Genomic DNA, 57,671 nt, shown 5'->3' on the forward strand with positions numbered 1-57,671 from the left:
ATTTGCCTGGCGGCCGTAGCGCGGTGGTCCCACCTGACCCCATGCCGAACTCAGAAGTGAAACGCCGTAGCGCCGATGGTAGTGTGGGGTCTCCCCATGCGAGAGTAGGGAACTGCCAGGCATCAAACAGTGAAGAAGCCTGTCCTGACGGACAGGCTTTTTTGCGTCTGTGCGCCACCATCACCGGGCAAAACCTTCCTGATCATTAACGATGAACTATCCTTTATACTTGCTGATATAAGCAGTGAGGATTTTCATTGGCTATCAAACCTTTTAACTACCAGCAGGACTTTTCCAGCATTGATTTCCGCCAGCAGCCTGAATTGTATCAGGTTGGACGAGGCGAGCAGGGGGTGCTACTGGTTGAACCCTACAAAAGTGAAATTCTTCCTTTCTGGCGCTATAAAGATGAAACATCGGCGATGAAATCCGCAGAACAGATCTACCAGTTGTTCGAAGCTTACCGGCAACAGGATGATTTCGTTGGTATGGACATGGCGCGTAAATTTATTCAGATGGGATATACCCGCGCCAGGCGATACGCTAACTATAAAGGCGGTAAAAAGTATGCAGAAGACGGCAGCCTGAATACACGGGGTAATGATCCTATTAAGGCCGCGGCGGCAACGGTTTTCAAAGGTTGGTGGGATAAAATTCGTCAGGACGAAGACTATCTGAAACGGAAACGCCAGCATCAGGCACGGTGGGGATAAAAATTAGCAAACAAATAATTAACACTTTATTTACTTTTTTGTCTCGCGTAATCTGAATCTCCAAAATAAAAGGCCGATCAAGCCTGGCAACAAGGAGAACAGTATGGCAGAAATTATTCAGCGTATAGATAAAAACAACGCTGAGGCTCCGGAGATGCGGCGACGCATATGGGCTATCGTGGGGGCATCCTCCGGAAACTTAGTGGAATGGTTTGATTTCTACGTCTACTCTTTCTGCTCGCTCTATTTTGCACATATCTTCTTTCCTTCTGGTAATACCACCACTCAGCTTTTGCAAACGGCAGGTGTCTTTGCCGCAGGTTTTTTAATGCGGCCTATCGGTGGTTGGCTGTTTGGACGCATTGCCGATCGACGCGGGCGTAAAGCCTCAATGCTGATTTCGGTGTGCATGATGTGCATGGGGTCGCTGGTGATTGCCTGTTTACCCGGTTACGATACCATCGGCACCTGGGCACCGGCGCTGCTACTTATTGCAAGATTATTTCAGGGGCTCTCGGTAGGGGGGGAGTACGGGACCAGCGCGACATATATGAGTGAAGTTGCGCTTGAAGGTCGTAAGGGATTTTTCGCTTCATTTCAGTATGTTACGCTTATTGGTGGGCAACTATTGGCATTGCTGGTCGTTGTGATTTTGCAGCAGGTTCTGGAGGATGCTGAACTTCGTGCCTGGGGATGGCGTATTCCCTTTGCGCTGGGTGCTGTGCTGGCGGTTGTGGCGTTATGGCTACGTCGCCAGCTGGATGAAACCTCGAAGCATGAGACTCGCGCGTTAAAAGAAGCTGGTTCGTTGAAAGGTTTGTGGCGTAATCGCAAAGCTTTTTTGATGGTGCTTGGTTTTACCGCGGCAGGATCGCTGTGCTTTTACACCTTCACCACCTATATGCAGAAATATCTGGTAAATACAGCAGGTATGCATGCCAATGTCGCCAGCGGCATTATGACGGCCGCGCTGTGTGTTTTCATGTTGGTGCAGCCGTTATTTGGCGCGTTATCCGATAAGATAGGCAGGCGTACCTCTATGCTATGTTTTGGCGCGCTCGCGACTCTTTTCACCGTTCCTATTCTCTCCGCGTTGCAGAATGTGACGTCGCCTTATGCCGCATTTGCTTTAGTGATGTGCGCGCTATTGATTGTGAGTTTCTATACCTCGATTAGCGGGATCCTGAAAGCGGAGATGTTTCCGGCGCAAGTTCGCGCTCTGGGCGTCGGTTTATCTTATGCGGTAGCAAACGCATTGTTTGGCGGCTCTGCGGAATATGTCGCGCTGTCGCTAAAATCTGTCGGTATGGAGAATTCGTTCTTCTGGTATGTTACCGCGATGGCCGTTCTGGCTTTCCTGGTTTCGCTGATGTTGCACCGTAAAGGAAAGGGCTTGCGCCTTTAGTACTGCGCCATTTGCCAGATAGCGTAACCGGTTGTCGCGCCAGCGACATCCCAGACAAAATCTTTCCAGCTCCAGCCGCTTCCTTCCGGGCGGCTGTCCCAGAGTTCTTTTGAGGCTCCGAGACTCAAAGAAAACATCAGCCCTATCGCTGCGCTACGGTCAGGGCTTACTCCCTGGTGGCGCGCATACTCATTACCGGCTGCCGATAGCATCGCTGATGCCATAAAATGCTGGGCTTTATCCTGGCCGCTCCAGTGGTCGTTAGCCAGATGGCTGCACCCGGAGAGAAACAACACAGTAAAAGGAATCAACACGCGCACCAGTCCACTCCTAAGAGGAAACCCCGTACAGGACGGGGCTTCGATTACAGGATACGGCTAATTAATCTGTCGATGCGGATCCGGCGCAGGCGGCGAATCAATTTACGCACTTTTATCGGATAGTCGGCAATGCTCTGCAGGTCACGATAATGTTTTACGATGGTCGTGTGCGTTCGGATAAGTTCCAGCTCTTTTTCCCGCTGAGGGGTAAGTTCCTGCTTAGGATCGTGGATCAGAATGGCGTTTTCCAGATCCAGACGCCAGGCGCGGGGATTCAAATTGTTGCCGGTGAGTAGCATCCATTTATCATCTACCCACATCCCTTTCAGATGATAGGTATTGTCGTCATCTTTCCACAGACGCACCACAAGCTGATCGGTATTGACGTAATATTGTAAACGGCTCAGGAAGCGGCGCAGGTTAATCTCATAGAGATAGGGCAGCGCGCCAATGATCTTGAACGGTTCATCTTCCGGAATGTAAAAATCATTCGCGGTTTTATCGCCAACAATGATTTCGACTTTCTTTCCGTCGCGCAGTAGCTGGATAATATTCCGCACCAGTACCGCTGGTAGATTGAAGTAAGGGGTACAAATGGTGAGCTTATGCTCCGCACAGGGCATGAGATGGAAAATGGTTTTGTTCAGCAGACTGGATTTTCCAAGCCCGACCAGCGGCGTAACGGAGAGTTGCTCGTCATTAGCGTCACCCTGAAAATGATATGACGCATCACGCAGCTCCTGACGGTATAAGCGGATATCGTTTTTAATCTCCGGGCTTTTCGGACGCTGGGTATTATCCAGACGATTCACACCACGACCATTCATCAGATTTTGCGTAACCCAGTCAAACATGATGTCTGCCATTTGCCGATTACGAATGAGCTGGTAGCGATCATAGCGATATTTGTCATGCTGATGGAGATAGACATCGTTCAGACTGGCGCCGCTGTACAGGACGCTATCATCAATGATAAACCCTTTAAAATGCAGTACGCCAAGCGCTTCTCGCGTATTAATTGGTACGCCGTAAACCGGGACATCAATGCCGGGGTTTTCCTGCGCCAGCCGGCAATACCAGTCTGCATTGGTATTCGAGGCCGCTGCGCCAATGCGCCCACGCTGCGCGCGATGCCAGTCGACCAGCACCCGCACGTCCAGTTCAGGACGCTGCCGTTTAGCCGCATAGAGCGCGTCGAGTATACCTTTACCCCCATCGTCCTGTTCCAGATACAGGGCAACGATACAAATACGCTGCGTCGCGCTGGCGATTTTCTCCAGCAGTGTCTCCCGAAAAGTAGCAGGAGTATAAAAGAAATCTACATCATCAACTGACTGAGAAATCTTAGGGAGTTGGGCAAGGTGTTGTTGATGTTTATTACGCTTAAATTTTGACAACATCACAGTGCATTTCTTCTCTGTTCATTGAAGGGTCCTCTGTGCTATGCAGACGACATAAGCGAGCAATAATAACATCAGTACCCGTTAAAGTGGTCAACATTTCCAGTACATTACTCACGATTCATCACATTTGGCCAGATTCAGCGTTAATCCCACGATGCCCTCTTCGAGCTGAATATCGACCTGAAATCCCAGTTTTCTGGCCAACGCGACCATGCCGCGATTGTTCGGCATCGTAATACCGTTCAGCCGCTTCAATCCGTGATCGCGAGTATAAGCAATCAATTTCTCCATTAAACGGCGTCCTAAGCCCAATCCTTTGAGATCTGAACGCACCAATACGGCAAATTCAGCATCCATGTTATCAGGATCGGAAATCGCACGCGTTACGCCGAGGATCTCTTCAGCGTTGTCCAGCCGTCGCACAGCCACAAACGCCATTTCTCGATCGTAGTCGATCTGCGTCATGTTGGCTAAATCTTCGTGGGTAAATTCGTTGATCTCGCTGAAATAACGGTAGTAAAGATCCTCTTTAGTGACCTGAGCGATGAATTGTCGCAGTTGGGGCTCATCTTCCGGCAGGATCGGACGAAACAGACAGCGATCGCCGTTTTTCATCTCCACCCACTCTTCAAGCTGGTGGGGATAGGGGCGTACCGCAAGTCGACTTTCGCTATCGCCATCAAACGGGGCAATATCCAGCGTTACATCCAGCGCGGTAAACTCACTGGCGGAAGCCAGCAGCGGATGGATATCCAGACGCTGAATTTCCGGGCAGTCGACAATCAGGTTTGAAACCTGGACCAGCAACTGGCTTAAACCGACGATATCCAACGGATGCAGCGCGCTGCGGGCGCGAATTTTCCGCTGTTTAATGCCCTGAATCACCAGATAGCGCGCCAGATTCATATTGAGCGGCGGCAGTGCTACGACAGCCTGCTCTTCCGGACGCCACTCCACGCCGCCTTCACCCAACATAATCAAAGGACCAAACACCGGATCGTGCTCGACCACCACACGAAGCTCCTGCGCTCCGGCGCGGTTAGCCATGCTTTGTACCAGCAAACCGTGAATCCGCGCCTGCGGCCAGGCCATCTTTACACGATCGAAAATGGCGTTGGCGGCCTGCTGCACCTCATTCGCGGTCCGCAAATAAAGCATAACCCCCTGAACTTCAGATTTATGCGGAATATCCGGCGAGCGTAACTTGAGGGCTACCGGATAGCCTATCTGTTCGGCGATATGCACCGCTTCCGCGCTGTCGCCGGCAATCCAGGTGGGAAGGGTATGTAATCCATAGGCGTGTAAAATTGGCTGTACTTCATGGGTATCCAACGAGGTGGCGCCTTCCGCAATCGCCTGCTGTAACAGATTATGTGCTTCGGCGGTATTGGACGTCAGGTTACTCGGCAGCGCTGGCGTTTCCCGCAGTTGCTTCTGATTACGCCGGTATTCCACCATATGCATAAAAGCGGTAATCGTGCCTTCCGGCGTACGGTAGGTGGGTAATCCGGCTTCGCTGAATAGCCGTCTTGCTTCCTGAGACGAGAACTCGCCGCACCAGTTTGTCAGCAGCGTAACAAACCTGCCTCTGGGGTGGCGCTTAATCGTCTCGATCAGCGCATGGGCGCTTTCCGTACCCGGCGCGGCTGCGCTGGGAGAGTGGATAACCATAAGCGCGTCAAAATCCTGACTGGAGAGCAGGATATCCAGCGTTTTGACGTAATGTTCGCGGCTGGCGTCATCACACAGATCTAGCGGATTGGCAATATCAATGTGCGCGGGAAGCGCCTGCCGTAGTTGCAGGCAGGTCTCTTCGCTCAACGTCGCTAGCTTGCCGTTACGCGACCACAACTCATCTAACGCCAGCGCGGCAGGCGCGGCGCCATTACTGATGATCATCAGTCTGTCGCCGCGTAGCGGACGCATATGGCTGAGCGTTTCGACGGCGGAAAAAAGCTCGTGCGTATCCTGGACTCGTAGCAGGCCTGCGCGCTGGATGGCCGCATCCCACGCCGGGTCCATTCCCGCGCTGGTATTAAGTAAACGCTGGGCTGCCGGGCTTCGGCCGCTTTTAATCACCAGAATCGGTTTGTTACGTGAAGCGCTACGGGCGGCGGAAACAAAACGGCGGGCGTCACTTAACTGTTCCAGATAGAGCAAAATCGCGCTGGTCTTGCTGTCGCGCGCCAGATAGTCGAGCAGTTCATCGACATCAATATCCAGGCTATCGCCCAGCGCGATAAAGTAGGAGAAGCCCATTTCACGCTGTTGCGCCCAGTCAAGAATAGTATTGGAAACGGCGGCAGACTGGGAAATAAAGGCGAGCTTGCCCTGCTTAATCGGGACGGGAGAAAAGCTGGCATTCAGCCCTTGCCACGGCGCGAGGAGCCCAAGACTGTTCGGACCCAGCAGACGCATTTTATAGTGCCGGGCACAGACAAGAAGTTCTTCATGTTGCGACGTGGGAGCAGAAAGGATAATACACGTTTTACAACCTTTCGCGCCAAGCGCCTCCAGTAACGCCAGGTTACGGCTGGCGTTAGTGCATAAAATAGCCAGATCGGGAGTAAAAGGGAGACTGGCGATATCCGGCCAGGCCATGACGCCTAAAACGGCTTTCCAGGCGGGCGTCACGGGAAGGACGGGGCCATTGAATCCGCCCGCCAACAAGTTACGCATCATCAGATAACCCGCACGGTGGGGCTTCATTGATGCGCCAATCACCGCGATCGATTTTGGTCGCAGTAGCGCTTCCAGTCCTTGCTGGCTCATACCGGTTTCCCTTACACAGAAGTGACCGGATGATTTTAAACGCTTTCGCTATTTTCTGCTGTGACGTTTCCCGGATGTTGCGTTTTTCCTGCCAGATAGCGCGTTTTAAAACGGGTGAAATGTTCACCTAAACTGGTTGCAGCCTCGGTATCTCCCGCCAGATCTAACAACGCTATCGCGACTTCGGCGGTACAATATTGCCCTTCGGCATGGATTTCACGCAGACGATAAGCTGAAAGACGCGATAAATCGACGGAAATTACCGGCAGATGATCCAGATAAGGGCTTTTACGAAACATTTTACGTGCTTCGGGCCAGGTGCCGTCAAGCATGATAAACAGCGGCGGTTTCCCGGCGGGCGGGGTGGAAATGACCTCGCGCGCTTCGTCGGCGTAGGACGCGGGAAAGACCACCATCGGCTGATAATCCGGATGCTGTACCAGCTCCAGCAACGCCTGCGGCGGCTCGGTACGCGACCACTGAAACGCCGCGGTATCCGGCAAGATATCGGCTATCAGTCGGCCGGTATTGCTGGGTTTCATCGGTTCAGTGTCAAACATGACCAGACAAAAACGGCTTTTCGCCTGAGAAGGCGTTAACGTATCACACAGGCAACGTTTTAGCGGCAGCAAGCAGCGCTGGCAGCGGTGAACCCGGTTGCCTCTGGCAAGAAAAGGACGTGTAGCGCGCGCAAGCCGTTCGGCGCGTAACTGAAGGACAGCGTTATTGGTCATAGAAAGCGTTTGTGGAGAAAAACGCTATTGTGGCAGAGGTGAAAATGGGGCACAAGATGCGCCCCATGGCGTTTACAGTGCTTCGTTCAGCCAGTTGTCAAAAGGCGCTTTAGGTACTGCGCCATTGAGCATATCGACCACCTGTCCATGTTTAAAGATCATAATCGTCGGGATGCTGCGAATACCGAAACGGGCGCTAAGTTCACGTTCCGCCTCGGTATTCACTTTGACAAAACGGACTTTACCGCTGCGCTCTTCTGCGACATCCTCGAAGATAGGCGCAAAGTTACGGCAAGGGCCGCACCAGGGCGCCCAAAAGTCGATCACCACTGGAAGATCGTCCTTCAACAGTTTGTCCAGCGTTTCGCCGGTCGCATTAATGACTTCTCCGTCAAACAACTCATGACCGCAGCGTCCACATTTTGCCGCATCCTGAAGCCGATCGTCGGGGATGCGGTTGATGGCCTGGCAATGGGTACAAACGGTGTTCATAGCTAACCTCTGAATACGTCCCGCTACGCGCGAGATGTTTCTATAATGTTACATATTATCGAGGAGTTTGTGCTAAACAACAATGTGTTTTATTCAATGAGTACAATAGTCGCAGGCTTTTAAACGAAATCATGGCTAACCGGATGCACATCGGGTAATCTTCGCGCTTCGCGCAGCGCTGGTGGAGAAAAGCATGAACGATGAATTAAAAAACAAAAGCGGCAAAGTCAAAGTGATGTATGTCCGTAGTGATGATGACTCTGATAAACGCACCCATAACCCGCGTACCGGGAAAGGGGGAGGCCGCCCAGCAAAGTCTCGCACTGACGGTGGACGTCGCCCTGCCCGTGATGAGCGAAATAATCAGATCCGTGACCGTAAACATGAAACATCGCCGTGGCGTACTGTGTCCCGCGCGCCAGGCGATGAAGCGCCTGAAAAAGTCGATCATGGCGGTATTAGCGGTAAAAGTTTTATCGACCCTGAAGTTTTGCGTCGCCAGCGTGCGGAAGAGACGCGCGTCTACGGCGAAAATGCCTGCCAGGCGCTATTCCAGAGCCGTCCTGACGCCATCGTGCGCGCATGGTTTATCCAAAGCGTAACGCCGCGTTTTAAAGAGGCGCTTCGCTGGATGGCGGCGAATCGTAAAGCCTACCATGTTGTGGATGAAGCCGAACTGGCAAAAGCTTCCGGGACTGAGCACCACGGCGGCGTATGTTTCCTGATTAAAAAGCGTAACGGTACGACCGTTAAGCAATGGGTAAAGCAGGCGGCGGATCAAGACTGCGTACTGGCGTTGGAAGATGTCGCTAACCCGCATAATCTGGGCGGCATGATGCGTAGCTGCGCGCACTTCGGCGTGAAAGGCGTGGTGGTACAGGATGCGGCGTTGCTGGAATCCGGCGCGGCGATTCGTACCGCGGAAGGCGGGGCAGAGCATGTCCAGCCGATCACTGGTGAAAGCATTGTTTACGTACTGGATGATTTTCGTCAGGCGGGGTACACCGTGGTGACGACGTCCAGCGATCGCGGTCAGGCGCTCTTTAGTACGACCCTGCCGGAAAAGATGGTGCTGGTCTTAGGCCGTGAATATGACTTCCTGCCGGAAGCGGCGCGCGAACCCAATGATCTGTGTGTAAAAATTAACGGCACGGGGAACGTGGAAAGCCTTAATGTGTCGGTTGCGACAGGCGTGCTGCTCGCCGAGTGGTGGCGGCAGAATAAAGCGTAAGGGCTACAGCCCGGTGGCGCAACGCGTGCCGGGCCAATTATGTACTTCCACCGCCCGGTCAGATAAGGCGCTTTCGCGCCGTTATCCGGGCGATAAAACGGCGAGCCGCCAGCGTTATTCACTCTCAGTCGGTAGTACTGGCGTCCAGTCGATAGTTTTCTCGCCGTGTTGTTCCAGCCATTGGTTCGTTAGCGCAAAATGATTGCAGCCAAAAAATCCGCGGTGCGCAGAGAGCGGCGAGGGATGCGGGGCTTTCAGAATATGGTGGCGCTGCGGATCAATAATCGCGCCTTTCTTCTGGGCGTGCGAGCCCCACAGCAGGAAGACGACGCCTTCGCGGTGTTGGTTAATCAGGCTTATCACTTTATCCGTAAAGGTTTCCCACCCCAGGCTGGCATGAGAGTGCGCCTGGCCTGCCCGTACCGTGAGCACCGTATTCAGTAACAGTACGCCCTGGCGCGCCCAGCTTTCCAGATAACCGTGCGCGGGGCGAACAAAGCCGGGAATGGAGGCTTCCAGCTCCTTGTACATATTCACTAATGACGGCGGGGGCGCGATTCCAGGACGTACGGAAAACGCCAGACCATGCGCCTGGCCGGGGCCGTGGTAAGGATCTTGCCCCAGGATCACCACCTTAACGTCGCCCAGTTCCGTGAAGCGAAAGGCGTTAAACACATCTTTTTGCGGCGGGTAGACCGTGATCCCCGACTGACGCTCGCCAGCAACGGTATGAAGCGTATTAATAAAGTAAGGTTGCTGTTTCTCATCAGCCAGCACATCGTGCCAGGTTAACTCAGTCGCCATCTCGCTCTCCTGCGAATTTCCAGTTCCCTTAGCTTAACTGCTTCTTTCTGCAGTGCAAAATCCTGCGTGCTACAAAAACCGTTACCTACAAAAGATAGTTGAAAATTTATGTAAAAAGTTTATAGAGCCGAATGGTGTAAGTTGATGTAAAACAATAAATTCCCTCCATCGCCCTTTTTATGGTGTGGTTTTTATTGATTTAAATCAAAGAATGAAGGGTGATCGAAGGGTATATATACACTCAAGCAACAATGGTTTTACCAATTGGCCGGGATTAGGCCGACCGAAATCAAATAATTTTGCCTGGGGAGGCATCACATGATTACAGGTATCCAGATTACTAAAGCCGCTAACGACGACCTGCTGAATTCCTTCTGGCTGCTGGACAGCGAAAAAGGCGAAGCGCGCTGCATCGTTGCAAAATCCGGCTTTGCTGAAGATGAAGTTGTGGCTGTCAGCAAACTGGGCGAGATTGAATACCGTGAAATTCCGATGGAAGTTAAACCGGAAGTGCGCGTTGAAGGCGGTCAGCATCTGAACGTTAACGTTCTGCGTCGTGAAACGCTGGAAGACGCGGTTAAGCATCCGGAAAAATACCCGCAGCTGACTATTCGTGTTTCTGGTTATGCGGTGCGTTTTAACTCCCTGACGCCGGAACAGCAGCGCGACGTTATCGCTCGTACCTTTACTGAAAGCCTGTAAGATTCACGAATTATACCGGCTTGGGGTGTAAAAAACGGAAGACGTTTATACGTCTTCCGTTTTTTTACGTCGATTCATCGGGAAAAAAATGCCGGGTAGAGCCCGGCATCATCATCACTCTTCGCTGGATTGCTCCTGCATTTGCGTACCGCTTGGCTTGCGGCGCTTACCGATATTTTTTGTATCGCGGTGACGTTTCTTCACGCGCGGCTTCTCTTTTTCTTTCTCTTTTTTCTTCTCGGCGCGTTTCGCCAGCACTTTTTTCGACGGTTTGCCGGTCAACTTTTCGCTGGGGGCGCGCGTGGTCGGGCGAAGTTCATCAATGACGCGCGCTTTTAGCGGCTCTTCGATGTAACGACCTATTTTCAGCAGCAGCAGATGGTCGTGGGCTTCTACCAGCGAGATTGCCGTGCCTTTGCGGCCAGCACGGCCTGTACGACCAATACGATGCAGATAGGTATCACCACTGCGCGGCATGTCGAAGTTAATGACGTGGCTTACGTCAGGAATATCAATCCCGCGTGCAGCGACGTCGGTTGCGACCAGCACGTTAACGCGACCGTCGGTGAGACGCTTAATACCTTCGTTACGTTTGATCTGCGCCATCTCGCCTTCAAGATAGCAATTGTTGATCCCTGATAGACGCAGCGTTTCGGCCAGTTCATGGACGCGTTCACGTTTACGCACAAACACGATAGAACGGGTTGCATTGTCTTGTTTTAGCAGGTGCTTCAACAGAGCAACTTTATGTTCGAAATTGTCGGCACGGTAGTACCACTGGTGAATTTTCTTACGCTCGCGGGTTGACGGATTGGCGGAAACTTCAACCGGATCTTCCAGCAGGCGTTCGGCAAAATCTTTAATCGCATCGCCTTCCAGCGTGGCGGAGAACAGCATCGTCTGTTTACGCCAACGGGTTTCGCCGGCGATATGTTCAATATCCTGAGCGAAGCCCATGTCCAGCATCCGGTCAGCTTCGTCAAGGATCAGTGTTTCAACTGCCCGGCAGTCGAAGTTCTCTTCTTTTATATATTGCAGCAGACGGCCCGTCGTGGCGACCACGATATCCTGGTTTTCGCTAAACACTTCAGCATGGTTCATATAGGCTACGCCGCCGGTAATCGTGGCGATATCCAGATGAGTATGCTTAGCCAGTTCACGAGCGTGATCGGCAACCTGCATTGCCAGTTCGCGGGTTGGCGTCAGGATCAGAATGCGCGGCGGCCCTGATTTTTTACGCGGAAAGTCGAGCAGGTGCTGCAACGCCGGCAGCAGGTATGCCGCCGTTTTACCGGTGCCTGTCGGCGCAGAACCGAGTACATCACGGCCATCGAGCGCAGGCGGAATGGCGGCAGCCTGAATGGCGGTCGGGCGAGTGAAACCTTTATCCTGGAGGGCATCCAGCAGGCTTTCGTCGAGTTCAAGTTCGGAAAAAGTCGTTACAGTCATGTTCTACCTCTGTGTGGGGCGCTGATTATAGACGTTACGGCCGCAATCTTCATCTGTTTGTATGGATATCCCTTCTCAGGTATTGTTTTCACCCGGCGCTGTCGCCGTTTTTCGCAAGGTTGTTTTTACATGTCTCAGTCTGGCTCCGTTCTTCGTCGTAACGGATTTACGTTTAAACAGTTTTTTGTTGCACATGATCGGTGTGCGATGAAAGTGGGAACTGACGGTATTTTACTCGGGGCGTGGGCGCCGGTCGCGGATGTAAAGCGAATTCTGGATATCGGTACTGGAAGCGGTCTGCTGGCGTTAATGCTGGCGCAGCGGACGGATGACAATGTGCCTATTGACGCCGTGGAGCTGGATGCCGGGGCTGCCAGGCAAGCACAGGAAAACGTTGCTCACTCTCCCTGGTCGCATCGAATAACGGTGCATACTGACAATATTCAGCGTTGGGCACCTCGTCAGACGGTACGCTTTGATCTTATTCTCAGCAATCCGCCTTATTACGAACCCGGCGTGGAATGCGCTACGCCGCAGCGGGAGCAGGCGCGTTACACCGCTACGCTGGATCACCAGACGTTATTGGCTATTGCAGCGGATTGTATTACCGAAGACGGCTTTTTTTGCGTCGTATTGCCGGAACAAATAGGCAACGTTTTTACGCAGCAAGCGCTCAACATGGGATGGCATTTGCGGTTACGTACTGACGTTGCGGAAAACGAAGCGCGCTTGCCGCACCGGGTTCTGCTCGCATTCTCCCCGCAAGCCGGGGAGTACTTTAGCGACAGATTAGTGATTCGCGGGTCAGACCAGCATTATTCTGAAAGTTATACGGCGTTGACCCAGGCATTTTATCTGTTTATGTGAGACGTTAACGGCGAAAGGATCGATGGGCCGGATTCAGCCAGTTGGTGCGGATAATCCAGCGTAAAGTGCAGCCCCCGGCTCTCTTTACGCATCATCGCGCAACGCACAATCAATTCGGCCACCTGCACCAGATTACGCAGTTCCAGTAAATTATTCGAGACGCGAAAGTTGGCGTAATACTCGTCAATCTCTTGTTGCAACATGGTAATACGCCGTAGGGCGCGTTCCAGCCGTTTCGTCGTGCGCACAATACCCACATAGTCCCACATCAGCAGACGCAGCTCATGCCAGTTATGCTGAATCACCACCCGTTCATCGGCGTTCTCCACGCGGCTTTCATCCCAGGCGGGAAGAACATCAACGCCGTGGGCGTAAGGCATTCGCCTGTCGATATCCATTGCCGCGGACCAGCCGTAAACTAAGCATTCCAGCAACGAGTTGGACGCCATACGGTTAGCGCCGTGCAGACCGGTGTAACTGACTTCGCCAATGGCATATAAACCGTCTACATCGGTACGACCATAGTCATCGACGACCACGCCGCCGCAGGTATAGTGCGCGGCAGGAACGACGGGAATCGGTTCTTTGGTTAAATCCATCCCCAAATCGAACAGTTTCTCATAGATCATCGGGAAGTGCTGGCGGACAAAATCTTCAGGCTTGTGGCTGATATCGAGAAACATACAGTCTGCGCCGAGTCGTTTCATCTCATGGTCAATAGCGCGGGCGACAATATCGCGCGGCGCCAGTTCGCCGCGTTCGTCAATGTCCGGCATAAACCGCGAACCGTCCGGACGTTTAAGGTATGCGCCTTCGCCGCGCAGCGCTTCGGTAAGGAGAAAATTACGCGCCTGCGGATGATAAAGGGCGGTCGGATGAAACTGGTTAAATTCCAGATTAGCGACCCGGCAACCCGCGCGCCAGGCCATCGCGATACCGTCGCCGGAGGAAATATCCGGGTTAGTGGTGTATTGATAAACCTTTGAGGCGCCGCCGGTCGCCAGCACCACCGACTTAGCATGACAGGTTTCAACCCACTCTTTATTGCGATTCCAGAGCCAGGCGCCGACGACCCGGCGAGGCCCCGGCAGACCAATTTTATCGGAGATAATTAAATCAACGGCATTGCTGCGTTCCAGCACCTGAATATGAGGATGATTTTGCGCCCGACTGACCAGCGTGGTTTCGACTTCCTTTCCGGTAGCGTCGGCGGCATGAAGGATACGGCGATGACTGTGGCCGCCTTCACGCGTGAGATGATAGCTCTCCTTGCCGTTTGGCTGGACATGCGTATCAAACAGGACGCCCTGATCGATAAGCCACTGCACGCAGGCGCGGGCGTTGCTGGCGACAAACTCCACCGCGTGGCGATCGCAAATTCCGGCGCCGGCAATCAGCGTATCTTCGACATGCGACGCAATACTGTCGGTTTCATCAAACACGGCGGCAATACCGCCCTGCGCATAAAACGTGGAGCCCTCGCTCACCGGCCCTTTACTCAGGACGATAACCTTATGTTTTTCAGCCAGACGCAGCGCCAGCGAGAGTCCGGCCGCGCCGCTGCCGATAATTAACACATCACAGGACAGTTCAGGAGTTGTCATTATGGCCTTTGTTTAATTTACTAAACATTGTTGCGGTAGATTAGCACTATATGGCGCTAAAAAGCACGTTATGATTTCGCTGATGTTGTGCTTATTAAACATAAAATAAAAATACGGCGAGAGATAAACGGCAAAAAATATTTTGTAGGGCAGGATGTTAGCATCAGATTTTGTAGTGAAATAAAGATGCTGTTAGGTTACTCTGCAAACGACGAAATAGGCATTTCTGTACAGATAGTGCGTTGTTCAGTATCTGTAGACTTATAATGGAAGATAAGACCTGTCTACAACATGACAAACAAAAACAAATGCGTAACGGAACTTTACGAAACATAGACACTCTAACCTGTTGCTTGCTCATAGTGCGGCTTATGGAGTGGCGTTTCGAAAGCGCGTGGAAATTTGGTTTGGGGAGACATTACCTCGGATGAGCGAGCAGTTAACGGACCAGGTCCTGGTTGAACGGGTCCAGAAGGGAGATCAGAAAGCCTTTAACTTACTGGTAGTGCGCTACCAGCATAAAGTGGCGAGTCTGGTTTCCCGCTATGTGCCATCGGGCGACGTTCCCGATGTCGTACAGGAATCATTTATTAAGGCCTATCGCGCGCTGGATTCTTTCCGGGGAGATAGCGCTTTTTATACCTGGTTGTATCGCATTGCGGTCAATACCGCGAAGAACTACCTGGTTGCTCAGGGGCGTCGTCCGCCTTCCAGTGATGTAGACGCGATTGACGCAGAAAACTTTGAAAGCGGCGGCGCGCTGAAAGAAATTTCGAACCCTGAGAACTTAATGTTGTCAGAAGAACTGAGACAGATAGTTTTCCGAACTATTGAGTCCCTCCCGGAAGATTTACGTATGGCAATCACCTTACGGGAGCTGGATGGCCTGAGCTATGAAGAGATAGCGGCTATCATGGATTGTCCGGTGGGGACGGTGCGTTCACGTATCTTCCGGGCGCGGGAAGCTATTGATAATAAAGTTCAACCGCTTATCAGGCGTTGACGATAGCGGGATACTGGAAAAGGTATTAGGCATGCAGAAAGAAAAACTTTCCGCTTTGATGGATGGCGAAACGTTGGACAGTGAGCTGCTCAAAGCGCTTACGCACGACCCGGAAATGCAGAAAACATGGGAGAGTTATCACCTGATCCGCGATTCAATGCGGGGGGATACGCCTGACGTTCTCCATTTCGATATATCCGCTCGCGTGATGGCCGCTATTGAAAACGAGCCAGTACGTCAGGTGTCGCCATTAATCCCTGAGGCCCAACCCGCTCCGCAGCAATGGCAGAAAATGCCGTTCTGGAAAAAAGTGCGTCCGTGGGCGGCGCAGCTTACCCAAATGGGAGTGGCGGCGTGCGTTTCACTTGCAGTTATCGTTGGCGTCCAGCACTATAATGGGCAATCTGAAACATCCCAGCAACCTGAAACGCCGGTTTTCAATACCCTGCCTATGATGGGGAAAGCCAGCCCGGTAAGTCTGGGAGTGCCTTCTGAAGCAGCGCCTGTCGGCAGTCAGCAACAGCAGGTACAGGAGCAGCGTCGTCGCATTAATGCCATGTTGCAGGACTATGAACTGCAACGCCGACTGCACTCCGAACAGCTTCAGTTTGAGCAGGCGCAAACCCAGCAAGCCGCGGTACAGGTGCCAGGAATCCAAACTTTAGGAACGCAATCGCAGTAATGAAGCAACTTTGGTTTGCCATGTCCCTTGTGGCGGCTAGCCTGTTCTTCTCAGTAAACGCCTCGGCCGACCCTGCGTCCGGGGCGTTATTGCAGCAGATGAACATCGCCAGCCAGTCACTGAATTACGAGCTGTCATTCGTCAGCATCACGAAACAAGGCGTTGAATCTCTGCGTTATCGACACGCACGCCTGGATAGTCGCCCGCTTGCGCAATTGTTACAGTTGGACGGTCCCCGCCGGGAGGTCGTACAGCGTGGTAATGAAATCAGTTATTTTGAACCGGGCCTTGAGCCGTTCACCCTGAACGGTGATTATATTGTCGATTCTCTGCCTTCCCTGATTTACACCGACTTCAAGCGTCTGGCGCCTTACTACGACTTTATTTCCGTAGGACGCACCCGTATCGCAGACAGATTGTGCGAAGTTATCCGCGTTGTGGCGCGCGATGGTACGCGTTACAGCTATATCGTCTGGATGGACATGGACACCAAACTGCCGATGCGCGTTGATCTGCTGGATCGCGATGGCGAGACGCTGGAGCAGTTCCGCGTTATTGCGTTCACGGTGAGCCAGGATATCGGCAGCACTATGCAGGCGCTGGCGAAGGCGAATCTTCCGCCGCTGCTTTCTGTTCCCGGTGGCGAAAAAACGAAGTTTAACTGGAGTCCATCCTGGGTGCCGCAAGGCTTTAGCGAAGTCTCCAGTAGCCGTCGTCCGTTGCCGACGATGGATAACCTGCCTATCGAATCGCGGCTTTATTCTGACGGTCTGTTTAGCTTTTCCGTCAATGTGAACCGGGCTACGCAAAACAGCAGCGATCAGATGCTGCGTACCGGACGCCGAACGGTTTATAGCAGCGTTCGCGACAACGCGGAAATCACCATTGTCGGCGAGCTTCCGCCGCAAACGGCGAAGCGCATTGCCGACAGTATCAAGTTCAGGGCAGTACAATGATCAAAGAGTGGGCAACCGTTGTTTCCTGGCAGAATGGTCAGGCGGTGGTGAGCTGCGACGTTAAAGCGTCGTGCAGCAACTGCGCCTCCCGTGCGGGATGCGGCAGTCGCGTACTGAATAAATTAGGGCCGCAAACCACGCATACCATTGTTGTGCCAAGCGCGGAGCCGCTGGCGCCGGGGCAGAAAGTCGAGTTGGGTATCGCCGAAAAAAGCCTTTTAGGTTCGGCGTTGCTGGTCTATATGTCGCCTTTAGCGGGGCTATTTCTTTGTGCGGCGCTTTTTCAGATGCTGTTTGGATCTGACCTTGCCGCATTAAGCGGGGCCGTGCTGGGCGGCGTGGGCGGTTTTCTGGTTGCCCGCGGCTATTCCCGAAAACTGGCGGAGCGCGACGCCTGGCAGCCGGTGATTTTAAACGTTGCCCTCCCGCCTGACCTTGTTCGCGTCGAAACTACCTCAATCGAAACGCGCCAGTAAACGTTTTGCCCAACGGTACACCTGCCGCGTTGGGTTGTTGTCCCGATAAGCATGAGCTTTTCCTGCGTTGCGGTGTTTTACAGGAAAAAAGCGAGGCGTTTTCCAGTTCTCGCTCTCCTTACACTATGAACATTTCCTCGCCTTAGCGTTGTAGTGTAGAATGCGGCGTTTCAGTTAAAACAGACATTAAGCTCAGAACAGCGACCTCAAAGTCTGGTCAACCAGGCGTAAGGCATAATAATTTATCTCTATGAAGAACATACGTAACTTTTCGATCATTGCTCACATTGACCACGGTAAATCGACGCTGTCTGACCGTATTATCCAGATCTGCGGTGGCCTGTCTGACCGTGAAATGGAAGCTCAGGTACTTGATTCGATGGATCTTGAGCGTGAGCGCGGTATTACTATTAAAGCCCAGAGTGTGACGCTGGATTTTAAAGCGTCTGATGGTGAAACTTATCAACTGAACTTTATCGACACGCCGGGACACGTTGACTTTTCCTATGAAGTTTCCCGTTCGTTGGCAGCCTGCGAGGGCGCGCTGCTGGTGGTGGATGCTGGCCAGGGCGTAGAAGCGCAAACGTTGGCGAACTGCTACACCGCGATGGAAATGGATCTTGAAGTGGTGCCGGTGCTTAACAAGATTGACCTTCCGGCCGCCGATCCGGAGCGTGTGGCGGAAGAAATTGAAGACATTGTCGGTATCGATGCGACGGATGCGGTACGCTGCTCCGCCAAAACGGGTGTCGGCGTGACGGATGTTCTGGAACGCCTGGTACGCGATATCCCGCCGCCGCAAGGCGATCCGGACGGCCCGCTACAGGCGCTGATTATTGACTCCTGGTTCGATAACTACCTGGGCGTGGTATCGCTGGTGCGTATTAAAAATGGCACGATGCGTAAGGGCGACAAAATTAAAGTGATGAGCACCGGGCAGACCTACAACGCTGACCGCCTGGGGATCTTCACGCCGAAACAGGTTGATCGTACTGAGCTGAAGTGCGGCGAAGTAGGCTGGCTGGTCTGCGCCATTAAAGATATCCTCGGCGCGCCGGTTGGCGATACCTTAACCTCAGCGCGTAACCCAGCGGAAAAGGCGTTACCGGGCTTTAAGAAGGTGAAACCGCAGGTCTACGCAGGTCTGTTCCCGGTCAGCTCCGACGACTATGAAAGTTTCCGCGATGCGCTCGGCAAGTTGAGCCTGAACGACGCCTCACTGTTTTATGAACCGGAAAGCTCCACGGCGCTGGGTTTTGGTTTCCGCTGCGGTTTCCTCGGTCTGCTGCACATGGAGATCATTCAGGAGCGTCTGGAACGCGAATACGATCTGGATCTGATCACCACTGCGCCGACCGTGGTTTATGAAGTAGAAACGACGGCGAAAGAGACTATCTATGTTGATAGCCCCTCCAAGCTGCCGCCGTTGAATAACATTTATGAACTGCGCGAGCCTATCGCCGAGTGTCATATGCTGTTACCACAAGCCTATTTAGGTAACGTTATTACGCTGTGTATTGAGAAACGCGGCGTACAAACTAACATGGTGTACCACGGTAACCAGGTGGCGTTGACCTATGAAATTCCGATGGCGGAAGTGGTGCTCGACTTCTTTGATCGCCTGAAATCAACGTCGCGCGGCTATGCGTCTCTGGATTATAACTTCAAGCGCTTCCAGGCTTCCGACATGGTGCGTGTTGATGTGTTAATCAACAACGAGCGTGTCGATGCTCTGGCGCTGATCACGCACCGCGATAACTCGCAAAGCCGCGGTCGCGAGCTGGTGGAGAAGATGAAAGATTTGATTCCGCGCCAGCAGTTTGATATCGCGATACAGGCGGCGATTGGTACGCATATTATTGCCCGTTCGACGGTAAAACAGTTACGTAAAAACGTGCTGGCGAAGTGCTACGGCGGCGATATCAGTCGTAAGAAAAAACTGCTGCAGAAACAGAAAGAAGGTAAGAAACGCATGAAGCAGATCGGTAATGTCGAGCTACCTCAGGAAGCGTTCCTCGCCATTCTGCATGTCGGTAAAGACAATAAATAATCCCTAAGGAGTTGGCATGGCGAACATGTTTGCCCTGATTCTGGTGATAGCCACACTGGTGACGGGCATTTTATGGTGCGTTGATAAGTTTGTTTTCGCGCCAAAACGTCGGGCGCGTCAGGCTGCCGCGCAAACGGCGTCGGGAGATGCGCTGGATAACGCTACGCTCAATAAAGTGGCGCCTAAGCCGGGCTGGCTGGAGACAGGGGCATCGGTTTTCCCGGTTCTGGCAATTGTGCTGATCGTTCGTTCATTTCTTTATGAACCCTTTCAGATTCCGTCAGGTTCGATGATGCCGACATTGCTTATCGGCGATTTTATTCTGGTGGAAAAATTTGCCTATGGCATTAAAGATCCGATCTACCAGAAAACCCTGATTGAAACCGGTCATCCAAAGCGCGGGGATATTGTGGTATTTAAATATCCAGAAGATCCTAAGTTAGATTACATCAAACGCGCAGTCGGTTTGCCGGGCGATAAAATCACTTATGATCCGGTTGCGAAAGAGGTGACGATTCAGCCTGGCTGTAGCTCCGGTCAGGCGTGCGAAAATGCGCTGCCGGTTACCTACTCTAACGTTGAGCCGAGCGATTTTGTACAGACCTTTGCCCGCCGTAACGGCGGAGAAGCGACCAGCGGTTTCTTTGAGGTTCCGCTAAACGAGACGAAAGAAAACGGCATTCGTCTGACCGAACGTAAAGAGACGCTGGGCGATGTGACGCACCGCATCCTGATGGTGCCGATAGCCCAGGATCAGTTGGGCATGTATTACCAACAGCCAGGACAACCGCTGGCGACCTGGGTTGTACCGCCGGGACAATATTTCATGATGGGCGATAACCGCGATAACAGCGCGGATAGCCGTTACTGGGGATTTGTTCCGGAAGCGAATCTGGTCGGTAAAGCGGTTGCTATCTGGATGAGTTTTGACAAGCAGGAAGGGGAGTGGCCGACAGGCGTACGCCTGAGTCGTATCGGCGGTATTCACTAACTGTGGCGAAATGATCGTTCACGCTGTCGTCTTTTTAGCGGCAGCGTGAATTATTTCCTGGATAAATTCCCTCAGACTAACGACATCCCCTGTCGTTGTGTATAGAATATTCCTCCGAAGTTTTAGGTTGGCGCCGTTTGGCCGCCACGGCACACGAAACAGCGTTGGTTATAGACAACCCTCTTTCCGCTGCAGCGATGCGGCAGGGCAGATGACGTGTATCAGGTCTGTTTCGTGTGCTGGATTGTTGACGCATTCATTTATTGGTATCGCATGAACCCCATCGTAATTAATCGGCTTCAACGGAAGCTGGGCTACACTTTTAATCATCAGGAGCTGTTGCAGCAGGCATTAACTCACCGCAGCGCCAGCAGTAAACATAACGAACGTCTGGAGTTTTTAGGCGACTCAATCTTGAGCTTCGTTATCGCTAACGCGCTTTATCACCGTTTTCCACGGGTGGATGAGGGAGATATGAGCCGTATGCGCGCCACGTTGGTGCGTGGTAATACGCTGGCGGAATTAGCCCGTGAATTTGATTTAGGCGAGTGCCTGCGTTTAGGGCCGGGCGAATTAAAAAGCGGTGGATTCCGCCGTGAGTCTATTCTGGCGGACACCGTTGAAGCGTTAATCGGCGGAGTATTTCTCGATAGCAATATCCAGACCGTCGAGCAGTTAATCCTTAACTGGTATAAAACCCGTCTGGATGAGATAAGCCCGGGCGATAAACAAAAAGATCCGAAAACGCGCTTGCAGGAGTATTTGCAGGGTCGCCATTTGCCGCTGCCATCTTACCTGGTTGTGCAGGTACGCGGCGAGGCGCACGATCAGGAATTTACTATCCACTGCCAGGTCAGCGGCCTGAGTGAACCGGTGGTTGGCACGGGTTCCAGCCGTCGTAAGGCGGAGCAGGCTGCCGCCGAACAGGCGCTGAAAAAACTGGAGTTGGAATGAGCACCGACAAAACTTACTGCGGATTTATTGCCATCGTCGGACGTCCAAACGTTGGCAAATCCACTTTGCTGAACAAACTGCTTGGGCAGAAGATTTCGATCACTTCCCGTAAAGCGCAGACCACGCGTCACCGCATTGTCGGTATTCATACCGAAGGCCCGTATCAGGCAATCTATGTCGATACCCCGGGGCTGCATATGGAAGAAAAGCGCGCCATTAACCGTTTGATGAATAAGGCGGCGAGCAGTTCGATTGGCGACGTTGAGCTGGTGATTTTCGTTGTGGAAGGCACCCGTTGGACTCCGGACGACGAGATGGTCCTGAACAAACTGCGCGACGGCAAAGCGCCGGTTATTCTCGCCGTTAACAAGGTGGATAACGTGCAGGAAAAAGCCGATTTGCTGCCGCACCTCCAGTTCCTGGGAAGCCAGATGAACTTTCTTGATATCGTGCCGATCTCTGCTGAAACTGGTATGAACGTCGATACCATTGCCGGTATCGTGCGTAAACATTTACCGGAAGCTATTCACCACTTCCCGGAAGATTACATCACCGATCGCTCTCAGCGCTTTATGGCGTCTGAAATCATCCGTGAAAAGCTGATGCGTTTTCTCGGCGCCGAGCTGCCGTATTCCGTTACCGTTGAGATTGAGCGTTTTGTTACCAACGAACGCGGCGGCTATGATATCAATGGGCTGATCCTCGTCGAGCGTGAAGGGCAGAAGAAGATGGTGATTGGCAACAAAGGCGCCAAAATCAAAACCATTGGTATTGAAGCGCGTAAAGACATGCAGGAGATGTTCGAAGCGCCGGTACACCTGGAACTGTGGGTGAAAGTGAAATCCGGCTGGGCCGACGACGAACGCGCTCTGCGCAGTCTCGGTTACGTAGACGATCTGTGAGTTAACACTGCGTGGAAGGGTGGCAGCGCGCATTTGTTCTGCACAGTCGCCCCTGGAGCGAAACCAGCCTGATGCTGGACGTCTTCACGGAAGAATCGGGGCGCGTGCGCCTTGTCGCCAAAGGCGCGCGATCTAAACGTTCCAATCTGAAAGGCGCGTTGCAGCCTTTTACGCCGTTATTGCTACGCTACAGCGGACGCGGCGAGGTGAAAACCCTGCGCAGCGCCGAGGCGGTTTCTCTGGCGCTGCCGTTAAGCGGTATTACGCTCTATAGCGGCCTGTATATCAACGAACTCCTCTCTCGCGTACTGGAATATGAAACGCGCTTCTCCGAACTTTTTTTTGATTATCTGAACTGTATTCAGGCGCTGGCGGGAACCACTGGCTCGCCTGAACCGGCGTTGCGACGTTTTGAACTGGCGTTGCTGGGACATCTGGGTTATGGCGTCAATTTCACCCACTGTGCGGGGAGCGACGAGCGGGTGGATGACACCATGACCTACCGCTATCGCGAAGAAAAGGGGTTTATCGCCAGCGTCGTCATTGATAACAACACCTTTACCGGACGGCACCTGAAAGCACTGGAGGCGCGGGAATTTCCGGATGTAGATACTCTGCGTGCCGCGAAACGCTTTACCCGTATGGCGTTAAAGCCGTATCTTGGGGGAAAACCGTTAAAAAGCCGGGAGCTGTTCCGGCAATTTATGCCCAAACGCACAGTAAAAACGAAGAAAGATTAACGAGGATTGTCATGGCTGAATTACTCTTAGGCGTTAATATTGACCACATCGCCACGTTACGTAACGCGCGCGGCACCGACTATCCGGACCCGGTACAGGCGGCGTTTATTGCTGAACAGGCAGGCGCGGACGGCATTACCGTACACCTGCGTGAAGATCGTCGCCACATTACTGACCGCGATGTGCGCATTCTGCGTCAGACGCTGCATACGCGCATGAATCTGGAGATGGCGGTGACCGAAGAGATGCTGGCGATCGCCGTAGAAACCAGGCCGCATTTCTGTTGTCTGGTGCCGGAAAAACGCCAGGAAGTCACCACCGAAGGCGGCCTGGATGTGGCCGGACAGCGCGATAAAATGCGCGATGCCTGTGCGCGTCTGGCGGCCGCTGGCATCCAGGTTTCGCTCTTTATTGATGCTGATGAAGCGCAAATCAATGCGGCGGCGGAAGTGGGCGCGCCGTTTATCGAAATCCATACCGGTTGCTATGCTAACGCAGAAACCGATGCGAAACAGGCAAAAGAGCTGGCGCGTATTGCCAGCGCCGCGACCCTGGCGGCCCGCCTGGGGCTAAAAGTGAATGCGGGTCATGGCCTGACCTACCATAACGTCAAAGCTATTGCCGCGCTGCCGGAAATGCACGAACTCAATATCGGTCATGCCATTATTGGTCGGGCGGTGATGACGGGTCTGAAAGAGGCGGTGGCTGAAATGAAACGTTTGATGCTGGAAGCGCGCAGCTAATGGCGATTCTTGGCCTGGGAACGGACATTGTAGAGATTGCCCGCATTGAGGCAGTGATCTCCCGCTCCGGCGAACGTCTGGCAAGGCGTGTGCTCAGCGACAACGAGTGGGCTATTTGGGAGACGCATCAGCAGCCGGTGCGTTTTCTCGCCAAGCGTTTTGCGGTCAAAGAGGCGGCAGCGAAAGCTTTTGGCACCGGTATCCGCAACGGTCTGGCGTTTAATCAGTTCGAAGTGTTTAACGATGAGTTGGGAAAACCACGTCTGCGGCTGTGGGGAGAGGCGTTAACGCTGGCGGAAAAACTTGGTGTGGCGCATATGCATGTCACGCTGGCCGATGAGCGCCATTACGCCTGCGCTACGGTCATTCTGGAAAGTTAGATTTGCCGGGCAGGGTTGTTTTGTGTTGCCAGATGGCGGCGTAAGCGCCTTATCCGACCTACGTGCCGATATTTTGTCGGCCTGATAAGCGTAGCGCCATCAGGCATTGTTGCGCCGTAAACGCCTTATTCGGCCTGGAGTTTATCTGCATGATGCATCAGGACAAACTTATCCCACAACTGCTCTTCGGTTTCGACATGGGCGGGATCTTGCAAAATCGTATTGGGGATCGGGCAGACTTTCTGGCAGGTTGGCGTTTCGTAATGACCTACACACTCGGTGCATTTGTCGCTGTTAATCTCGTAAATGCTGTCGCCCATTGAAATCGCCTCATTCGGGCATTCGGGCTCGCACATATCGCAATTGATACATTTTTTGGTGATTAACAGGGCCATCAGGAAACTCTCAAAACATCACAAACCGGGCGGGCATTATACGCGCATTCTTTACTCAAACCAGTTTTTTTACCAGCGCCTCGCTATGGCGAATACGCTCCGGTGCCCGCTCTAAATCCTGCTGTACCAGCGCCATAAACAGTAAGTCGGCCAACATCATTTGCGCATGTGTCGAGGAGATAGCGGCGCTACGCGTCGCCTGCTCTTCAGCAATCGTATACAGGCAGCGGGTGGCGCGCTGTTGCAAGGCGTTGGGAGAAAAACCGGTAATGGCCAGGATCTTCGCGCCTGTGCGTAATGTTTCGTCCGCCGCCAGGTTCAGCTCTCGCCGCTCCCCGGAATGAGAGATCGCCAGCAGCAGATCCTCCGGCGCCATTGCCTGCACCGTCGCCAGCAGTGCGTGCATATCGCGCTCAACCACCGCGTTAACGCCAATCTTCAGTAGCTTCCAGACAAAATTTTGCGCCACCAGTCCAGAGGCGCCAATCCCGGTGATCACAATACGTCGGGCGTGGCGCAGCATCACGACGCTTTCTAACAGTTTTTCTTCGCTGTTAACGTCCAGCGTGGCGTGCATCGCCGCCACATTCTCCTTAATTAATTTTTCTCCGACCAGGCGCATCGGATCGTCGCCGCGAATCTGGTTATGAACGGGAACGGAATGCGGATTAGGATTGCTGGCTAACGCTTCGCTGATAGCCAGTTTCAACGCCGGAAACCCTTTAAACCCCAGTTTTTGCGCGAACTTGACTACGCTGGACTGGCTGACGCCCGCTTCGGCCGCCAGTTGCTGCGAGCTCAGATGCCGCGCCGTATCCGGTTGTGCGAGGAGATAATCTGCCAGTTTCTTGTCGCTCTGCGCGAGATCCGGATAACGCTGGCGAATACGAATCAAACAGTTCATGGGCGGCTCCTGCGAAAACGTGATGGCGACGACAAAACAAAATTTCACTCGCCTGGGGGAATATTCTATTCCATTATGGGCGCTTATTATGAATTAAAAATTCCAGAGGGACAAAAATGAATCTTGGTACGTTAGTGTCTGAAACCCGTAACCCGCAAACGATGGATCTGGATGCGTTGCCTACCCCTGAACTAGTTAAGCGTTTTAATGAACAGGATACGCTGGTAGCAGAAGCAGTAAAAGCCACTCTGCCTGACGTTGCACGTGCGGTGGATGCCGCAGCGGCGGCGCTGAAGTCTGGCGGACGTATCATATACATGGGCGCGGGCACCAGCGGTCGGCTTGGCGTACTGGATGCCTCAGAATGCCCCCCGACGTTTGGCGTTCCGCACGGTCTGGTCGTCGGGCTGATTGCCGGCGGGCCGGGCGCGTTGCTGAAAGCAGTCGAAGGCGCGGAAGACAGCCAACAGGCAGGCGAAGACGATCTTGTCGCGCTAAATCTGCAAGAACAAGATCTGGTGGTGGGGCTTGCGGCGTCGGGTCGTACACCCTATGTGATTGGCGGTCTGCGCTATGCGCGACAGTCCGGTTGTACTACCGTGGCCGTCTCCTGTAATCCAGATTCGCCTGTTGCGCGGGAGGCTGATATCGCTATTTCGCCAGTTGTCGGGCCCGAAGCGCTTACCGGCTCTACGCGGCTGAAATCCGGCACCGCGCAGAAAATGGTGCTCAATATGATTTCTACCGGCGCGATGGTGAAGTTCGGCAAGGTCTATCAAAACCTGATGGTGGATATGAAAGCCACCAATGTCAAACTGGTCGATCGCGCATGTCGGATGGTCGTTGAAGTGACCGGGATAGGTCGTGAGGAGGCGGAAACATTGTTGAAACAGACCGATTTTGAGGTTAAGCCCGCCATTCTGATGGCGCTTACGGGACTGGATGCCGAGGCCGCCAGGGGAAAACTCGCCGTTCATCAGGGCTTTTTAAGAGCGGCGTTAGAACACTAAAAAGGTGTGTATGGATAAGACGGCAGCGCTCGCCAGCGATATTTTACGTGGTATAGGCGGAGAGCAAAATATTCTGCGCCTGGAAAACTGTATGACGCGAGTCAGAGTGGAGGTACAGGATGATAGCCAACTGGATATTCCACGCTTAAAAGCGTTGCCTGGCGTCAGTGGATACGTAAAGCAAGGGGAGCAACATCAGCTGATCGTTGGACCGGGGAAGGCTGCGCAGGTGGTCGATGCGATGCGCGTGCAGATTGCCGCAGGCGGTGTAAAACCGGGTATAGACGCTATGGCGCGTACCAAATCCGAGGCGAAAGCGAAGTATAAAGCACCGATGAGCGATGCGTTGCGTAAGCTGGCGAATGTTTTTATTCCGCTTATCCCCGCCTTTATCGCATCCGGCTTGATTACCGGCATTATCAACATTCTTAAACGTCCGGATATTGTTGGCGATGTTGCCGTCCATTACCCTAACCTGCTGGGCCTGATGGGGATATTTGGTAGCGCGGTGTTCGCTATCATGAACATTCTGGTTGGCGTCAATACCGCAAAAGTCTTTGGCGGATCGCAGGCGTTAGGCGGCGTGATGGCGGGGATACTTTCCAGCCCGCAATTGGCGCAGATTACGCTCTTTGGCGAGGCGCTTCAGCCGGGACGGGGCGGCGTCATTGCCGTCCTGCTGGTGGTGGCGTTAATGTGCTGGATTGAGCGCCAGTTCCGTAAGCTGTTGCCGGGGTCGCTGGAGTTAATTCTTAACCCTTTATTGACGACTATTATCACCGGTGCGGTAGCGATTGTCGCGCTGCAACCGCTTGGCGGCTGGATTTCAGACGCTATCGCTCACGGCGCGTCCTGGGCAATCGTAAGCGGGGGTTTTCTGGTGGGCGCGGTGTTAGCCGGAACCTTCCTGCCGTTGGTACTGACCGGATTGCATCAGGGGCTGGTGCCTATTCATGTGGAGCTGGTGCAAGCGCACGGCTATAACGCGTTGTTTCCTATCCTGGCGATGGCGGGCGTTGGTCAGATAGGAGCGGCCATTGCCGTACTGATGAAAACCCACAATGCGCGACTCAAAAAGGTGATTAAAGGCGCGCTTCCGGTCGGACTGCTGGGGATTGGCGAGCCGCTGATTTTTGGCGTCACGCTTCCATTGGGTAAGCCATTTATTGGCGCTTGCCTTGGCGGCGCGGTAGGTGGGGCGTTGATCAGTTACTGGAAAGTGGCGACGGTAATTACCTTTGGCATTTCCGGTTTACCTCTGGCATTAACAATTGTTGCCGGAAAAGTCCTGTTCTATCTGTTAGGCTATTTAATAGCGGTAATTGCCGGGTTTATTTTTACCTGGCTGCTGGGGTTCAACGATCCAGAGGAGTAAGGTTTGGTCAGCCACGAGCGTCGTGTCGTCTTTTTTGATTTGGATGGAACGTTACATCAACAGGATATGTTCGGCAGTTTTCTGCGTTATTTGCTGCGCCGTCAGCCGTTAAATGCGCTGCTCGTACTGCCGCTGTTGCCCATTATCGGTATTGGTTTACTGGTAAAAGGGCGTGCGGCCCGCTGGCCGATGAGTCTGTTGTTGTGGGGCTGTACTTTTGGCCATAGCGAAACGCGTTTGCAGGCGCATCAGGCGGATTTTGTCCGTTGGTTTCGCGCTAACGTCACGGCGTTTCCGGTTGTACAGGAGCGTCTGACCACCTATCTATTGAGCTCTGACGCGGATATCTGGCTTATTACCGGTTCTCCGCAATCATTGGTAGAGCAAGTCTATTTTGATACGCCGTGGCTGCCGCGCGTTAACCTCATCGCCAGCCAGATGGCGCGACGGTATGGCGGCTGGGTATTGACCGTGCGCTGTCTGGGCCATGAAAAAGTCGCGCAACTGGAACGTAAAATCGGTACGCCGCTGCGTCTTTATAGCGGCTACAGCGACAGCAAACAGGATAACCCGCTGCTTTATTTTTGCCAGCATCGCTGGCGGGTGACGCCGCACGGCGAGTTACAGCAGCTCGAATAGTGAAAAGCATAGCGTCTGTGTATAATGCCGCCCGCTTTCATTACCGGAGTTACCTCTTTGTCTGATGTCGAATTAGATCACGAATACTGGATGCGCCATGCGCTGACGCTGGCGAAACGCGCCTGGGACGAACGAGAGGTCCCGGTTGGCGCGGTATTGGTGCATAACCATCGCGTCATTGGCGAAGGCTGGAATCGGCCCATTGGCCGCCACGATCCTACTGCGCATGCTGAAATAATGGCGCTGCGTCAGGGCGGTCTGGTATTGCAGAATTACCGGTTACTGGATGCCACGCTGTATGTCACGCTGGAACCCTGTGTGATGTGCGCAGGCGCTATGGTGCATAGCCGCATTGGACGCGTTGTCTTTGGCGCGCGCGATGCAAAAACCGGCGCGGCCGGATCGCTAATTGATGTGCTGCACCATCCGGGAATGAATCACCGGGTCGACATTATTGAAGGGGTGCTGCGCGATGAATGTGCGACGCTGCTCAGTGATTTTTTCCGTATGCGTCGTCAGGAAATTAAAGCCCTGAAGAAAGCCGCCCGCGCGGAAGGCACGGGGCCAGCAGCATAACGCAATGCCGGATAAGACGTTGCGCGTCGCCATCCAATAAGACCACCGCGCTATTTTTCTTCTTTCTTCTGCGGTGTAAACAGTAAAGACGGCGAATGCGTCAGGTAGCCTGATGACTGCGATAAAAACGAAAGGAAGGGGAAGGGCGCTTTATTCAGCTCCTCCGGGGATACCGCCGGATAATCCTGCGCCAGTTTCATGGCTTCCGCTTCCTGCTTTTCTTTTTCCTGCAAATACCCCACCAAACTTATCTGGTATTTACGGATATTTTCCACATAAGCATAAGCCTCATGTCCGCGCGCGTAACCGTAGGTTAACTTACTGTAATACGGTTTTTGGCTTAATAGCGGCAAACGTTGCTTCACATCGGTCCAGCTATCCGGATTGCCTTTGGTTTTTACCGTTAGCGATCTGGCGTCGAGCATGTGCGCATAACCCATATTGTAGGCGGCTAAAGCAAACCAGATACGCTCGTCTTCCGGAACGGTTTCGGGAACTTTAGCCATCATATCTTCAAGATAGCGAGCGCCGCCGCTTATGCTTTGCTCCGCATCGGTACGATCGGTCAACCCCAGACTTTGGGCAGTATTTTTAGTCAGCATCATCAGGCCGCGCACGCCGGTTGGCGAGGTCGCCAGCGGGTCCCAGTGCGATTCCTGATAAGAAATCGCCGCCAACAGACGCCAGTCTATCTCTTTGGCATATTTTTTAAATAACGGTTCCAGCTCCGGCAGGACGTTATCCACCGCTCGCAGGAAAGAGCGGGTGTCAACGTAGTCGAAATCATCGCCATGCCCCAGATATTTCTCTTCAATCCGCGCCAGAGAACCATCTTCATTGATCGAATTGAAAAAATCGAGCAGCGCAGCGGAGAGCGTATTATCGTCGTCCAGTCGGCTAAACCAGGTCACGGGCTGTTCATCCGTGACGTCCAGCGCTACGGCCAGTTCGGGATGGACGCGCTGAAACAGACTGATCGCCACTGAATCGGCGATAGTGTAATCCAGTTTGCCGCTGATGACCTCTTCCAGCAGCGTCGTCGAGCCTTTTTTATCATCCACCTTCCAGCTCAGGTCGGGAAACTTTGTCTCTTTTAAACGCTGTAAATCATTGACCACGACGTGCCCCGGCGCAATGGTAAGCTGATTCTCGTTAACGGTCGCCAGCGAACGTGGGCGATATTGTCCGACCCGGTAGACAAGCTGTTGCGAAACCGAGTAATACATGGGACCGGGCTGATAGTTTTTAACGCGCGCGCTGTCGTAGACCAGCCCTGCCGCGAGCAGGTCGGCATTGCCGTTATCCAGATCGTCAAACAACTGGCTGATATTCTGGCGTACCGTCACTTTCAGCTTTACGCCGAGATAGTTGGCGAACTGCTGTGCCAGTTCATAGTCCAGGCCATATTTTTTACCGTTGATAACGGAATAGGTTAATGGCGAGTCGATCGTGCTGACGCGCAATACCCCCCGGGCTTGAATCGCGGCGACATGGTTTTCGGTTTTACCGAACCAGGGGATAGAGGGCCAAAGGGCTGCTGCCAGCAGCAGCGTCAATATGCCGATGAACAGATAATTAATCTTTAATTTTTTCAATTAGTTAATTCTCTGAATCGTGCGTTGCCTCGGGCTGAAGAAGATGTTTTGCTGCAATAGATAAGTCATCAATGAGCGGCATTTTGCGTAACAATGCGCCAGTTGGCAACTTATTCGCAACGATAGCCGCACCGTATGACAAGAAAATGCGGTGATTTTATTTCTACGCAAACGGTTTCGTCGGCGCGTCAGATTCTTTATAATGACGCCCGTTTCCCCCCTTGCGCACACCGAAGCTTAGAAGACGAGAGACTTATGATGGAAATTCTGCGTGGTTCGCCTGCACTGTCTGCATTCCGTATCAATAAACTGCTGGCGCGCTTTCAGGCTGCCAACCTCCAGGTCCACAATATATACGCTGAGTATGTCCATTTTGCTGACCTGAACGCCCCGTTAAATGATAGCGAGCAGGCGCAGCTTACCCGTCTGCTGCAATACGGCCCGGCGCTTAGCAGTCATAGGCCGGTGGGTAAACTCCTGTTGGTCACGCCGCGTCCTGGCACTATCTCCCCCTGGTCTTCGAAAGCAACGGATATCGCTCACAACTGCGGCTTGCAACAGGTTGATCGTCTGGAGCGCGGCGTAGCGTACTATATCGAGGCTTCGACGTTGACGGCGGAACAGTGGCGACAAGTTGCCGCAGAGCTGCACGACCGCATGATGGAGACGGTGTTTTCTTCTTTAACCGATGCGGAAAAATTGTTTATCCACCATCAGCCTGCGCCGGTTTCCAGTGTCGATCTGCTGGGAGAAGGCCGCCAGGCGCTGATTGACGCCAACCTGCGTCTCGGTCTGGCGCTGGCGGAGGATGAAATTGATTATTTGCAGGAGGCGTTTACCAAACTGGGGCGCAACCCGAACGATATCGAACTGTACATGTTCGCCCAGGCAAACTCCGAGCACTGCCGCCATAAGATTTTTAATGCCGACTGGATTATCGACGGTAAACCGCAGCCGAAATCGCTGTTTAAAATGATTAAAAACACCTTCGAAACCACGCCGGACTATGTGCTATCCGCCTATAAAGACAATGCCGCGGTGATGGAAGGATCTGCGGTGGGGCGCTACTTTGCCGACCACAATACCGGCCGTTACGATTTTCATCAGGAGCCCGCGCACATTCTGATGAAGGTCGAAACGCATAATCACCCAACCGCCATCTCTCCGTGGCCAGGGGCGGCGACCGGTTCCGGTGGCGAAATTCGTGATGAAGGCGCCACCGGGCGCGGTGCGAAACCAAAAGCCGGTCTGGTGGGTTTTTCAGTCTCTAACCTGCGTATCCCGGGTTTTGAACAGCCGTGGGAAGAGGATTTTGGCAAGCCGGAACGTATTGTCACCGCGCTGGATATCATGACCGAAGGCCCGCTGGGCGGCGCGGCGTTTAACAACGAATTTGGTCGCCCGGCGTTGACCGGCTACTTCCGCACTTATGAAGAGAAAGTGAAAAGCCACAACGGTGAAGAACTGCGTGGTTATCACAAGCCTGTCATGCTGGCGGGTGGGATCGGTAATATCCGCGCCGATCACGTGCAGAAAGGCGAGATCGTCGTAGGCGCGAAGCTGATTGTCCTCGGCGGTCCGGCGATGAATATCGGTCTCGGCGGCGGCGCGGCATCATCAATGGCTTCCGGCCAGTCTGATGCGGATCTTGATTTTGCCTCTGTTCAGCGTGATAACCCGGAAATGGAACGCCGCTGCCAGGAGGTGATCGATCGCTGCTGGCAGTTGGGCGACGCCAACCCGATTCTGTTTATCCATGATGTGGGGGCGGGCGGTCTCTCCAATGCGATGCCGGAGCTGGTTAGCGACGGCGGGCGCGGCGGGAAGTTCGAACTGCGCGACATTCTTAGCGACGAGCCGGGCATGAGCCCGCTGGAAATCTGGTGTAACGAATCCCAGGAGCGCTATGTACTGGCGGTGGCGGCTGACCAGTTGCCGCTGTTCGATGAACTGTGTAAGCGCGAACGCGCGCCGTATGCGGTCATTGGCGACGCTACCGAAGAACAGCATCTCTCGTTGCATGATAACCATTTCGACAATCAGCCGATCGACCTGCCGCTGGATGTCCTGCTGGGTAAAACGCCGAAAATGACCCGCGATGTGCAAACATTGAAGGCGAAAGGCGACGCGCTGAACCGCGCGGATATCACGATTGCCGACGCGGTAAATCGTGTTCTGCATCTGCCGACCGTGGCGGAAAAAACCTTCCTTGTCACTATTGGCGACCGTACCGTCACCGGTATGGTGGCGCGTGATCAGATGGTCGGCCCGTGGCAGGTCCCGGTGGCTAACTGCGCGGTCACTACCGCCAGCCTCGACAGCTACTACGGCGAAGCGATGTCGATTGGCGAGCGTGCGCCGGTGGCGCTGCTGGACTTTGCCGCCTCCGCCCGCCTGGCCGTCGGCGAAGCGTTGACCAACATCGCCGCGACGCAGATTGGCGATATCAAGCGCATCAAACTTTCCGCTAACTGGATGGCGGCAGCCGGTCATCCTGGCGAAGATGCCGGTTTGTATGACGCGGTTAAAGCGGTGGGAGAGGAACTCTGTCCGCAGCTTGGCCTGACCATTCCGGTGGGTAAAGATTCGATGTCGATGAAAACTCGCTGGCAGGAAGGCAACGAACAGCGCGAAATGACCTCGCCGCTGTCGCTGGTGATTTCCGCCTTTGCCCGCGTGGAAGACGTGCGTCATACCCTTACGCCGCAGCTTTCAACGGAAGATAACGCCTTGCTGCTGATCGATCTTGGCAAAGGCCACAACGCGCTGGGCGCAACGGCGCTGGCGCAGGTCTATCGTCAGCTTGGCGACAAACCCGCGGACGTGCGTGACGTCGCGCAACTGAAAGGCTTCTATGACGCCATGCAGGCGCTGGTCGCTGCGCGTAAACTGCTGGCCTGGCACGACCGTTCCGACGGCGGTCTGCTGGTGACGCTGGCCGAGATGGCATTTGCCGGCCACTGCGGCGTGCAGGTCAATATCGCCGCGCTGGGCGATGACCATCTGGCCGCACTGTTCAACGAGGAGCTGGGCGGCGTGATTCAGGTACGCGCTGAAGACAGAGACGCGGTCGAAGCGCTGTTGGCGCAGTACGGCCTTGCTGACTGCGTCCACTACCTTGGTCAGGCCCTGGCAGGCGATCGCTTTGTGATTACCGCTAATGACCAGACGGTATTCAGCGAAAGCCGCACTACGCTGCGTGTCTGGTGGGCGGAAACCACATGGCAGATGCAGCGTCTGCGCGACAATCCGCAATGTGCCGACCAGGAACATGAGGCGAAAGCGAATGATGCCGATCCGGGCCTCAACGTGAAGCTGTCGTTTGACATTAATGAAGATATCGCCGCGCCGTACATTGCGACAGGCGCACGACCGAAAGTCGCTGTACTGCGCGAACAGGGGGTGAACTCTCACGTGGAGATGGCGGCGGCGTTCCATCGCGCGGGCTTTGACGCTATTGACGTCCATATGAGCGACCTGCTGGGCGGTCGCATCGGTCTGGGTAACTTCCACGCGCTGGTGGCTTGCGGCGGCTTTTCCTACGGCGACGTGCTGGGGGCGGGTGAAGGCTGGGCGAAATCCATTCTGTTTAACCATCGCGTTCGTGACGAGTTTGAAACCTTCTTCCATCGTCCGCAAACGCTGGCGCTTGGGGTGTGCAATGGTTGCCAGATGATGTCGAATCTGCGCGAGCTGATCCCGGGCAGCGAACTGTGGCCGCGTTTTGTACGTAACCATTCTGACCGCTTTGAAGCCCGCTTCAGTCTGGTGGAAGTGACGCAAAGCCCATCGCTGCTGCTGCAAGGAATGGTAGGCTCACAGATGCCGATTGCGGTTTCTCATGGGGAAGGGCGCGTTGAGGTGCGTGACGATGCGCATCTTGCGGCGCTTGAGGGCAAAGGCCTGGTCGCCCTGCGCTACGTGGATAATTTCGGTCACGTGACCGAACGTTACCCTGCTAACCCGAACGGTTCGCCGAACGGTATCACGGCGGTGACGACCGAAAATGGTCGGGTGACGATTATGATGCCGCATCCGGAACGCGTATTCCGCACCGTCGCCAACTCCTGGCACCCGGAAAACTGGGGGGAGGATAGTCCGTGGATGCGTATCTTCCGTAATGCGCGTAAGCAGTTAGGGTAGTTCCAGGCGTCGCTGTCCGGTATTTTGGTGGTGTCGTGAAACCCCGACATCACCATACACGTAGTGTCGCTAAAGGGTGACACTTAACTCATTGTTTTTTGAATGATATTAAGATGATGGTTTTTAGTGTCGCTTCTTGGCGACACGTTGCTGAAATTTTGCCCGCCAGCATCAGGATACGGACAGGTTATAAAACACATTAAAATCATCAAATTAATGAATTGTTTTGCAACCTGGCACAGTTACTGCATAATAGTAATCAGTGGCTCATTCACCTTCTTATGTCAGCCCCTTAGGGACGCGCTACATAAACTTCGAATGACGCACAACAAGGTGCCTGCCGTCCAACTTCTGATAATAGCGTAGCTTTATCAACCTCCGGGCGAAACGTCGAGTTAGGCACCGCCTTATTCCGCAACAAAGCCGGGTTTAACCCGGCTTTGTTGTATCTGGCGCTCCCCTCGGTTAGCATCTTTTTTATTCTTCTTTTATGTGAGCGATACGTTGAAGCGCTGGTCTGTTTTCCCCCGATCTTTACGACAATTGGTCATGCTGGCCTTTTTGCTAATCTTGCTGCCGTTGCTGGTTCTGGCCTGGCAGGCGTGGCAAAGTCTTAACGCGTTAAGCGATCAGGCCGCGGTGACTAACCGCAGCACGCTTATTGACGCCCGGCGTAGTGAGGCGATGACCAACGTCGCGCTGGAGATGGAGCGAAGTTACCGACAGTATTGCGTGCTTGACGATTCGACGCTGGCGAAGGTGTATCAAAGCCAGCGTAAGCGCTATAGCGATATGCTGGACGCCCATGCCGGTGTCTTGCCGGATGATAAGCTGTATCAGGCGTTACGCCAGGATTTAAACGCGCTGGCACAATTACAGTGTAAAGATAGCGGCCCGGAAGCGGCGGCCGCCGCGCGTCTGGAGGCTTTTGCCAATGCCAATACGGAAATGGTGCAGGCGACGCGTACTGTCGTTTACTCGCGCGGGCAGCAGTTACAACAAGAAATCGCCGAGCGCGGACAATTTTTCGGCTGGCAGGCGCTGGTGCTATTTCTGGTGAGTCTGGCGATGGTGCTACTTTTTACCCGCATGATTATCGGGCCGGTGAAAGGAATTGAACGGATGATTAATCGCCTGGGCGAGGGCCGTTCTTTGGGGAATACCGTCACCTTTACCGGTCCGCGTGAATTACGATCGGTGGGGCAGCGCATTATCTGGCTGAGTGAGCGCCTGGCGTGGCTGGAATCCCAGCGGCATCAGTTTCTACGTCACCTGTCTCATGAGCTGAAAACCCCGCTGGCCAGTATGCGCGAGGGGACAGAGCTGCTGGCCGATCAGGTGGTTGGGCCGCTGACGCCGGAGCAAAAAGAGGTAGTCGATATTCTGGATGTCAGCAGTCGTAATTTACAAAAATTGATTGAGCAATTGCTTGATTACAACCGGAAACTGGTGGACAGTGCCACAGAGCTGGAAGCGGTTGATATCGCGCCGCTTGTGGATATGGTGGTTTCCGCCCACAGTTTACCTGCCCGCGCTAAAATGATGCATACCGATGTCGACCTGGAGGCCGAGCGCTGCATGGCAGAGCCAATGTTGCTGATGAGCGTGCTGGATAATCTCTATTCCAACGCGGTGCACTACGGCGCTGAATCCGGTAACATTTATATCCGTAGTCGCTCTCAGGGCTCCACGGTTTATATCGATGTGATTAATAGCGGTGAGCCGATTCCGCAAACGGAAAGAGAAATGATTTTTGAGCCTTTTTTCCAGGGAAGCCACCAGCGAAAAGGGGCAGTAAAAGGCAGTGGGCTAGGGCTGAGTATCGCCAGAGATTGTATTCGTCGAATGCAGGGAGAGATCCGACTGGTGGATGACAACGCGCAAGAAGTCTGTTTTCGCATCTCGCTGCCTCTCCCTATATCTGACAAACACTAATATGAATTTAAGCCTGGTGAGTATGTCACACGTTTTAGTCCAAACTATTAAACGATGCCTTTTGCGGTGGGGAATACCGGTGGGCATATCGTGTCTGGCGCTGACCGCATGTGTTCCCCACGCCGCACAGCAACTGCCCGATAGCGCAGCGCAGGACAAGCTCCCCCATTATCAACTGGCGGATTATCTCCCGACGGCGTGCGCGGATATCTGGTCGCTACGCGGGCAGACGGTGGAGACGAATCCGCTGTACTGGCTACGCGCGATTGACTGCGCCGATCGTTTGATGCCGGTTCAGTCGCGCGCAGAGGCGCGTGCGTTGACGGATGATAACTGGCAGAATGCCTTCAGGCGCGGGATCTTACTGGCGGATGCAAAAATTACGCCGCCGGAGCGTCGCGCCATGGTATCCCGTCTGGAGGCGTTAAGCGCGCAAATACCGGCTCAGGTACGGCCCGTTTACCAAATCTGGCATGACGGTCAGGCGCTGCAATTAGCCCTTTCTGCCGAACGTCAGCGCTATAGCAAACTCCAGCAAACGTCAGATAGTGAGCTGGATGCGCTGCGCCAGCAGCAACAGGCCTTGCAAACGCAGTTCGATCTTACCACCCGTAAGCTGGAGAGTTTAACCGATATTGAGCGCCAGCTTTCGACACGGAAACCGGCAGGGAATTACAACGCCGAGACGCCGCATACGAATGACAAACCCGCGACCTCTGAAGATGGCGCGGCGCCGTCGCCGTCACAAGATGAGGTAACGCCATGATAAGCCGTAAACCGGCGCACCTACTGCTGGTCGATGACGATCCCGGATTACTGAAATTACTCGGTATGCGCCTGACCAGCGAAGGATACAGCGTGGTTACCGCCGAGAGCGGCCAGGAAGGACTACGGGTACTGCATCGGGAAAAAGTAGATCTGGTAATAAGCGACCTGCGCATGGATGAAATGGACGGTATGCAACTGTTCACAGAAATTCAGAAAGTACAGCCGGGAATGCCGGTTATCATTCTGACGGCGCATGGTTCCATTCCGGATGCGGTGGCCGCTACCCAGAAGGGCGTATTCAGCTTTTTGACGAAGCCGATCGACAGAGACGCGTTATATAAAGCAATAGATGAAGCGCTGGAGCAGTCCGCTCCCGCGACGGACGATAGCTGGCGCAAATCTATCGTTACTCGTAGCCCGCTGATGCTGCGACTGCTTGAACAGGCGCGCATGGTTGCACAGTCGGATGTCAGCGTGCTGATTAACGGACAAAGCGGCACCGGGAAAGAGATTTTTGCACAGGCCATTCATAACGCCAGCCCGCGCAGTAACAAGCCCTTTGTCGCCATTAACTGCGGCGCGTTGCCGGAACAGTTGCTGGAGTCCGAATTATTCGGCCATGCGCGCGGCGCTTTTACCGGCGCGGTGAGCAATCGTGAAGGGTTGTTCCAGGCGGCGGAAGGCGGCACGCTGTTTCTGGATGAAATTGGCGATATGCCCGCGCCGTTACAGGTGAAGCTGCTGCGGGTGTTACAGGAGCGCAAAGTCAGGCCGCTGGGCAGCAATCGCGATATCGATATCGACGTGCGAATTATTTCTGCGACGCACCGCGATCTGCCGAAGGCGATGGCGCGGGGCGAATTTCGTGAAGATTTGTACTACCGGCTGAATGTAGTTAGCCTGAAAATTCCGGCGCTGGCCGAGCGTACCGAGGATATTCCGCTGCTGGCTAATCATCTGCTCAGACAATCGGCACAACGGCATAAACCATTTGTCCGCGCCTTTTCTACCGACGCGATGAAGCGGCTGATGACGGCAAGCTGGCCGGGCAACGTGCGCCAACTGGTCAACGTCATTGAACAATGCGTGGCGTTAACCTCTTCGCCGGTGATCAGCGATGCGTTGGTCGAGCAGGCGCTGGAAGGCGAAAACACCGCGCTGCCAACCTTTGCCGAAGCGCGAAACCAATTTGAACTGAACTATCTGCGCAAGTTACTGCAAATTACCAAAGGTAACGTGACGCACGCGGCAAGGATGGCGGGGCGCAACCGCACGGAATTCTACAAGCTACTCTCCCGTCATGAACTGGATGCGAATGATTTCAAAGAGTAGTTTTCATGCCGTAAAGTAGTGCGAAATATGTTACGTTTAACCGATCAAAACACAGGCGACCTTTTCAAGGAATAGCATGAAAAAGATTGATGCGATTATTAAACCCTTCAAACTGGACGATGTCCGTGAAGCGCTGGCCGAGGTAGGTATTACCGGGATGACGGTAACTGAAGTCAAAGGCTTTGGCCGTCAAAAAGGCCACACCGAGCTGTATCGCGGCGCGGAATATATGGTGGATTTTCTGCCGAAGGTAAAAATTGAAATCGTTGTGCCTGACGACATCGTGGATACCTGTGTTGACACCATCATTCGTACCGCGCAGACGGGGAAAATCGGCGATGGTAAGATTTTTGTCTTTGACGTCGCCCGCGTTATTCGTATCCGTACTGGTGAAGAAGACGACGCGGCTATCTGATGTGCCGATTCGCTGCCCATCTCCTCCCTGTGGGCAGCGAACCACTGTTTAATCGCCCTGCGGTAGCGCCGGCGTGGTTCGAGTGCAAAGCCATCTCAGGCTGACAATGGCGACGATCAGCGCCACGCAACTTAGCGTCCACTCGCCCATTTGCGAGAAAAAGTGTCCGTAGGCGGCTACCGCCGTATCACTAATTTGCGATTCCGTGGTTTGTTGCGCGACGACGCCAGCCAGCCAGTTAGCGACCGCGCCGGTCGCCAGCATATAGATACCGGTCAGTACGCCTGTGACGCCCGGCAGATTGAGACGGGTAATTTGCGCCATCGCTACCGGATCAATAAACAGCTCCGCAAAGCCCATCAGCGCCAGCCCTGCGATCATCATTCCCATTGATGCCTGCCCGTCTAACCGGGCCTGATGCGCGTTTAGCGCCAGTAGCATAAAACCGCCGCCCATTAATACCAGCCCCACGGCAAATTTAAGCCAGACGCGCAGTACCGAGCGGGCGCTCTCTTTCGGGCTGCTCAGCCACGCCAGCATCACGCCCGCCGCCATCACCGCAATCGCATTGACCGACTGGAACAACGCGGTGGGGACGGTCATGTGCAGCCAGTGGCGGTTGACAAAACGGTCGATGAATAAACTGATCGAACTTCCGCCCTGCTGCGCCAGAACCCAGAAGAGAGTGCCGATGATCATTAACAGTACGATTTGCCACAAGGCGCGACGGTGTTCGGGAAATTTAACCATAATACGGGCGATAAGTTGCGCCGCGAAGACGCAGACAATGGCCAGCACATAGCCAGACCAGTTATTTTCCAGCAGGAGGGTGAAGAATACCGGCGCGATACACAGCATTAATACCAGCCAGCCCCAGGTTGGAAGGGCGAATTTAACCGCCCGCAGCGCGGGGCGATTAACACCGCGCGTCTGCTGAAAGTGACGATGACCGCTTAAAAAGATGAGCAGGCCGATGAACATTCCCACGCCCGCCAGCGCAAAGCCGACATGCCAGCCGTACCACTGCGCCGCCAGACCACAGGCGATCGGCGCGGCTATCGAACCAATATTTCCGGCGGCGTAAAGCAGCGAGAATCCCCCGTCGCGGCGGTTGTCATCAGGTGCGTAAAGTTCGCCCAGCAGACAGCTAATATTGGATTTAAACAAGCCATAGCCGCAGATAATAATGGCCAGCGCCACATATAAACTCAGCGTTGAATCAGATTCTAAGCCTAATACCACATGACCCAGCGTCATCAATAAGGCGCCGGTGATAACCGCCACGCGGTTGCCAAGCAGGCGGTCGGCAAGCCAGCCGCCAAGAATAGGGGTAACGTAAACTAAAGAGGCGTAGGCGCTGAAGAGGTTGATCGCGTGGCTGTCATTAAAACCAAGCTGGTGGGTAAGATAAAGGATGAGTAAGGCACGCATGCCGTAAAAGCTGAAGTATTCCCAAATTTGAATCGCCACGATGTAAAAAATCGCGCGCGGTTGTGAGGGTGTTTTCATAAAGTCTCCTTGCTGCGTGAAAAAGGGAAGTGGCAAGCCACTTCCCTTTGGTACTTATTTCGTATTTTCTTTCAGCACCTTAACGGTGTAACGTCCATAGGCGCCGTGGATATCGGTTTCGAAGCCCGGGTAGTGAGCGCCGATTTCGCACAGCATTTGCAGGAATTCCAGTACCGGACGGCTTTCCTCGGTGATCATTTCACCAGGCATCACCAGCGGCACTCCCGGAGGGTAAGGAAGGATCATGTTGGCGTTGACGCGTCCAACCATCTCTTCAAGATATACCTCTTCCGTTTCGCCATGCAGCTCTTTCTGGAACGCAGTATACGGCGTCATCACCATTGTCGGCAGCACTTCAAACGCGCGGTACATTAAGTCCGGCAGATTATGGTGTTCGACCAGTTTATGAATATTCTGCGCCAGTTCCTGGATTCGCATATTTTCATAAAACTCAGGTGCTTCGCGGTACAGTGCCGGCAGAATGTTTTTGACGCGCAGGTTCAGGTCAAAGGCGCGTTTAAATTCAGTGAGCGCGCGCAGCAGGCTCAGAGCTTTGGTTTTGTCGATACCAATGCTGAACAGGAACAGCAGGTTGTACGGGCCGGTTTTTTCTACGATGATGCCACGTTCATCGAGATATTTGGCGACCAGACTTGCCGGAATACCGAATTCATCCATCGTACCGTCTTTCTTCATCCCCGGAGTCAGGATAGTGACTTTGATCGGGTCGAGGTACATGTGTTCATTATCGATATTTTTGAAGCCATGCCATGCGCTATCTGAACGCAGCGGCCAGCACTCAGCCCCATCGATATGTTCCGGCTGCCATACGTCAAAGAACCAGCCGTCGGATTCGCTTTTCAGGCGCTTAATTTCTTTACGGAATTTAATCGCACGTTCAATAGAACCGTTAATCAGACGTTTACCCGCATTACCTTTCATCATCGCCGCTGCGGTTTCAGTTGACGCAACGATACCGTAGTGCGGAGAGGTGGTGGTATGCATCATGTAGGCTTCGTTAAAGGTTTCTTCGTTAATGTCGCCTTTAACATGAATCATGGATGCCTGTGAAAACGCCGCCAGCAGTTTATGCGTGGACTGGGTTTCATAAATGATTTTGCCTTCTACCCGGTCGCCGCTCATACCGCATTTACCCTCATAAATGGGGGAGAAATTGGTATAAGGCACCCAGGCGGAGTCAAAGTGAATGGACTTCACATCCAGAGTTTTCTTGATGTAGTCAGTGTTATACAACAGACCGTCATAGGTCGAATTAGTAATAACAGCATGAACCGGCCAGGTCGCGTTAGGCGTCTCTTTTACCCGTTTAGCGATAGTGGCGTGCTGGAACTCGCTTTGCGGAATACCGCCAAGAATACCGTAGGCGTTACGGGTTGGGCGGAAATAAATCGGCGTAATGTCGCTCATCATCATCAGATGAGTCAGCGATTTATGACAGTTACGGTCAATCAGTACCGTGCTGCCTGCTGGCGCGGAGTACATACCGACGATTTTGTTCGCCGTAGAGGTGCCGTTCGTCACCATGTAGCTACGTTCGGCGTTAAAGACGCGGGCGATATACTCTTCCGCTTCTTTATGCGGGCCGGAGTGGTCCAGCAGCGAACCCAGTTCGGAAACGGAAATCGAAATATCAGATTTCATCGTGTTCGGGCCGAAGAAATCATAAAAGATGCTGCCTACCGGGCTTTTCTGGAAAGCGGTCCCACCCATGTGGCCAGGCGTACAGAAGGTATATTTTCCTTCACGCACATATTTGAACAGCGCTTTTGTCAGCGGCGGTAGAATATTGTCGATGTATTCATCGGTATTCTGGCGAATTTTCGCCGCGATATCGGCTGCGGCGCCTAAAGCATATTCAAAGAAGCGAACCTGCATTCTCAGATCGTTGAGGCTGACGTCCAGCGTAGAGTAGCTGTTGGCGAAGGCGTACAGCGGCATATACTCGTTCAGCTTGCTAATCTCTTCGCAAAGCTCAAGGTTATATTTATCCCAGTCGAAAATGACGCCGCAAAGGCGGGCATTATTTTCAATCAGCTTCAGCAGGTCTTCTCGGTCGTTTGGATAGACGATACGGAAATTTAAACCTTCCAGTGCACGATGCAGTTCACGAATAGGCTCTTCTTTAAAGTAGACGCCCATGTGGTTCATGATAGCAATAACGTTCATAGTCTTGTTCCTGGTAAAGTGGGCCCCTCCCGCTACGCTATAGCAGGTGACGAAAGGGGCTTTGAGAAAAAGGAGTTAGCGGTTAAAGCGCTTCAGCCGTATTGTTTTCGCTGTCGTTGTTCTGGCGCTGGTGCATTTTGCGGCCGTAGAACATCAGGATGATCAGACTGACGATAAAGGTGCCGGAGAGTTCGAAGGAGCTGGCGCCCATCAGTGCGATGAAGCAAAATGCGCAGCCCAGTACAGAACAAATCAGGCTTACCGAGTTACGGATGTTGAACCCTTCGAAGCGAATCAGGTCAACACAGGAGTAGAAGTACGGCAGCATGGTAAGCAGTACGGCAATCCCGGTCAGTTCGCCGAACAGGTCGGACGCTTTACCACCGCTGGAGTTCATGATGGTGATCAGAATCATCAGCGCCGTCATTTTCACCGCAGCCAACAGCAGACCTTTTTTCGGAATACCGTTTTTATCCATTTCGCCGTAAATTTTCGGGAAGTTGCCGTCGTTGGCGGCGCGAACCCCAGCCTGGCCGACCAGCATCATCCAGGAGCCCAGAGACGTCAGGCAGGCGAAAGCGGTAAAGGCGGAAACCAGCGGCGCAGCCCAGCCACCCAGAATCGTGGAGGTACTGATAGCAAACGGCGCGCCGGAAGAGGCCATAACGGAAGCTGGGAACATCCCGGCGATAACCTGAGTCGCGGCGATATAGATGATGCCTGCCAGCGCGGTACCCAGCATGGTTGCCAGCGGTACGGTGCGTTTCGGGTTTTTCACCATGCCGGTGCTGACGGCGGCAGACTCAACACCAACGAACGCCCACAGGCAGAGCAGAATACTTTTGACAATGGCGTGAGAATCGGTCGTCGTAGACGTGTTCCAGTTCGCGTGATAGGTCGCGATATCGAACCAATGCCAGCCGGCCACTGCGGTCAATACTACCGGGATCAGCACCAGGAACAGGCCAATAGTCGTCAAGCGGCTGACCCATGCCCCGCCCAGCATATTAATAAAGGTGAATAGCCAGACGATAGCAATACAGGCAATACCTGCCGGTATTGGATTATTTAATGCCGGGAAGAACGTAGAAAGATAAGAAACGGCGGTAATACCGATGGCTAAATTACCAATCCAGTTTGCATGATAATAAAGAACGCCGGTCTGGAAACCAAACGCCGGAGATATTTCCCCTGCATAAGCAATAGGGCCACCCTGTTGAGGGTTTTTGGTTGCCAGCCTCGCATAAACATAAGCCAGTGACATTGCCCCAATAATAGAAATTACCCAGCCCCAGATGGCAATGCCACCAATACTGGCAAGGTTGGCGGGTAATAATGCAATCCCGCTCCCCATCATATTACCGGCAACGACGCCAGTACAGGCAAATAGCCCGATCTTTTTGACAGAACTCATGTTCATTTCTCCTGAGCTGTATTTTTAAGAACCGGGCCTATGCTTCATATATGCTGCGTGCCCGTTCAACTGTCGACAAGATTAACGAATGGGGTGAGATAAGTCCTAAAGAAAAAGTGAAATAAATACAAACATGAGAAAACTGATAGATTGATATTTTTCAATTAACATATAAATATCATGAAAAATATCATGAAAGGATAAACATTGTTTAATTACAAAGGGTTATATTTACATTTCTTTGCAGTGATTATGTTGCCAGAATTAACATAAGTTATTTTTGGCAACATATTTTTCACAAAATAAAAGCGAAAAATTTAATATATTTTCGCTTTTATTTGTCATGGCTCAGCGCTGAATTTAATCTTCAGCCAGAAAACTATTCAGATAAGGTACAATTTTCTGAACGGATGTCTGAAATACGCCATTTTCGATCCAGTACAGTGTGTTTTCACCGGGACGTAAATTAAAGGCGGTTAGATAGGCATCAGCGGCCAGACGATTCTCACCTTTCATTTCGTAAACTTTCCCCAGCAGGACATAGTTAAACCATGACATTTCAAGCTCGATGCTTTTATTGATTTCCTCATACGCCGCATCGATATCACCTTTTCCTAAAAGATCGACGGTCTTGATTTTATAATAAACAGACGTTTTCTCAACGCCCGGGATTTGATCTATTTTTTTAAACTCTTCGTTCAGTACGGCCGCTTGCTCTTTATCAAACGGCTGCTGTGATTGCCGCAATACGTCTACCAGCACTTTATATTCATAGGCATATTTGAAATCAGGAGTTTCCTTTATAATGCCATTCAGAATATCGCTGGCTTTACTTAGCGCCTGCGCATCGCCGCTCAGAATAAGCTGGCGCGCCTCATAAAAACGCATCAGCGCGGTATTTTGTGGCGTTCTGAACAGGGCCAGTTGTTCTCGCATACGACCCGGCCAGGGCTGTGTTAAAACGAAAGACAGGCTATTAAACAGATCATCCTGGATGGACAACTGGTTAGTATTGGTGACGAAATAACGCTTATCCAGCATGGTTGAACCATCGGCGTTATCAATTAGCACCACAGACATAAAGCACTGCTGCGCCCGATAGTGGCGCTGATTGACAAACTGAATGGTTAACGTCTTACCGGAACTGCTTGGCTCATTGACCCGGTAATTGGTTTTATCATGTACCATAAAGGTCGAGTAGGTGTTCAGCAGGTCGGTGATTAAGCCGCCCAGACCGATGGCGTAGGACTCCTGCGAGACCCAGTTGTTACAGGAATTGCCGCCTTCAAAGCGAACATCTATATCTCGTGGGTTAAGTAATAACCGCGTTTTTGTTACCGCGGCATTATGATCTACCACCGACATGACAATAAACACGATCAGCGTCGCCAGCGAGAGCAGGAACATCACCCACGTCCAGAAGGCAGCGATACGCGGCTTTTTCGCCCTTTTAGCCGGCGCTTGCAAAGTGGCGGGCGGCGCTGGCGTAACGGCCGGAACCCCATCCGTCGGTTCTGCATATGTCGCTGCGATCGGGGGCGGCGGCGACGTTGATGAATTATCGATTTCATCGCTATTTTCTTCGCACCAGATAACTGGTGCCGTCAGCTTATAGCCGCGTTTAGGTACGGTAACGATGTATTCTGCATTGCAGTCTCCGCCGTCTCTTAGTGATTTGCGTAGTTCAGAAATGCTTTGGGTGACAACATGGTTGGTCACGATAGTGCGCATCCAGACATGATCAATAATGTTATCCCGGCTTAACACTTCATCCGGGTGGTGCGCAAAATACATCAGAAGATCGATCAGACGTGGTTCAAGGGTAATCTGGCGTCCCTGACGACTGATCTGATTAACAGAAGGTGTAACCAGCCACTCTCCAATGCGTACAACAGGTTGCTGCATAAAAAGATGCCCTAACGAGCTAAGTCAAACGTTAATAATAACACGATTTGCACAGACTTTTTTTATTCCCCTTTTTTGTAAAAGAAAGGCGTAAAAAGTAGCGCAATAAGTAGGGGGATGAGGAGGAAAACGGGCGTTCCTCTTAACGGCAAAGCCCGTTTTTTCAGACGATTTCTTGCAATTACAGCACTTTATGCGGGCCGAAGCATTCGTAATGAATGTTTTCGTTATTCACGCCAAGTGAAACCAGTTGTTTTGCGGCAAATTGCATAAAGCCTACCGGGCCGCAAAGATAGAACTGCATTGTCGGATCGCTGATCGCGGCTTCCAGCTTGCTTAAATCCATCAGTCCTTCGCTGTCAAAGACGCTTTGGGCGCGATCGGCCTCGGTCGGTTCGCGATACCAGGTATGGGCAGTGAAACGCGGCAGTGTACGGCCCAGTTCGCTCACTTCGTCGGCAAACGCATGAACGTCGCCATTCTCCGCTGCGTGGAACCAGTTCACCTGCGCAGTATGCTGTGTTTTCGCCAGAGTATCGAGCATCGCTAACATCGGCGTCTGGCCGACGCCAGCGGAAATCAGCGAAACGGGGATATCGGCGGCGACATTCATAAAGAAGTCACCTGCCGGCGCGGCCAGATGCACCACATCGCCTACGCTGGCGTGATTGTGTAACCAGTTTGATACCTGGCCGCCGTCTTCACGCTTCACGGCAATACGATATCCTTTACCATCGGGTTTACGGGTCAGTGAATATTGACGGATCTCCTGATGCGCAAAACCTTCCGGCTTCAGCCAGACGCCCAGATACTGCCCGGGACGGTATTCCGCCACCGTACCGCCGTCGACCGGCTCGAACTCAAAGCTGGTGATCATTGCGCTACGCGGGGTTTTCGCGACGATGCGGAAGGGGCGCGTGCCTTCCCAGCCGCCGTCTTTGCTGGCGTTATCGTGATAAATTTCCGCTTCGCGGTTGATAAAGACGTTAGCCAGTACGCCATAGGCTTTGCCCCACGCGTCCAGCACATCCTGACCTGGGTTGAACATTTCCTCCAGCGTCGCCAGCAGATGCGTCCCGACGATGTTGTACTGCTCCGGCTTAATCTGGAAGCTGGTGTGCTTCTGCGCGATTTTTTCTACCGCCGGCAGCAGCGCCGGTAAATTTTCGATATTGCTGGCGTAGGCTGCGATAGCGTTAAACAGGGCTTCACGCTGATCGCCGTTACGCTGGTTGCTCATATTGAAGATTTCTTTGAGCTCCGGGTTATGCGTAAACATACGGTCGTAGAAGTGGGCGGTCAGTTTCGGTCCCGTTTCAACCAGCAGGGGAATGGTGGCCTTTACTGTAGCGATGGTTTGTGCGTCTAGCATACGTGCTTCCTTTATGTGAAAATCTAATGATGTATATCAAATGCATCTTATAAAAATACCCTTGCATTGTAAATGGTTCTTCAATGCCTTACGTTGTGGACGTAACAACGTGAAAAATCTGCATCACAAAGCTGAAAAGAAATCCGTTGAAATTCGTCAGGCTTTCGTTCGGGAAACCCTTATCTGACGTACAGGTAAACGTTTGCGTAAAAACCTTTGTCAAGACCTGTTATCGAAGAATGATTCGGTTATACTGTTGGCCGAAGTCCCACGGACTGCCTTTTCAGGCACAAATTTTATTGTTAGCTGAGTCAGGAGATGCGGATGTTAAAGCGTGAAATGAACATTGCCGATTATGATGCCGAATTGTGGCAGGCTATGGAGCAGGAAAAAGTACGTCAGGAAGAACACATCGAACTGATCGCCTCCGAAAACTACACCAGCCCGCGCGTTATGCAGGCGCAGGGCTCTCAGCTGACCAATAAATATGCTGAAGGATATCCGGGCAAGCGCTACTACGGCGGTTGCGAATATGTTGATATCGTAGAGCAACTGGCGATTGACCGCGCGAAAGCTCTGTTTGGCGCCGACTACGCTAACGTTCAGCCGCACTCTGGTTCTCAGGCTAACTTCGCTGTTTACACCGCTCTGCTGCAGCCGGGCGATACTGTTCTGGGCATGAACCTGGCGCAGGGCGGCCACCTGACTCATGGTTCTCCGGTTAACTTCTCCGGTAAACTGTACAACATCATTCCTTACGGTATTGATGAGTCCGGTAAAATTGACTACGACGATATGGCGAAGCTGGCCAAAGAGCACAAGCCGAAGATGATTATCGGTGGCTTCTCTGCCTACTCCGGCGTGGTTGACTGGGCAAAAATGCGTGAAATCGCTGACAGCATCGGCGCATACCTGTTTGTCGACATGGCGCACGTGGCGGGCCTGATTGCCGCGGGCGTTTACCCGAACCCGGTTCCCCATGCGCATGTGGTCACGACCACCACGCACAAAACTCTGGCTGGTCCGCGCGGCGGCCTGATCCTGGCGAAAGGCGGCGACGAAGAGCTGTACAAAAAACTGAACTCTGCCGTCTTCCCAAGCGCGCAAGGCGGCCCGCTGATGCACGTTATCGCAGCAAAAGCCGTGGCGTTGAAAGAAGCGATGGAGCCAGAGTTCAAAGTTTACCAGCAGCAGGTAGCGAAAAATGCCAAAGCGATGGTAGAAGTGTTCCTGAATCGCGGTTACAAAGTGGTGTCTGGCGGCACTGAAAACCACCTGTTCCTGTTGGACCTGGTGGATAAAAACCTGACCGGTAAAGAAGCCGACGCCGCCCTGGGCCGCGCCAACATCACGGTGAACAAAAACAGCGTGCCGAACGATCCGAAGAGCCCGTTTGTCACCTCCGGTATTCGTATCGGTTCTCCGGCAGTCACTCGTCGCGGCTTTAAAGAAGCAGAAGTGAAAGAGCTGGCTGGCTGGATGTGCGACGTGCTGGACAATATCAATGATGAAGCGGTCATTGAGCGCGTGAAGGGCAAAGTGCTGGATATCTGCGCCCGCTTCCCGGTTTACGCGTAAGCGCTTGTGTTATGAAAATGGCCCGATGGCGCTGTGTCTGTCGGGCTTACCTGAATGCACCATAGCGCAACGCCGCCGGAAGCCATTCTCCGGCGGCGTTGCGGTTTGAACTCCCTCCGTGCTTGTTAATCTTATGTTACTCTTGCCAGCGTAACCGTTTATCGCCAGACTATCGCTTCCAAACGGGAGGGAATCATGGCATTGCATTCCACGCGCTGGCTGGCGCTCAGTTATTTCACCTACTTCTTTAGTTACGGTATTTTTCTGCCCTTCTGGAGCGTCTGGCTTAAAGGTCTTGGGCTAACGCCGGAAACCATCGGTCTTCTGCTGGGCGTAGGCCTGGTCGCGCGTTTTCTCGGTAGCCTGCTCATTGCTCCTCGCGTAAGCGATCCTTCGCGGTTGATCTCCGCGCTGCGCGTACTGGCATTGTTGACGCTGGTATTTGCGCTGGCATTTTGGGCAGGAACGCATGTCGCGTGGCTAATGGTGGTGATGGTCGGGTTTAACCTCTTCTTTTCACCACTGGTGCCGCTGACCGATGCGCTGGCCAATACCTGGCAAAAGCAAATTACCCTGGACTATGGCCGGGTGCGGCTGTGGGGGTCTATCGCCTTCGTGATAGGGTCGGCGCTGACCGGTAAACTGGTGAGTTTATACGATTACCAGGCGATTCTGGCGCTACTGACGCTTGGCGTCGCCTCGATGTTGCTGGGCATGTTGTTACGTCCCAGCGTGCCGCCGCAGGGGGAAAGCCGTCAGCAGGAGAGCGCAGGCTGGCCCGCCTGGAGTACACTGGTGGCGCAAAGCTGGCGTTTTCTGGCCTGCGTCTGTTTGCTGCAAGGGGCGCACGCCGCCTATTACGGTTTTAGCGCCATATACTGGCAGGGGGCTGGCTATTCAGCGTCGGCAGTCGGCTATTTATGGTCGTTGGGCGTGGTGGCGGAAGTGATCATTTTCGCCCTGAGTAAAAAGCTATTCCGCCGGTTTAGCGCTCGCGACTTGCTGTTGCTTTCCGCCGTGTGCGGGGTGGTACGCTGGTGGCTGATGGGCTGGAGTACGGCGTTGCCGTGGCTGATTGTGATACAAATCCTGCATTGTGGAACGTTTACCGTTTGCCATCTGGCCGCCATGCGCTATATCGCTGCACGTCAGGGAAGCGAGGTGATTCGTTTGCAGGCCGTCTATTCCGCTGTGGCGATGGGCGGCAGCATCGCTATTATGACGGTATTTGCCGGTTTTCTGTATCAACATCTGGGCGGCGGCGTATTCTGGATTATGGCGCTGGTGGCATTGCCCGCTATCTTCCTTCGGCCCAAAGTGGTTGCCGCGTCATGATTCCAGGATCTTGCGGATCTGTTGCTGCTGGTGCGCTGTGAGGGCGCGATCCGCATGAATTAACGGCGGTGAGAAGAGCGGTAGCGGCGTGGCGTAAGGGGTAACAATCAGCGCTACGCCGCGTGGGCATCCCTCTTTTTGAAACGCCTGAGTCGATACCCGTTTGATATTGAGCGGCAATAGGGTCAGTTCACGCAGTTGCTGCTCAATATACGTCTCCAGCGCATCATTTTTATCCGCTAACAATACGATCTGTTTCTCATGCAGATCGTTATCCTGCATCAGCCAGGCGCCGAAAATCACCGCCACCAGCCCCCTCTCTTCCTCGGAAAAGCGGATACCATATTCGGCTTCAAACCCGGCGAGCGCCTCACGTGTGGTGCGTACCAGACGCGGATAAAGACGGTTGAACTCTTCCGGAAGCGTATTATCGATGCCAATCGTGAATAAACTTCGGTTCAGCGCCTGGGAGAGATGGACATACAGCTGATCGTTAAGCCCTTGTTCGTCGCTGAAGCGTACGTTCCCTTTTTCTCTAAAGCGCAGCACCAGCCGCGCCACCTCCAGTCGCAGTTTCTGCGCCCGTTGATGCGTGTCGCGAATCGGGTCGGGGATGCGAATCATTGAAAACAGTAACGCCATAAACAGCGCTTCGTTCAGCGGTGCAGCCTGCATCACGTGGCGCTGCCAGTGACGGCCAATTTCCTGGGCAAGCGGATATTCCGCACACGACTGCGCCCAAATCTGCTGCACAGGGTTGAACGCCGGGGTGATACCGGCATGGTGTTGTAGCAGACAATACTGTAAAAAGAGACGCAGGAACTGCACGTCGCGATTTTCAAATGGTTTTTGCAACCGGCGGGCGCACAGATTGATGAGCGCGTGCAGATTGATATCGTCATACAACGGACGCGCGATACCGCGCTGCTTTAGCGCATTTTTTAAGGCCGGGGTAAAGTGTTGCGTGACGAAGGTCGGGCATAAACGTAGGCCGCGCCTGAGCCAGTGTAAAAGGCAAAGGCGCTGATCGAGTGCTGTACCTTCGATCCGATAGCAACCGTTCTGGCATGTCGTGATGGCAAGGCGATGATAGCGCTGGATCTCCAGGCTTGTCTCAGTGATATCCTCACGGGCAATATCATCATCAACGCCATTAAGTGCGCTGAAGATTTCCACCGTGGCGATTGGCTCCGGCTGGAAAAGCGTCAGCAATACCTGGCAGCGGCGCTGGGGAGCGGAAAGTACAGATGGTGGGGCAATCGTCGGCATCATCTGTCAGGTCTCCCGTTAGTTTGTCTGGTAAGGATAGCTAAAGTTTGCGAGTGAAAAATGTTATAAGCGTGCTTTTAGGCCAGGAATGCTGAGGAGCGTCACAGAATTTTTATCGCGAGGAACAGATGAAGCCAGTGAAACGCAGCGCCTTAACACTATTTCTCGCCGTTTTATCTTTCGTGGCGGCGGCGCATCCGCACAGCTTCATCCGTCTGCAAACGCAGGTGGTCAGTGAAAATGAGCAATTTGTGGCGTTAAAAATGCGTTGGACAATGGACGAGCTGACGTCCGCAGATCTGTTGTATGACGCCGGAAACGCTGCTCCGGGTTCGGAAATATGGAAAAAGTTGGCGGCGGAAGTGATGGCTAACGTACTTGGACAGCACTACTTTACAGAAGTGTGGCGCAATGGCGCGAAAGTAAAGTTTAAAAACAGGCCGACAGAATACGGTATGACACGTGAGGCACATCAGGCGGTATTGAGCTTTACGCTGCCGCTGGCTGAACCGCAGCCGTTAAGCGGTCAGACTTATACCTTTTCAACGTTTGATCCTTCTTATTATGTCGATATGCATTATGACCAGGACAGCGATATAACGATGCCGGAACCGCTGCGCGAAAAGTGTCGGATTCAGGTTCATACTCCTGCGCCCGGCGAAGAGACATTACGTTTCGCCCAGTCGCTTGATAAAGAGGACGCGCCGCCGGAGGATATGGATTTAGGTAAACAGTTCGCCCAAACGGTGACATTGCAATGTCAGTAATTTTTTCTCAACGCACTCCCGGGCGGCGCTGGCTATCTCTGTGGCCATTGGCGTTATTACTGCTGTTGATGCTGGCTGGCGGTCTGTGGATATGGCAGGCCTGGCCGCAGGTGATGTTGAAAAGCGTCCTTTGGCAGCGGGAAGTGAATCAGCAGTTGAGCGCGCTGCTTAACGCGGTGGCGACGCATCCTGAGCGAGCGGGCGGATCGTTGCTTCTGTTGAGTTTTATGTATGGCGTGCTTCATGCGCTGGGGCCGGGACATGGCAAAGTGGTGATCGCGACATGGCTGGCGACGCATCCTTCGAAGCTGAAATCAAGTATCGTGTTAACCCTCGCCGCCGCGTTATTGCAGGGGCTGGTGGCTATCGGGTTGGTGGCGGGAGTGCTGACCGTATTGCAACTTCCGGCAAGGCAGTTACATCTGAGCGGCTTCTGGCTGGAAAAGGGGAGCTATGCGTTAGTTGGCGGGCTGGGCATCTTGCTGTGCTGGCGGGCCATAAAAAGATTACGCGCGCTGCTACGTAAACCTGGGTTTATCGCTTTTACGCCGCGCCATGTTCACCATGAAAAATGCGGCTGCGGACATCAACATTTACCGACGCAGGAACAACGGCATAGCGGCGATGACTGGCGCGCGCGACTAATGATCGTACTGTCTATGGGGATGCGGCCCTGTTCCGGCGCGATAATGGTGCTGTTATTCAGTAAAGTAATTGGCGTTTTTAGCTGGGGAATGGCGTCGGTACTGGCGATGGCGGCGGGAACCTCGCTAACGATTACCTCGCTGGCGCTGCTGGTACACACTTTTCGCGCTCTGGCGGTGAAACTCAGTGGAAACAAAACGCCTGCGTTATGGCGGCAGGTAGGCTGGTCAACGCTGGCGCTGGCCGGAGGGGTAATACTGCTTGTCGCGGCTCTGGTCATGTGGTTTAGCGTGCCGCAGCCTGTGGGGGGGCTGCGGCCATGGCGTGGTTGATTAGTGCCCGGCGGGTTTGAGATGCATCCGCGCGATGGATTCGTCTTCGGCCCAGTAAATTCGTTCGGCGACCATCGCTTCCGGATTGAGCTGAACGCCGCGCAGCACCCGCTCTTTAAAGCGCAGATAGCCACCTTTGTCGATCAGATGGCCCATATGCAGATAGATCGGTTTTCCGCCGAGCATCTCTTTTTCAAATTCATACAGGTTAACGATCACCTGCTTTATCACGTCTTCAGTCACCCAGTTGAGGAAGAGCTTGCCGACGCGCGGCGTTTTTTTACTGGTGCGTCCGCCCAGACGGACTTGCCAGAGCTGATCCGGTTTACGTTGCCAGGCTAGCGTCGGACAGGCCAGCACGCACTCGCCGCAGCCGATACAGGCCGACTCTTCTTTGACCGCTTTGCCGTTCTTCAGCGCCAGGCAGCCTACCGCGTGGTGACTACAGGCCTTCACGCAGGCGCCGCAGCCGATACAGCGTTCGGCAGTGAAGCGCATTTTCGCCACGCCAATAATCCCCAGATCGGCCATTGACGCCTTCGCGCAGTCATTCGGGCAGCCGACAATCACCGTTTTGAGATGATAAGGGCTGGGATAGACCAGTTTTTCAAGACGACGGGACAGGCCGGTAGTATCAGTGTTGGCTTTCTGGCAGATGCGGTTCCCCTGACAGGCGACAATATTTCGCCCACCAATAGCGAGATAGCCCGCTTTGGTATCCTCAACCTGGACGTCGCACAGTTCTATTTCAATTTCGCGAAGAAACGGCTCCAGCGCGGCGTTCACGTTGTCGATATCTTCGTAACGGATACCCGGCATCGCCAGCTTCTGGCGGGTAGTGAGGTGGATTTGTCCGTTACCCCAGGTTTCGGCGATGTCACGCGCCACCGTCAGCAAATGCGCAGGCAAAATGCCGCCGGGAATGCGGACGCTGATCATGGCTTCGCCGCGCACTTTTGACAGGCGATATTCGTTTTTCGCACGGGCTTTAATGATATCAATATCAATGCTCATGATGTTCTCCTTAATCGGCAAAACGTTGCGCGACGGCGTAGTTAAATATCGGACCGTCGGTGCAAACATACACTTCGCCCATACGGCAGTGGCCGCACTTCCCGACGGAGCAGGCCATCCGGCGCTCGTAGTCCACCCAGATTTGCTCCGGCTTTAGCCCTTTTTGCAGCAGCATTTTTACAGTAAAGGTAATCATTATTGGCGGCCCAACGACGATGGCTTGCATGGTGTCGATATCGCTAAGCGCCATGTCGGCAAGCCGATCGGTCACCCGGCCAATCTGGTAACAGTCATCGGCCTCGCCTTCATCCAGCGTGAACACCAGGTTATGCTTGCCGCGCCACGCCGCCATCTCCTCTTTGTACAGCACGCAGTCGCGGTTTTTATAGCCGAGAATCATATCCAGTTGGCCAATTTCCTGCGGATTCTCAACGAAATAACGCATTAACCCTTTCACCGGCGCGACGCCCGTACCGCCTGCGACAACCAGTAAGGGTTTATGGCGCAGCGTATCGACCGGATAGCCATTGCCATAGCAGCCGCGTAGCCACACGTTATCGCCTTCTTTCAGCGTAAAGAGGGCGCTGGTCACTTTTCCGACATTACGAATCAGCAGATCTATCCAGCCGTCGCCGCAGTCGGAAACGGAGATGGGCGCTTCGCCGACGCGCGGCAGCGACACTTCAACAAATTGCCCCCAGTGCGCGGGAAAATCGACCGCCACGCGGAAATTCCACTCCAGCGGCGTGTGGCGAGTAATACTGAGGATGCGGTACGCCGCAGGCAGCAAACTGTGCTGCGGTTTATCATGGCAGGAACAATGTGACATGCGTTATGCCTCCTCTGCCAGCGCCTGCCGAACGGCGGCGGTCATTTTGTTGATAATAAAAGAAAATTTGATGTATTGTGGGCAGCGATCGTCGCAGCGGCCGCAGCCGACGCACATATGTTCAATGCCGTTGCGCGCTTTGTAGTCATTGACCTTATGCAGGGCGCGGTAGCGCAGACGCTCGCCGGGTTTTTCGCGAAAGCCATGACCACCGGCCATGTCGCTAAAGCCTGGCACCATGCAGCTTGCCCACTGGCGACGGCGTTCACCGCGCTGTGGATTTTCATCATAGGCGACGTCAAAGACGCTATAGCAGGTACAGGTTGGACACCCGGTGGTGCAGCGGCCGCAACTGATGCAGCGGCTGTCGTAGGCGTCCCATAGCGGATGGCGGGTGAGAATGTCGCGAATTTTTTGCGGATCGCGGCAAACGCTGTCCGGCGTGACGACGGTTTCCCGGTTTTCGCTGACGAAAGAGGGGGTATAGTTGGCCTCCTGCCCCAGCCCTTGAATCGCCGCCTCGATAAAGGGATCGCGGATGCTGACAAACGCACCCTCGTCGCTAAAACGCATTGCGGCGCTATAACGGTCGGTTTTATTGGTACCCATTGAGACGCAGAAACAATTTTCGAAACTTTCTTCACACTCAATTAGGACGAAACGAATATGCTCCCGTAACAGTTGATAACTGTAATCGGAATTATTCCCATTTGATAAATACATATAATCCAGCCGCGACATGGCGTTAATGTCGCAGGCGCGGGCAAAGATGACTATCGGGGAGGTGTCTGTCTCGGCAATTTGAATCGTGTCTTTATCGAAATAAAAGAGCGTTTCGGTGATAGGGGTGATAATGGTATTCGGCGACATGTGCGATTTCTCGTGCCAGATGAGATCGCGCCAACCGCTAATCTGTTGATAAATAATGTTGTCAGTGTCGGAAAAACGCCCACCGCGAAACTCTGCGGACGGGGCAAACACGCGCCATTTTTTGTTTAATCGCTGGATAAGCAGACTAAACTCGTCAGGCGTAATTTTGATAGCCATCGCATACTCCACAGTAATATTCAGGAAAAACAAATGAAAATAAATTGTTATAAAAATCAGATGAATATTACTGTTACGCTAGCGCTAATCAGCCACCTTCGCTAACGGGAAAAAATGGTTTTTACTATCGGTATAATAAATAGGAGGATGTTTTTAAGAATGATAATTGTGGAAGGGATTTATTTCTGGCGGGAAAAGACGCTCCCGCCAGAATGAACGATTACCGTTTCAGCGCATCACTCAGTTCGTCGCGCATATTCGCCAGCATAGCTTTAACGACGCGCGGATTCCCCGCCACGATATTACCGGTCATCATGTAGTTATGGCCGCCGGTGAAATCGCTGACGATACCGCCCGCTTCACGAACCAGCAGCTCGCCCGCGGCGAAATCCCACGGACGAAGGCCAATTTCAAAGAAACCATCGACACGACCTGCGGCAACATAGGCCAGATCCAGCGCGGCGGAACCGGTGCGGCGGAAATCGGCGCATTCGGTGAACAGCTTGCCGATAATATTAATGTAGGTGGTCGCGTATTGTTTGGCTTTGAACGGGAAGCCGGTCGCGAGGATGGTGCCGTCCAGATCGCGAGCGGTACTGCCGCGCAGACGGTAGCCGTTCAGTTGCGCGCCCTGACCGCGGGTGGCGGTGAACAATTCGTTACGCATCGGATCGTAAACCACGGCGACTTCAGTACGGCCTTTAATGCGTACTGCGATGGATACCGCAAAGTGCGGCAGGCGTTTGATAAAATTAGTGGTGCCATCCAGTGGATCGATAACCCATTGAACATCCTGATCTGTGCCAACGTGTTCACCGCTTTCTTCGGTGATAATTGTGTGTTGCGGGTAAGATTTGCGAATGGTGTCGATAATTATCGCTTCAGCGGCCTTATCTACGTTGGTCACAAAATCGTTACTGCCTTTTTGGCTCGCTTCTACAGCGTCCGGAGTTTCATAGTTTTTGGCAATTACATTACCCGCCTTGCGCGCTGCGCGCACGGCGATGG

The 57,671-nt window shown here is 53.3% G+C and carries 52 protein-coding genes and 1 rRNA gene (1 of these 53 running past the window's edge); 31 read left to right on the top strand and 22 right to left on the bottom strand.

Translation table 11 applies throughout. From position 1 onward, the window contains the following. The first annotated feature begins 5 nt into the window (after positions 1-5). From rrf to F4V72_RS15050, 3 genes are all read left to right on the top strand, one after another. Positions 6-121 (top strand): 5S ribosomal RNA (gene rrf, locus F4V72_RS15040). A 136-nt stretch (positions 122-257) separates the two neighbouring features. Beyond that, the gene (locus tag F4V72_RS15045; protein WP_000985656.1) at positions 258-713 is read left to right on the top strand and encodes a DUF4385 domain-containing protein; all 456 of its coding nucleotides are present in this window, start codon (positions 258-260) and stop codon (positions 711-713) included. 103 nt (positions 714-816) lie between these two features. Continuing rightward, complete coding sequence (locus F4V72_RS15050; RefSeq protein WP_000807813.1) at positions 817-2,118, top strand: MFS transporter; 1,302 nt, start codon at positions 817-819, stop codon at positions 2,116-2,118. Here the strand turns inward: F4V72_RS15050 and F4V72_RS15055 are convergent. The 5 genes from F4V72_RS15055 to trxC form a co-directional block, all read right to left on the bottom strand. Beyond that, positions 2,115-2,438 carry a YfiM family lipoprotein gene (locus tag F4V72_RS15055; protein WP_001264472.1) on the bottom strand — a complete coding sequence of 108 codons (324 nt, stop codon included), beginning with the start codon at positions 2,436-2,438 and terminating at the stop codon, positions 2,115-2,117. The two genes, F4V72_RS15050 and F4V72_RS15055, sit on opposite strands and share 4 nt — an antisense overlap. A gap of 44 nt (positions 2,439-2,482) precedes the next feature. Further along, complete coding sequence (pssA, locus tag F4V72_RS15060) at positions 2,483-3,838, bottom strand: CDP-diacylglycerol--serine O-phosphatidyltransferase (protein WP_023246025.1); 1,356 nt, start codon at positions 3,836-3,838, stop codon at positions 2,483-2,485. A gap of 114 nt (positions 3,839-3,952) precedes the next feature. Then, on the bottom strand, positions 3,953-6,613 hold the full coding sequence (gene pat / locus F4V72_RS15065) for a protein lysine acetyltransferase (RefSeq protein ID WP_136058131.1): 2,661 nt from the start codon (positions 6,611-6,613) through the stop codon (positions 3,953-3,955). Between the two features lie 35 nt (positions 6,614-6,648). Then, positions 6,649-7,347 carry a tRNA-uridine aminocarboxypropyltransferase gene (tapT, locus tag F4V72_RS15070; protein ID WP_053510812.1) on the bottom strand — a complete coding sequence of 233 codons (699 nt, stop codon included), beginning with the start codon at positions 7,345-7,347 and terminating at the stop codon, positions 6,649-6,651. Between the two features lie 72 nt (positions 7,348-7,419). After that, the gene (gene trxC / locus F4V72_RS15075) at positions 7,420-7,839 is read right to left on the bottom strand and encodes a thioredoxin TrxC (protein ID WP_001098731.1); all 420 of its coding nucleotides are present in this window, start codon (positions 7,837-7,839) and stop codon (positions 7,420-7,422) included. Between the two features lie 193 nt (positions 7,840-8,032). Here trxC and F4V72_RS15080 point away from each other — a divergent pair, with 193 nt between their 5' ends. Then, complete coding sequence (locus F4V72_RS15080; protein ID WP_136058132.1) at positions 8,033-9,070, top strand: tRNA/rRNA methyltransferase; 1,038 nt, start codon at positions 8,033-8,035, stop codon at positions 9,068-9,070. A 114-nt stretch (positions 9,071-9,184) separates the two neighbouring features. On the opposite strand, the gene ung is transcribed toward F4V72_RS15080, so the two are convergent. Beyond that, a complete protein-coding gene (ung, locus tag F4V72_RS15085) occupies positions 9,185-9,874 on the bottom strand; it encodes a uracil-DNA glycosylase (protein WP_023246021.1) in 690 nt (229 codons plus the stop codon). 318 nt (positions 9,875-10,192) lie between these two features. Between ung and grcA the strand changes: the two genes are divergently transcribed. Then, positions 10,193-10,576 carry an autonomous glycyl radical cofactor GrcA gene (gene grcA, locus F4V72_RS15090; RefSeq protein WP_000627811.1) on the top strand — a complete coding sequence of 128 codons (384 nt, stop codon included), beginning with the start codon at positions 10,193-10,195 and terminating at the stop codon, positions 10,574-10,576. 114 nt (positions 10,577-10,690) lie between these two features. Here grcA and srmB read toward each other — a convergent pair whose 3' ends face one another. Next, positions 10,691-12,025, bottom strand: a complete 1,335-nt coding sequence (gene srmB, locus F4V72_RS15095; protein ID WP_136058133.1) for an ATP-dependent RNA helicase SrmB — start codon at positions 12,023-12,025, stop codon at positions 10,691-10,693. Positions 12,026-12,154: 129 nt separating this feature from the next. On the opposite strand from srmB, the gene trmN reads away from it, so the two are divergent. Further along, the gene (trmN, locus tag F4V72_RS15100; RefSeq protein WP_023246019.1) at positions 12,155-12,892 is read left to right on the top strand and encodes a tRNA(1)(Val) (adenine(37)-N(6))-methyltransferase TrmN; all 738 of its coding nucleotides are present in this window, start codon (positions 12,155-12,157) and stop codon (positions 12,890-12,892) included. Here trmN and nadB read toward each other — a convergent pair. Continuing rightward, positions 12,877-14,499, bottom strand: coding sequence for an L-aspartate oxidase (gene nadB, locus F4V72_RS15105; RefSeq protein WP_053510798.1), 1,623 nt, complete (start codon positions 14,497-14,499; stop codon positions 12,877-12,879). The two genes, trmN and nadB, sit on opposite strands and share 16 nt — an antisense overlap. A gap of 263 nt (positions 14,500-14,762) precedes the next feature. Between nadB and rseD the strand changes: the two genes are divergently transcribed. From rseD to acpS, 12 genes are all read left to right on the top strand, one after another. Further along, the gene (gene rseD, locus F4V72_RS15115; protein ID WP_014344135.1) at positions 14,763-14,927 is read left to right on the top strand and encodes a rpoE leader peptide RseD; all 165 of its coding nucleotides are present in this window, start codon (positions 14,763-14,765) and stop codon (positions 14,925-14,927) included. Then, positions 14,924-15,499 carry an RNA polymerase sigma factor RpoE gene (rpoE, locus tag F4V72_RS15120; RefSeq protein WP_006176728.1) on the top strand — a complete coding sequence of 192 codons (576 nt, stop codon included), beginning with the start codon at positions 14,924-14,926 and terminating at the stop codon, positions 15,497-15,499. The genes rseD and rpoE overlap by 4 nt, the downstream gene beginning before the upstream one ends. A gap of 31 nt (positions 15,500-15,530) precedes the next feature. Next, complete coding sequence (gene rseA, locus F4V72_RS15125; protein ID WP_001168374.1) at positions 15,531-16,181, top strand: anti-sigma-E factor RseA; 651 nt, start codon at positions 15,531-15,533, stop codon at positions 16,179-16,181. Further along, positions 16,181-17,137, top strand: coding sequence for a sigma-E factor regulatory protein RseB (rseB, locus tag F4V72_RS15130; RefSeq protein ID WP_023179692.1), 957 nt, complete (start codon positions 16,181-16,183; stop codon positions 17,135-17,137). The genes rseA and rseB overlap by 1 nt, the downstream gene beginning before the upstream one ends. Beyond that, positions 17,134-17,613, top strand: a complete 480-nt coding sequence (gene rseC / locus F4V72_RS15135; protein ID WP_079796408.1) for a SoxR-reducing system protein RseC — start codon at positions 17,134-17,136, stop codon at positions 17,611-17,613. Before rseB ends, rseC begins: the two co-directional genes overlap by 4 nt. A gap of 250 nt (positions 17,614-17,863) precedes the next feature. Then, a complete protein-coding gene (gene lepA, locus F4V72_RS15140) occupies positions 17,864-19,663 on the top strand; it encodes a translation elongation factor 4 (RefSeq protein ID WP_000790156.1) in 1,800 nt (599 codons plus the stop codon). Positions 19,664-19,679: 16 nt separating this feature from the next. Then, positions 19,680-20,654: a signal peptidase I gene (lepB, locus tag F4V72_RS15145; protein ID WP_000002559.1), complete on the top strand. Its 975-nt coding sequence runs from the start codon at positions 19,680-19,682 to the stop codon at positions 20,652-20,654. 273 nt (positions 20,655-20,927) lie between these two features. Next, positions 20,928-21,608, top strand: a complete 681-nt coding sequence (rnc, locus tag F4V72_RS15150) for a ribonuclease III (RefSeq protein ID WP_001068341.1) — start codon at positions 20,928-20,930, stop codon at positions 21,606-21,608. Next, positions 21,605-22,510, top strand: a complete 906-nt coding sequence (gene era, locus F4V72_RS15155) for a GTPase Era (RefSeq protein ID WP_023246015.1) — start codon at positions 21,605-21,607, stop codon at positions 22,508-22,510. The genes rnc and era overlap by 4 nt, the downstream gene beginning before the upstream one ends. A gap of 11 nt (positions 22,511-22,521) precedes the next feature. Further along, a complete protein-coding gene (recO, locus tag F4V72_RS15160; RefSeq protein WP_053510795.1) occupies positions 22,522-23,250 on the top strand; it encodes a DNA repair protein RecO in 729 nt (242 codons plus the stop codon). A gap of 11 nt (positions 23,251-23,261) precedes the next feature. Next, the gene (gene pdxJ, locus F4V72_RS15165; protein ID WP_079813253.1) at positions 23,262-23,993 is read left to right on the top strand and encodes a pyridoxine 5'-phosphate synthase; all 732 of its coding nucleotides are present in this window, start codon (positions 23,262-23,264) and stop codon (positions 23,991-23,993) included. Then, positions 23,993-24,373, top strand: coding sequence for a holo-ACP synthase (gene acpS / locus F4V72_RS15170; protein ID WP_000986043.1), 381 nt, complete (start codon positions 23,993-23,995; stop codon positions 24,371-24,373). Before pdxJ ends, acpS begins: the two co-directional genes overlap by 1 nt. Positions 24,374-24,498: 125 nt before the next feature. On the opposite strand, the gene F4V72_RS15175 is transcribed toward acpS, so the two are convergent. Both F4V72_RS15175 and F4V72_RS15180 read right to left on the bottom strand, forming a co-directional pair. Next, positions 24,499-24,768 (bottom strand): YfhL family 4Fe-4S dicluster ferredoxin, encoded by a 270-nt coding sequence (locus F4V72_RS15175; protein WP_023246012.1) that lies wholly within the window; start codon positions 24,766-24,768, stop codon positions 24,499-24,501. Between the two features lie 55 nt (positions 24,769-24,823). Beyond that, a complete protein-coding gene (locus F4V72_RS15180) occupies positions 24,824-25,672 on the bottom strand; it encodes a MurR/RpiR family transcriptional regulator (RefSeq protein ID WP_136058134.1) in 849 nt (282 codons plus the stop codon). 116 nt (positions 25,673-25,788) lie between these two features. On the opposite strand from F4V72_RS15180, the gene murQ reads away from it, so the two are divergent. Genes murQ through tadA form a run of 4 tightly spaced genes read left to right on the top strand, consistent with a single transcriptional unit; the run spans position 25,789 to position 29,272 of the window. Continuing rightward, positions 25,789-26,682 (top strand): N-acetylmuramic acid 6-phosphate etherase, encoded by an 894-nt coding sequence (murQ, locus tag F4V72_RS15185; protein WP_023246010.1) that lies wholly within the window; start codon positions 25,789-25,791, stop codon positions 26,680-26,682. 10 nt (positions 26,683-26,692) lie between these two features. After that, the gene (locus F4V72_RS15190; RefSeq protein WP_114049013.1) at positions 26,693-28,057 is read left to right on the top strand and encodes a PTS transporter subunit EIIC; all 1,365 of its coding nucleotides are present in this window, start codon (positions 26,693-26,695) and stop codon (positions 28,055-28,057) included. Between the two features lie 3 nt (positions 28,058-28,060). Next, on the top strand, positions 28,061-28,696 hold the full coding sequence (gene yfhb, locus F4V72_RS15195; protein ID WP_000253558.1) for a phosphatidylglycerophosphatase C: 636 nt from the start codon (positions 28,061-28,063) through the stop codon (positions 28,694-28,696). Between the two features lie 24 nt (positions 28,697-28,720). Beyond that, positions 28,721-29,272, top strand: a complete 552-nt coding sequence (gene tadA / locus F4V72_RS15200; RefSeq protein ID WP_023246008.1) for a tRNA adenosine(34) deaminase TadA — start codon at positions 28,721-28,723, stop codon at positions 29,270-29,272. A gap of 50 nt (positions 29,273-29,322) precedes the next feature. On the opposite strand, the gene mltF is transcribed toward tadA, so the two are convergent. Together mltF and F4V72_RS15210 are read right to left on the bottom strand one after the other, a co-directional pair. Continuing rightward, a complete protein-coding gene (gene mltF / locus F4V72_RS15205) occupies positions 29,323-30,867 on the bottom strand; it encodes a membrane-bound lytic murein transglycosylase MltF (protein WP_023246007.1) in 1,545 nt (514 codons plus the stop codon). Further along, positions 30,868-31,098, bottom strand: coding sequence for a hypothetical protein (locus F4V72_RS15210; RefSeq protein ID WP_024149495.1), 231 nt, complete (start codon positions 31,096-31,098; stop codon positions 30,868-30,870). It abuts the gene before it with no gap. A 24-nt stretch (positions 31,099-31,122) separates the two neighbouring features. Between F4V72_RS15210 and purL the strand changes: the two genes are divergently transcribed. From purL to glnB, 5 genes are all read left to right on the top strand, one after another. Next, the gene (gene purL, locus F4V72_RS15215) at positions 31,123-35,010 is read left to right on the top strand and encodes a phosphoribosylformylglycinamidine synthase (protein WP_150342470.1); all 3,888 of its coding nucleotides are present in this window, start codon (positions 31,123-31,125) and stop codon (positions 35,008-35,010) included. Positions 35,011-35,514: 504 nt separating this feature from the next. Next, the gene (qseE, locus tag F4V72_RS15220; protein WP_134949864.1) at positions 35,515-36,945 is read left to right on the top strand and encodes a two component system sensor histidine kinase QseE/GlrK; all 1,431 of its coding nucleotides are present in this window, start codon (positions 35,515-35,517) and stop codon (positions 36,943-36,945) included. 1 nt (position 36,946) lies between these two features. Next, a complete protein-coding gene (gene qseG, locus F4V72_RS15225; RefSeq protein ID WP_077944600.1) occupies positions 36,947-37,711 on the top strand; it encodes a two-component system QseEF-associated lipoprotein QseG in 765 nt (254 codons plus the stop codon). Then, complete coding sequence (gene glrR, locus F4V72_RS15230; protein WP_024134831.1) at positions 37,711-39,045, top strand: two-component system response regulator GlrR; 1,335 nt, start codon at positions 37,711-37,713, stop codon at positions 39,043-39,045. Before qseG ends, glrR begins: the two co-directional genes overlap by 1 nt. 76 nt (positions 39,046-39,121) lie before the next feature. After that, positions 39,122-39,460, top strand: a complete 339-nt coding sequence (gene glnB / locus F4V72_RS15235; RefSeq protein ID WP_000717694.1) for a nitrogen regulatory protein P-II — start codon at positions 39,122-39,124, stop codon at positions 39,458-39,460. A gap of 48 nt (positions 39,461-39,508) precedes the next feature. Here glnB and dtpD read toward each other — a convergent pair whose 3' ends face one another. From dtpD to hmpA, 5 genes are all read right to left on the bottom strand, one after another. Further along, positions 39,509-40,969, bottom strand: a complete 1,461-nt coding sequence (dtpD, locus tag F4V72_RS15240) for a dipeptide permease DtpD (RefSeq protein WP_023246003.1) — start codon at positions 40,967-40,969, stop codon at positions 39,509-39,511. A 54-nt stretch (positions 40,970-41,023) separates the two neighbouring features. Continuing rightward, positions 41,024-43,156 carry a lysine decarboxylase CadA gene (gene cadA, locus F4V72_RS15245; protein ID WP_136058135.1) on the bottom strand — a complete coding sequence of 711 codons (2,133 nt, stop codon included), beginning with the start codon at positions 43,154-43,156 and terminating at the stop codon, positions 41,024-41,026. An 82-nt stretch (positions 43,157-43,238) separates the two neighbouring features. Further along, positions 43,239-44,570 (bottom strand): cadaverine/lysine antiporter, encoded by a 1,332-nt coding sequence (cadB, locus tag F4V72_RS15250; protein ID WP_000100010.1) that lies wholly within the window; start codon positions 44,568-44,570, stop codon positions 43,239-43,241. A 360-nt stretch (positions 44,571-44,930) separates the two neighbouring features. Then, complete coding sequence (gene cadC, locus F4V72_RS15255; RefSeq protein WP_053530093.1) at positions 44,931-46,475, bottom strand: lysine decarboxylation/transport transcriptional activator CadC; 1,545 nt, start codon at positions 46,473-46,475, stop codon at positions 44,931-44,933. A gap of 181 nt (positions 46,476-46,656) precedes the next feature. Next, the gene (hmpA, locus tag F4V72_RS15260; protein ID WP_053510776.1) at positions 46,657-47,847 is read right to left on the bottom strand and encodes an NO-inducible flavohemoprotein; all 1,191 of its coding nucleotides are present in this window, start codon (positions 47,845-47,847) and stop codon (positions 46,657-46,659) included. Positions 47,848-48,171: 324 nt separating this feature from the next. On the opposite strand from hmpA, the gene glyA reads away from it, so the two are divergent. Together glyA and F4V72_RS15270 are read left to right on the top strand one after the other, a co-directional pair. Then, positions 48,172-49,425, top strand: a complete 1,254-nt coding sequence (gene glyA / locus F4V72_RS15265; protein WP_053510774.1) for a serine hydroxymethyltransferase — start codon at positions 48,172-48,174, stop codon at positions 49,423-49,425. A 195-nt stretch (positions 49,426-49,620) separates the two neighbouring features. Next, a complete protein-coding gene (locus F4V72_RS15270; protein WP_023245999.1) occupies positions 49,621-50,760 on the top strand; it encodes a 3-phenylpropionate MFS transporter in 1,140 nt (379 codons plus the stop codon). On the opposite strand, the gene csiE is transcribed toward F4V72_RS15270, so the two are convergent. Next, positions 50,755-52,032, bottom strand: coding sequence for a stationary phase inducible protein CsiE (gene csiE / locus F4V72_RS15275; RefSeq protein ID WP_023245998.1), 1,278 nt, complete (start codon positions 52,030-52,032; stop codon positions 50,755-50,757). The two genes, F4V72_RS15270 and csiE, sit on opposite strands and share 6 nt — an antisense overlap. Before the next feature lie 125 nt (positions 52,033-52,157). Between csiE and F4V72_RS15280 the strand changes: the two genes are divergently transcribed. Both F4V72_RS15280 and F4V72_RS15285 read left to right on the top strand, forming a co-directional pair. Continuing rightward, on the top strand, positions 52,158-52,796 hold the full coding sequence (locus F4V72_RS15280) for a DUF1007 family protein (protein ID WP_070804169.1): 639 nt from the start codon (positions 52,158-52,160) through the stop codon (positions 52,794-52,796). After that, positions 52,787-53,773: a nickel/cobalt transporter gene (locus F4V72_RS15285; protein WP_136058136.1), complete on the top strand. Its 987-nt coding sequence runs from the start codon at positions 52,787-52,789 to the stop codon at positions 53,771-53,773. The genes F4V72_RS15280 and F4V72_RS15285 overlap by 10 nt, the downstream gene beginning before the upstream one ends. Here the strand turns inward: F4V72_RS15285 and asrC are convergent, their stop codons facing one another. The 4 genes from asrC to suhB all read right to left on the bottom strand — a co-directional run. After that, the gene (asrC, locus tag F4V72_RS15290) at positions 53,774-54,787 is read right to left on the bottom strand and encodes a sulfite reductase subunit C (protein WP_023245995.1); all 1,014 of its coding nucleotides are present in this window, start codon (positions 54,785-54,787) and stop codon (positions 53,774-53,776) included. 10 nt (positions 54,788-54,797) lie between these two features. Continuing rightward, the gene (gene asrB, locus F4V72_RS15295) at positions 54,798-55,616 is read right to left on the bottom strand and encodes an anaerobic sulfite reductase subunit AsrB (RefSeq protein WP_023245994.1); all 819 of its coding nucleotides are present in this window, start codon (positions 55,614-55,616) and stop codon (positions 54,798-54,800) included. Positions 55,617-55,619: 3 nt separating this feature from the next. Beyond that, positions 55,620-56,663 (bottom strand): anaerobic sulfite reductase subunit AsrA, encoded by a 1,044-nt coding sequence (gene asrA, locus F4V72_RS15300; protein ID WP_023245993.1) that lies wholly within the window; start codon positions 56,661-56,663, stop codon positions 55,620-55,622. Positions 56,664-56,883: 220 nt separating this feature from the next. Beyond that, on the bottom strand, positions 56,884-57,671 hold the 3' portion of the coding sequence (gene suhB, locus F4V72_RS15305; protein ID WP_023245992.1) for an inositol-1-monophosphatase. It continues 16 nt past the right edge of the window; the window shows 788 of its 804 coding nt (coding positions 17-804); its start codon lies beyond the right edge, outside the window; it ends in the stop codon at positions 56,884-56,886.

Origin of the sequence: Salmonella enterica subsp. diarizonae, from assembly GCF_008692785.1 — a bacterium.
GTDB lineage: Bacteria > Pseudomonadota > Gammaproteobacteria > Enterobacterales > Enterobacteriaceae > Salmonella > Salmonella diarizonae.

Bases quoted from the DNA above. Each gene is read 5' to 3' on its own strand.
- grcA (WP_000627811.1), top strand. From the start codon at position 10,193: ATGATTACAGGTATCCAGATTACTAAAGCCGCTAACGACGACCTGCTG.
- tapT (WP_053510812.1), bottom strand. From the start codon at position 7,347: ATGACCAATAACGCTGTCCTTCAGTTACGCGCCGAACGGCTTGCGCGC.
- trxC (WP_001098731.1), bottom strand. From the start codon at position 7,839: ATGAACACCGTTTGTACCCATTGCCAGGCCATCAACCGCATCCCCGAC.
- rpoE (WP_006176728.1), top strand. From the start codon at position 14,924: ATGAGCGAGCAGTTAACGGACCAGGTCCTGGTTGAACGGGTCCAGAAG.
- trmN (WP_023246019.1), top strand. From the start codon at position 12,155: ATGTCTCAGTCTGGCTCCGTTCTTCGTCGTAACGGATTTACGTTTAAA.
- F4V72_RS15175 (WP_023246012.1), bottom strand. From the start codon at position 24,768: ATGGCCCTGTTAATCACCAAAAAATGTATCAATTGCGATATGTGCGAG.
- rnc (WP_001068341.1), top strand. From the start codon at position 20,928: ATGAACCCCATCGTAATTAATCGGCTTCAACGGAAGCTGGGCTACACT.
- F4V72_RS15285 (WP_136058136.1), top strand. From the start codon at position 52,787: ATGTCAGTAATTTTTTCTCAACGCACTCCCGGGCGGCGCTGGCTATCT.
- hmpA (WP_053510776.1), bottom strand. From the start codon at position 47,847: ATGCTAGACGCACAAACCATCGCTACAGTAAAGGCCACCATTCCCCTG.
- lepB (WP_000002559.1), top strand. From the start codon at position 19,680: ATGGCGAACATGTTTGCCCTGATTCTGGTGATAGCCACACTGGTGACG.
- lepA (WP_000790156.1), top strand. From the start codon at position 17,864: ATGAAGAACATACGTAACTTTTCGATCATTGCTCACATTGACCACGGT.
- era (WP_023246015.1), top strand. From the start codon at position 21,605: ATGAGCACCGACAAAACTTACTGCGGATTTATTGCCATCGTCGGACGT.
- rseA (WP_001168374.1), top strand. From the start codon at position 15,531: ATGCAGAAAGAAAAACTTTCCGCTTTGATGGATGGCGAAACGTTGGAC.
- pssA (WP_023246025.1), bottom strand. From the start codon at position 3,838: ATGTTGTCAAAATTTAAGCGTAATAAACATCAACAACACCTTGCCCAA.
- srmB (WP_136058133.1), bottom strand. From the start codon at position 12,025: ATGACTGTAACGACTTTTTCCGAACTTGAACTCGACGAAAGCCTGCTG.
- rseB (WP_023179692.1), top strand. From the start codon at position 16,181: ATGAAGCAACTTTGGTTTGCCATGTCCCTTGTGGCGGCTAGCCTGTTC.
- F4V72_RS15180 (WP_136058134.1), bottom strand. From the start codon at position 25,672: ATGAACTGTTTGATTCGTATTCGCCAGCGTTATCCGGATCTCGCGCAG.
- asrC (WP_023245995.1), bottom strand. From the start codon at position 54,787: ATGAGCATTGATATTGATATCATTAAAGCCCGTGCGAAAAACGAATAT.
- dtpD (WP_023246003.1), bottom strand. From the start codon at position 40,969: ATGAAAACACCCTCACAACCGCGCGCGATTTTTTACATCGTGGCGATT.
- murQ (WP_023246010.1), top strand. From the start codon at position 25,789: ATGAATCTTGGTACGTTAGTGTCTGAAACCCGTAACCCGCAAACGATG.
- cadC (WP_053530093.1), bottom strand. From the start codon at position 46,475: ATGCAGCAACCTGTTGTACGCATTGGAGAGTGGCTGGTTACACCTTCT.
- ung (WP_023246021.1), bottom strand. From the start codon at position 9,874: ATGGCGACTGAGTTAACCTGGCACGATGTGCTGGCTGATGAGAAACAG.
- glnB (WP_000717694.1), top strand. From the start codon at position 39,122: ATGAAAAAGATTGATGCGATTATTAAACCCTTCAAACTGGACGATGTC.
- pdxJ (WP_079813253.1), top strand. From the start codon at position 23,262: ATGGCTGAATTACTCTTAGGCGTTAATATTGACCACATCGCCACGTTA.
- qseG (WP_077944600.1), top strand. From the start codon at position 36,947: ATGAATTTAAGCCTGGTGAGTATGTCACACGTTTTAGTCCAAACTATT.
- F4V72_RS15190 (WP_114049013.1), top strand. From the start codon at position 26,693: ATGGATAAGACGGCAGCGCTCGCCAGCGATATTTTACGTGGTATAGGC.
- asrA (WP_023245993.1), bottom strand. From the start codon at position 56,663: ATGGCTATCAAAATTACGCCTGACGAGTTTAGTCTGCTTATCCAGCGA.
- csiE (WP_023245998.1), bottom strand. From the start codon at position 52,032: ATGATGCCGACGATTGCCCCACCATCTGTACTTTCCGCTCCCCAGCGC.
- F4V72_RS15270 (WP_023245999.1), top strand. From the start codon at position 49,621: ATGGCATTGCATTCCACGCGCTGGCTGGCGCTCAGTTATTTCACCTAC.
- rseD (WP_014344135.1), top strand. From the start codon at position 14,763: ATGGAAGATAAGACCTGTCTACAACATGACAAACAAAAACAAATGCGT.
- purL (WP_150342470.1), top strand. From the start codon at position 31,123: ATGATGGAAATTCTGCGTGGTTCGCCTGCACTGTCTGCATTCCGTATC.
- acpS (WP_000986043.1), top strand. From the start codon at position 23,993: ATGGCGATTCTTGGCCTGGGAACGGACATTGTAGAGATTGCCCGCATT.
- F4V72_RS15280 (WP_070804169.1), top strand. From the start codon at position 52,158: ATGAAGCCAGTGAAACGCAGCGCCTTAACACTATTTCTCGCCGTTTTA.
- F4V72_RS15050 (WP_000807813.1), top strand. From the start codon at position 817: ATGGCAGAAATTATTCAGCGTATAGATAAAAACAACGCTGAGGCTCCG.
- tadA (WP_023246008.1), top strand. From the start codon at position 28,721: ATGCCGCCCGCTTTCATTACCGGAGTTACCTCTTTGTCTGATGTCGAA.
- F4V72_RS15080 (WP_136058132.1), top strand. From the start codon at position 8,033: ATGAACGATGAATTAAAAAACAAAAGCGGCAAAGTCAAAGTGATGTAT.
- glyA (WP_053510774.1), top strand. From the start codon at position 48,172: ATGTTAAAGCGTGAAATGAACATTGCCGATTATGATGCCGAATTGTGG.
- rseC (WP_079796408.1), top strand. From the start codon at position 17,134: ATGATCAAAGAGTGGGCAACCGTTGTTTCCTGGCAGAATGGTCAGGCG.
- asrB (WP_023245994.1), bottom strand. From the start codon at position 55,616: ATGTCACATTGTTCCTGCCATGATAAACCGCAGCACAGTTTGCTGCCT.
- pat (WP_136058131.1), bottom strand. From the start codon at position 6,613: ATGAGCCAGCAAGGACTGGAAGCGCTACTGCGACCAAAATCGATCGCG.
- cadB (WP_000100010.1), bottom strand. From the start codon at position 44,570: ATGAGTTCTGTCAAAAAGATCGGGCTATTTGCCTGTACTGGCGTCGTT.
- cadA (WP_136058135.1), bottom strand. From the start codon at position 43,156: ATGAACGTTATTGCTATCATGAACCACATGGGCGTCTACTTTAAAGAA.